This window comes from Pseudarthrobacter arbutini, assembly GCF_054510915.1.
This window is the reverse complement of sequence record NZ_JBTNDQ010000002.1, coordinates 57,152-113,491: the sequence shown is the minus strand read 5'-3', so window position 1 is coordinate 113,491 and position 56,340 is coordinate 57,152. Positions and strand designations below refer to the sequence as shown.

Genomic DNA, 56,340 nt, shown 5'->3' with positions numbered 1-56,340 from the left:
CTGATGCGCATGAGTGAAGATGACTTCACGTCCGTGATCGACACCAACCTCACCGGCGCTTTCCGCGTCATCAAGCGCGCCTCCAAGGGCATGATTCGGATGCGCAAGGGCCGCGTGGTCCTCATTTCCTCGGTCTCCGGCCTCTATGGCGCGCCGGGACAGATCAACTACTCGGCCTCCAAGGCCGGTCTGGTGGGCATTGCCCGGTCCCTGACCCGAGAACTCGGTTCACGCGGGATCACAGCAAACGTTGTGGCTCCCGGATTCATCAACACGGACATGACGGCAGAACTGCCCGAAGCCACGCAAAAGGGCTACCTTTCCAGCATTCCTGCCGGACGGTTTGCAGAGGCAACGGAAGTGGCGAACGTGGTCCGTTGGATCTCCAGCGACGAGGCCGCCTACATTTCAGGCGCCGTCATTCCCGTTGACGGCGGACTCGGCATGGGCCACTGACCACGCTGCATTGACCAGGAGACCTGTCAGGCGGCAGCGTCGAACCCTTCCCTGAGCCAGGCGGTGACCTCGACGTCGATGTCGCGATCTCATGGCGTGAGCGTATGCCCTCCCCAAGCTGAAGGACTCAAGTTATCGATAGCATCCAAGCACTGGCCTGCGTGCCGTGTGCAGTGTCAGGATTGAGGACAGGACACAAGCGAAGGCTAGAGGAGGCTCGTGGATGACCGATGAGACGTCAGCCGCACCCGAAACCGGATACGCGTCGGTCAACGGACTTCAGATGTACTACGAGCTGCACGGCGACGACGGCGGCGGTGGCACTCCGCTGTTGCTCCTGCACGGCGGGCTCTTCGACATCGAGCAGCAGTTCGGCGCGCTGATCCCGGGCCTGTCGGCCGGGCGCCGGGTGATCGCCACGGACTTCCAAGGGCACGGACGCACCAACGACACCGATCGGCCGCTGGGCACTTCCGACCTGGCGTCCGATGTCATCGGGCTTCTTGAATACCTCGGTGTCGACACCGTCGACGTGTTCGGGTTCAGCGTCGGCGGTGCGGTCGCGCTGGACCTCGCGATCCACCACCCGGAACTCGTGCGCAAGCTCATCGTTTCGTCGGTGTCGTTCCGTCCAGAGGGCGACCGTGGCGGCAACGCCGAAGCGGTCGCGGAGATGACGGTGGACATGATCGCGGGTACGCCGATGGAGGAACGCTACCTCGCCGTGTCGCCGCATCCCGATCGCGAGCACCTGCAGGGCCTGCTCAACAAGCTTGCACGCTACGGCGCGGGCGAGACCGGATGGAGCGACGACGAGATCCGCGGAATCGCCGCCCCGACGCTCTTGACGGTGGGTGACTGCGACATGGTCAGGCTCGACCACGCGGTGAAGTTCCTCCAACTGCGCGGGGGAGACGTGAACGGCGACTTCGAGGGTGTGCCCGCGTCGCAGCTCGCGGTGTTCCCCGGCACGACGCATTTCTTCGGGCTCGCCCGGACCGACCTCGTGCGCGACGTTGTGATCACGTTCCTCGATGCACCCGAGCCCAAGGGCTGGGCCGATCGGTGAGAGTGTCACTGACGTCGAATCGCAGTGTCACCCCGCACGCCTGATTGTCTGACGCGAGGCGCCATGGTCCAAAGACCCCCGAGGACCCGAAGAAGTCAGTCACGGACTTCCGGCGAAGGACTCGAAGGAGACACCAGAAGGCCAGTCCGAAACTAGCGTGACCGGGCTTCTTTGTGGGGGTCATACAAGCGAATGTGCGGCGGGCGCTGGCATGATGGACTCCAGACCTCAAGCGATTTAGACGTTTCAAACAAAGGAGCCCATATGGGACTGCTGGACAACAAAACCGCCATCGTGACCGGATCCTCACGGGGAATCGGCGCTGAAGTGGCCAAAAACCTCGCTGCCGAGGGCGCCGCCGTCGTGGTTAATTACCGCCAGAAGGCGCCGCGCGCCAACAAGGTGGTCGCAGGAATCGAAGCTGCCGGCGGCCGCGCCACCGCCGTAGGTGCGGACCTCACCACCCAGGAAGGCGTGCAGGCCCTGGCCAGCGCGGCCATGGAGAACTTCGGTTCGCTGGACGTCCTGGTGCTCAACGCTTCCGGCGGCATGGAGTCCGGCATGGCAGACGACTACGCCCTGAAGCTGAACCGCGATGCGCAGGTCAACATGCTCAACGCCGCCGTGCCCCTAATGAAGGAAGGCTCACGCGTGGTATTCGTGACCAGCCATCAGGCCCACTTCATCAACTCCGTGCCCACCATGCCCGAATACGAACCCGTAGCCCGCAGCAAGCGTGCCGGCGAGGACGCCCTGCGTGAGCTCCTGCCGAACCTGGCGGAAAAGGGCATCTCGCTGGTGGTTGTCTCCGGCGACATGATCGAAGGCACCGTTACGGCGACGCTTCTGGACCGCTCGAACCCGGGTGCCATCGAAGCCCGCCGCGCCGAGGCCGGAAAGCTTTACTCCGTCGAGGAGTTCGCTGAAGTTGTGGCCAGCATGGCTACGGCCGACGTCGAATCCGGCCATACTGAGTACGCTGGCGGCTCCGACTACTTCGGCAAGGGCGCCGAATAGCATTCCCGGGCACACCTGAAGGGCCGTATTTCCACGCGGCAACCCATCACCATGACGAGCTCCGGGCAGTACTCCTGCCCGGAGCTTTTGTCTGTCGCGAAGCAACGGTGAGCCCAGGGCGTTGTCTACGCGAGCAAGGCCGCCTAGGGTTTTGTGCATGGCACAGCAGCGAGAAGTGACAGGCCGTAGCTATCCAGCGGGTGTTCCCTGCTGGGTGGACACCCAGCAGGCCGATGTGGAGGCCGCCATGCAGTTCTATGGCGGAATTTTCGGGTGGGAGTTCGAGGACACTACCCTGCCCGGCGGCACTGGCAGGTACGTCATAGCCACCCTTGGCGGCCAAGAGGCCGGCGCGATCACGGGCCCCGGAACCGGCGCTGCCGTGTGGAACACCTACGTCTCCGTCGACGATGCGGACGCTGCCGCGAACCACCTGGTCTCGGTCGGGGGAACACTGAAATCGGCCCCTGCCCCTGCGGGTTCAGGGGGCGTGCAGGCGGCGCTGGCGGACCCCGAGGGCGCCGAGTTCCGCATCTGGCAGGCCCGCGAGCGACTCGGTGCCCAGGCGGTGAACCTTCCCGGTGGATGGAACTTCAGTGACCTGCACACCACGGACACCGAGGGGGCCATCGCTTTCTATACGAAGGCCTTCGGCTGGCAGTTCGACGACCTCGGCTTCGGCACGATGATCCGCCGCCCCGGTTACGGTGATCACCTTGAGGCCACTGTCGACCCCACCATCAGAGATCGCCAGTCGGGCGACCTGGTTCCCAGCGGCTTCGAGGACGCTGTTGCCTGGCTTGCCGCCGCGGCGCCGGGGGAGCGTCCGCAGTGGCACGTGACGTTTACTGTCGCAGATCGGGACCGTGCGGCGGAGACAGCGGAGCGCCTGGGCGCGGTCATCTTGGGGCAGGACGATAACGAGTGGACGCGCACTGTCCTGATCCGGGATCCCGGCGGAGCCGTCTTCACCGCGAGCCAGTACACGCCGCCGGCGGGCTGACCGGGACCCGGCTGAGTCCACCCGGTCTGAGTCCACCCGGTCTGAGTCGACCCGGGCGGCGGCCCAGCGGGACGGAGCCTCAGACCCCGGCGATGTGGCGCACGGCATCGAGGTACGGCATGTTGATCGCCGAGTCCGCGACAGCCCGGACCGCAGGTTTGGCATTGAACGCCACACCGATCCCGGCGGCCCCGAGCATGTCCAGGTCGTTGGCGCCGTCGCCCACGGCAATGGTGTGTTCCATCGCGATTCCTTCTGCGGCCGCCCACTCGCGCAGGTACTTTTCCTTCGCCGCACGGTCGATGACGGCACCGAGCACCTTGCCGGTCAGGGCCCCGTCCACAATCTCAAGTTCGTTCGCCAGCCAGTAGTCCAGGCCCAGGTCCTCAGCGATGGGCCCCAGGATCTGGTTGAACCCGCCGGACACCACGGCCACCACGTGGCCTGCAGCCTTGAACGCCGCAACCAGCTCAGCGGCACCTTCGCTCAGCTTCACTTCCGCCCGGACGGAATCGACGACGGCGGCCGGCAGCCCTGCGAGCACGGCCACCCGCGCGTGGAGGCTCTGCGCGAAGTCCAGTTCACCGCGCATCGCCGCTTCGGTGACTGCCGCCACCTCCTCCCGCTTGCCCGCATAGGCCGCCAGGAGCTCGATGACTTCCTGCTGGATCAGCGTCGAATCAACGTCCATGATCAACAGCTTCCGCGGAGCCGCACGCAGGCCAGCGGGAACGATGGCGGTGTCCAGGCCATCCTGCGCCGCCTCGGCCACCGCCCGGCGGAGGGCCGAAATGCCGGCGTCCGTGCCATCCGCGACGGCGACCTCGGCAGTGTGGACCTCAAACCGGCTGTCCCCGCCCCTTGATTCGGATTGGAGCGTGGCGCCACTGCCCGTCAGGGCGGAGCGCAGCCTGTCGAGCCCGGAGGCAGTCAGTTTTGGGCCATAGCTGACCGCAGTCACGTTCGAAGTCATGGCTGCAATCTTAGCCAGCGGGGGAGAGCCGCCCGAATTGATTGCGCCACGTTGATGGCGAACCCGTGGGCCAGCCAGCAGACGGGCCGTGGCCGGGACTGTGACAAGCGTCGCTGTCCACGTTTCAGTTATCAGTCCGTCCCTGTTTTGTCCTAGTGTCTACTCCTATGAGTGATGTTCTTGAATTGGCCGCCGTCAGCGTTGTCCGTGGGTCTAAGACGCTCCTGAACAAGGTGGACTGGCAGGTCAAGGAGGGCGAGCGCTGGGTCATCCTGGGACCCAACGGCGCAGGCAAGACCACTCTCCTGCAGATTGCTGCAGCCCGTCTTCACCCCACCAGCGGCATAGCCGGCGTCCTGGAGGAAATCCTCGGCTCCGTGGACGTGTTTGAACTCCGGCCCCGCATCGGCCTGTCCTCCGCCGCACTGGCCAACCAGATTCCCGGGCACGAAACGGTCCTCAATGTTGTTGTCACCGCGGCGTACGGCGTGACGGGGCGGTGGCGTGAGGGCTATGAGAGGGCTGACGAACGCCGGGCTTTCAGGCTGCTGAATGATTGGGGCATGGGGCCGTTCCTGAACAGGGCTTTCGCGTCCCTGTCCGAGGGTGAGCGCAAGCGCGTCCAGATTGCCCGTGCCCTGATGACTGACCCGGAACTCCTCCTGCTCGACGAACCTGCCGCCGGCCTGGACCTGGGTGGGCGCGAGGACCTGGTGCACCGCCTCACCGAACTGGCCCGTGATGACGCCGCTCCGGCCATTGTCCTGGTCACCCACCACCTCGAAGAAGTGCCGCCTGGCTTCACCCACGCGATGTTGCTCCGTGAATCCAACGTGGTGGCGGCAGGACCCCTCGAGGGTGTGCTCACGGCGGAGCACCTCAGCAAGACCTTCGGCGTGGAACTCGACGTCACCGTCAACGCCGGGCGCTACACCGCCACCGCCCGCCGCTAGGCCGCGGGCGCCGCCAACCGTGGATCTTCTCAGCAGCATCTTTGTGTTTTTTGCCGGCCTGTGGGCTGGCACCATCAACGCCGTTGTAGGCTCCGGCACACTGGTCACCTTCCCGGTCCTGATCGCCCTCGGCGTCACTCCGGTGGTCGCTTCCATGAGCAACGCGATGGGCCTTGTGGCCGGCACCGCAGCGGGCGCGTGGGGCTACCGCCGCGAGCTCAAGGGCCGCGGCCTGCAGCTGCTGAAGCTCCTCCCGGCGTCGCTGCTGGGCGGCATCACCGGAGCCTGGCTGCTGCTGCACCTGCCGGAGAAGGTCTTCCACTACGTCGCACCGGTCCTCCTGGTCCTTGCCCTGCTGATGGTGGTGTTCCAGCCGCGGCTGCAGGCCTGGGTCCGCAACCGCGAAGAAAACCCCGTGCACGCCATCAAGGACAAACGCCATGGCATCCTCCTGATCGTGCTGGTGTACCTGGCCGGCGTCTACGGGGGCTACTTCGTGGCCGCCCAAGGCATCCTCCTGGTCGGCATTCTGGGCGTGTTCCTCACCGGCACCATCCAGAACGCCAATGCCATGAAGAACATCCTGGTCCTCGGCGTGAACCTCGTGGCCGCAGTGTCCTACCTGCTCTTCGCGTTTGACCGGATCAACTGGCTGGTGGTGCTCCTGATCGCCGTGAGCTCCACGATCGGGGGCCTCCTGGGCTCCAAGGTGGGACGGCGGCTGTCCCCGGCTGTGCTGCGGACTGTCATCTTTGCGCTCGGCCTGATGGCGCTGGGCTTTATGATCGCCAACCTGATGAAATAATCAGCCGGTGACAATCCAGTACCTTCAATCGGCCGGGGATCCCCGTGTCTCCGACTACACGCAGCTGACGGACGTGCACCTGCGGAAGCTCCGTGAACCGGCTGAGGGAATGTACATCGCCGAATCCTCTCGGGTCCTGCGCCGGGCGTTGGCGGCCGGCCACCGGCCAAGGTCGTTCTTCCTGGCGGAGAAATGGCTGGCTGACCTGCAGGATGTCCTCAGTGCCCATCCGGACGTTCCCGCCTTTATTGGCAGCGCTGCCCTGCTCGAAGAGATCACCGGGTTCCACCTCCACCGCGGCGCCATGGCGGCCATGCAACGGCCGGAACCGGTGCCCCTCCACGACTTGCTGGCCGGCGCGCGCCGGGTCGCTGTCCTGGAGGACATCGTGGACCACACCAACGTGGGTGCCATCTTCCGGTCGGCCGCGGCCCTGGACATCGATGCCGTCCTGATTTCGCCGCGCTGCGGCGATCCGCTCTACCGCCGCAGCGTCCGGGTCAGCATGGGAACGGTCTTCCAGGTGCCCTGGGCGCGGCTGGAGTCCTGGCCGCAGGACCTGTCGCTGCTTAAGGAAGCCGGCTTCACGGTGGCCGCGCTGGAACTCACCGGGGATGCCGTGGACGTGGACGCGCTTGCCGCGCGCAATCCTGACCGGCTGGCCCTGGTGCTCGGCACCGAAGGTGCCGGCATGAGCGCCGAGACGCTTGCCGCCGTCGACCTCGCCGTGAAGATCCCCATGCGCGCCGGCGTGGACTCCCTCAACGTGGCCGCCGCCTCCGCCGTGGCGTTCTGGGAACTCCGGCCCCGCGGTTCGCAGGGTCCGCGTTGATCAGCTATTATTAACAGCTGGCTGTCCTGTGCTTTCTGCCATGCGGCAGTGAAGCAGGCACCAGCCATCCCATTCATACCTGGCAGCTGGCAAAATCCAGTTGTGCGAACAAAGGCCCCATTATGAAGTCTGATATCCACCCGAAGTACGAAGCTGTTGTTTTCAACGACCTGGCTTCCGGCGTCAAGTTCCTGACCAAGTCCACCGTGTCTTCCAAGAAGACCATCGAGTGGGAAGACGGAAACACCTACCCGGTCATTGACGTCGAAATCTCCTCCGAGTCCCACCCGTTCTACACGGGCAAGCAGCGCATCATGGACTCTGCAGGCCGCGTCGAGCGCTTCAACGCTCGCTTCAAGGGCTTCGGCGGCGCGAAGTAATTCACCCCCCAAGGTTCTTTGGAAAGCCCGCACCGGCAACGGTGCGGGCTTTTTGCGTCCGGGGTTTTGTCGTTTCGGGGAGCCCCTATCGTGGGGCAGGATGGATGTCATGACTGCCTCGCCGTTTGCCGCTGAAGACCGCCCCCGCAGCCACCACGGTGAGTACAAAGTCCCCGGCGGCAAACTTGTGGTGGTGGATTTCGACGTTGTGGACGGTGTCCTCGCCGACGTCTCCCTCAGCGGCGACTTTTTCCTCGAACCCGACGAGGCTCTACCGGCCATCAACCGGGCGCTGACAGGACTTCCGGAAAGCACGACGGCGGCCGAGCTGTCCGCGGCCGTCACCGCTTCGCTGCCGCCCGGCGCTGTCCTGTTCGGCTTTTCTGCCGACGCCGTGGCCGTCACCGTTCGCCGCGCGTTGGCGAAGGCCACGTCCTGGACTGACCACCACTGGAACATCATCGCTCCCACTGTGCTGCCCACGCATATCAACGTCGCCCTGGATGAGGTGGTGACCGAAGAGGTGGGCGCCGGCCGCCGCAACCCCACCCTGCGGTTCTGGGACTGGGAAGAACCATCCGTGGTGATCGGCAGTTTCCAGTCCTTCAGGAACGAGCTGGATCCCGACGGCGTCGCCCGGCACGGCATCACCGTGGTCCGCCGGATCAGCGGTGGCGGAGCCATGTTCATGGAGGCCGGCAACTGCATCACGTACTCCCTGTACCTGCCGCAGACGCTCGTGGACGGGATCAGCTTCGCGGACTCCTACACATTCCTCGACGCCTGGGTGATGGCCGCCCTCGAGAAAATCGGGGTAACGGCGTTCTACGTGCCCCTGAACGACATCGCGACGGACCAGGGCAAGATCGGCGGAGCTGCCCAGAAACGCCTGGCCAACGGGGGCATGCTGCACCACGTCACCATGAGCTACGACATCGACGCCGACAAGATGGTCGAGGTGCTGCGCATCGGTAAGGAGAAGCTCTCGGACAAGGGGACGCGCAGCGCCAAGAAGCGGGTTGATCCGCTGCGCCGGCAGACCGGGATGGCCCGCACGGAGATCATCGCGGCCATGATGGAGGTTTTCACCGAACGGTACGCCGCCACCCCTTCCGAACTCACTGCCGCCGAGCTCACTGCCGCCCGGGACCGGGTGACCACCAAGTTCGGCGCCGAGGATTGGCTGCACAGGGTCCCGTAAGAGCCCTTGCCGGTGATCTACAGAGCCTGTGCGGTGAGCGCCCTCAGAAGGTGGCTCCGCTGCTCCGCAATGATCCGGCGCAGCGCCCGCGGCGCGTCAGAGTTGGCCGTCAGCCAGGCATCCGTGCGGAGCACCACGCCGTGCTCCGCAGGCAAGGTCCCCGCCGGCAGATCCTGCGCCAGGGGATAGAGCCCCCGGACGATCCGGATGGCGATTTCAATGCTCCTGTTGTCCCAGACACCGCGGAGGCACTCGAAGTACGGCTCCACATAGGGTTCCAGCAGGGCAGCAGAGGCGGTGGTAAATCCAACGATGGTGGCGCTGAGCAGCTGGTTCGACAGCTCCGTCCCCTCCACGGCAGAGTGCCATGCGGCGGCCTTCACACCACGCTCCGGACGGGCGGCGACGGCTGTGGCGTGGCCCGCGCGGCCCGAGGCGGTGGTGTCGCGTTCGAGTTCTGCGTCCAGCTCTTCGGGGGTGGCCTGCCCGTTGGCCGCCAGGGCCTGCCAGAGGCTCCAGCGCAGCTCGGCGTCCACGGCCAGGCCGTCCACCACCACTGTGCCGTCCAGAAGGCCCCTGAGCCGGGGGAGGAGGGCAGCGTCATGACGGCTGACGGCGGCGAGCGTCCGCGCCCAGGCCAGCTGGTGGTCCGAGCCCGGCGCTGCCTTACCCAGCTGGGCGTCGGCCGCCGCCAGGAAGGCGCCGCGCACCGCGTCGCGTTGGGCCAAGCGGGTGTAGCGTTCGACGGCGGTGGCGGCGTTCTCGAGGATGTTCAGCAGCACGCCGACTCCCGTTTCGGACGGGGCGAACGACGTCACGGCCTCCACGTAGCGGGAGGCCGGGCTTTCCCCGTCGCGGGCGGAGTTCCACAGCGCGGTCCAGCAGAGGGCGCGGGCCATCGGATCGGTGATGCGGTCCAGGGATGCCAAAACTGTTTCCTCGGACACCGGGTCCAGCCGGACTTTTGCGTAGGTCAGGTCATCATCGTTGACGAGCAGGAGGGCGGGCCGCGGCTGCCCAGCCAACTCCGGGACCTCTGTCCGCGCTCCGGCAACGTCCGTTTCGATACTCCCGGTGCGGACCAGGGCGCCGTCGGCGTCGAAGGTGTACGAGCCCACGCGCAGCCGGTGCGGCCGCAGTTCCTCCCGTCCGTTAACGGGGTCCACTGCAGCCTGGACGATCGTTACGGCGCCGAGGACGCCGTCGTGCGTGTCCGTCTCCAGCGACAGTGTGGAGATGCCGGAGGTCTGCAGCCAGGCGGCAGCCCAGCCGGCAAGGTCGCGACCGGAAGCAGCGCTGAGGGCCTTGAGCAGGTCCGCCAGTGTGGTGTTTCCGTAGGCGTGATCGCGGAAGTACTGCCGTGAGCCGGCGATGAAAGCATCGAACCCGACGTACGCCACAAGCTGCTTGAGTACGGACGCACCCTTGGCGTAGGTGATGCCGTCAAAATTCTGCTTGGCGGCCTCAAGGTCAGGGATGTCGGCAACGATCGGGTGGGTGGTGGGCAGCTGGTCCTGGACGTAGGCCCACGCCTTGCGCTTGTTGGCGAAGTTCACCCAGGCTGTCTCCCAGTCCGTGGCACGGTCCACACCGAGGGTACCCATGTAGTCCGCAAAGGACTCCTTCAGCCACAGGTCGTCCCACCACTGCATCGTGACCAGGTCGCCGAACCACATGTGCGCCATCTCGTGCATCAGCGTGTTCGCGCGGGCCTGGTACTGCGCGTCGGTGGCGCGGGACGTGAACACGTAGCTTTCGGTGAACGTGACCAGCCCCGGGTTTTCCATCGCGCCCAGGTTGTATTCGGGCACAAAGGCCTGATCGTATTTCCCCCACGGGTAAGGAAAATCGAAAAGCCGGTTGAAGAATTCCAGCCCGTTTTTGGTCAGCCGGAAGAGCTCCGCGGCATCGAACGATTCCGCCATGGAAGCCCGGCAATACAGCGCCAGCGGAACCTCCAGCTGTGTGCCGTCGTCGAGCGTGGCGCTCCAGTGGTCCTGGGCTTTGAAGTACGGCCCGGCGAGCACTGTGGTGATGTAGGTGGACATGGGGCGGGTGGTGGCGAAGTCCCAGCGGCTGGTGGCCGGATCGCTGGTCAGTTGTGTCCGGGCCGCTTCCACGCCGTTGGAGGCCACCTCCCAGCCGGACGGTGCCATCACGTGGAATGTGTACTCGGCCTTGAGGTCAGGCTGTTCAAAGTTGGCGAACACTCGCCGGGCGTCGGCGGGCTCATACTGCGTGTAGAGGTAGCACTGGCCGTCAGCCGGATCCACAAAGCGGTGCATGCCCTCACCGGACCGGCTGTACAGGGCGGTGCCGGTGACGGTGACCTGGTTCTCTGCCTGCAGGTTGTCCAGGCGGATCCGGGAACCGTCCACAACGTCGGCCACGGGCAGTCCTTTGCCGTTGAGGAACACGCTGTGGACCTCACCGGCGATGAAATCCAGAAATGTAGACGCCACCTGCCCCTGGCCCGGCACGGCGGCCGAGAAGTGGATAACGCTGCGGCTGATGTAGCCCGCCACGTCCGGGTCCGCTGCCTGCCGCACATCCAGGGCGACGTCGTAGCTGTGGGTGCTGATCAGGGCTGACCGTTGAGCGGCTTCATCGCGCTGCAGATTCTCATGTGACACTCAGCTATCTAATCACGGGACCCGGGCGTGCCGGTCACCATCCGGCTGCCGGCCTAGGCCGTCATCAGGAGGGCCGCTGCCAGGCCCAGCAGCGCGATCAGCAGCCAGGCCGCCAGCGCCGCGAGCAGCGCCCTCGCTCCGGTGTGCAGGAGCGTGCGGATCCGCACGGCCGACCCGAGCCCGAAGAGCGCCGCTCCCAGGAGAATGTCCTGCAGCCCCGCACCGGCGTCGAGCCAGCCGACCGAGAGCCAGTCCGTGGACCGAAGCGCCACCATGGCCACAAACCCCACCACGAAAAGGGGCACCAGCGGCGGCAGCGCGTGTTGTCCTGACGTGCTCATGCGGTGGTGCACGCCCGCCACGGCCACCACCGGTGCCAGGAGCAGCACGCGGGTGAGCTTAACGACGACGGCGATGCCCAATGCTGCGGTGCCGGCGGTCTGCGCCGTGGCCACCACCTGGCCGACGTCGTGCACCGATGCACCCGTCCAGGCGCCGAAAGCGAGGGGGCTCAACTGCAGGGGATGCATCAGCAGCGGCAGGATGCCGATCGCCAGCGTGCCGCACAGTGTCACCAGCGCCACCGGCAGGACAGTATCCGCATGCCGGATCCGTCGCACGGCCGCCATGGCACCGATGGCGGACGCCCCGCAGATCGAAAAGCCGGTTGCCACCAGCAGCGCGGTCTCACGCGGCAGCCGGAACAGCCGCACCAGCAGGTAGGTGCCGCCGAAACTCAGCAGCACCACACCCGTTATCAGGACCATGGCCAGCCAGCCGAGGCCCAGGATGTCCATGATGCTCACCTTGAGGCCCAGCAGGACGATGCCGCCCCGCATCAGGTGCTTGCCCCCGAAGTCCAGGCCCGGACGCGCCCGTCCGGCGATCCACACCGCCGTGCCGGGCAGGTTCGCGGCGAGCAGGCCCAGCGCCACCGCGCCGGTCATGGCGGGCAGGGCCGGCACCACGGCATGTACAGCGAAGGCCACGGCCAGTGCGGGGGTGGCCGTCAGGAGGCCGGGCAGGAGCCGGCGGGAACGCATCGTCGCGTCACGAACGCGGGCCCTCAGGCCGCTGTTCCCGCCCTCGCCGGAGCCACCGGGATTACTTGATTCTGCCACTCACCTACTTTGCCGGATAGGACACGGATTCAACGAACCGACGCTGTCCCCCGGCAACACGCCACAATGGATGGCAGTAATGATTTCGAAACAAAAAGATGGTTGGCTAAAGGACATGTCAGACCTATTTCAGGATTACTCCGAGGCCGCCGGGCGCACGGGCGCCTACGACGAGATGTTCGCCCCCGGCCAGGAGGCCCGCGATTCGTATGCGGAGGTGGCGGATGCGCTCCGCAAGCTCTCCCTCGCCGATGTCAGCGCCCGGGCGGACTCCATGGCACGGACCTTCCTGGACCGCGGTGTGACCTTTGACTTCGCGGGGGAGGAGCGGCCGTTTCCGCTCGACATCGTCCCCCGCGTTATCCCCGCTGATGAGTGGACCGTGCTGGAAAAGGGTGTGGCGCAGCGCGTCCGGGCCCTGGAAGCCTTCCTCAACGATGTCTACGACAAGATGAACGTCGTGGCAGACGGCGTCATCCCGCGCCAGCTCGTCACTACCAGCGCCCACTTCCACCGCCAGGTTCACGGCTTCGAACCGGCCGGCGGAGTCCGCGTCCACATCTCCGGCATCGATGTGGTGCGTGACGCGGCGGGCACCTTCCGTGTCCTGGAAGACAATGTGCGGGTGCCGTCCGGCGTCAGCTACGTCCTGGAAAACCGGCGGGCCATGGCCAAGGGCCTGCCCGAAGCATTTGGCCAGCAGCTCATCCGGCCCGTGGAAGAGTACCCCCGCCGGCTGCTGTCCGCCCTGCGCAAAACGGCGCCCGCCGGCGTCGACGATCCCACCGTAGTGGTGCTGACCCCCGGCGTCTTCAACAGCGCCTACTTTGAACACACCCTGCTGGCCGGCTTGATGGGCGTGGAGCTTGTGGAAGGCCGCGACCTCATCTGCCGCGGCAACCGCGTCTACATGCGCACCACGGCCGGTGAGCAGCGCGTGGACGTGATCTACAAACGCATCGACGACGAGTTCCTGGACCCGCTGCAGTTCCGCTCTGATTCCATGCTCGGCTGCCCCGGGCTGGTCAACGCCGCCCGGGCCGGCGGGGTGACCATCGCCAACGCCGTGGGCAACGGCGTGGCCGACGACAAACTTGTCTACAGCTACGTTCCGGACCTCATCCGGTACTATCTCAGCGAGGAACCTGTCATCGCGAACGTGGACACGTTCCGGTTGGAGGAGAAGGAGTCCAGGGAGTATGTCCTCGACAACCTGGCTGAGCTCGTGGTGAAGCCCGTGGACGGCTCCGGCGGCAAGGGCCTGGTCATCGGGCCGGACGCCTCCAATGATGAACTCGAGGCCCTGCGAAAGCGTGTCGTCGCTGACCCGCGTGGCTGGATCGCCCAGCCCGTACTGCAGCTTTCCACCGTGCCCACTTTGGGCGGGGATAAGTTCGGCCCGCGGCACGTGGACCTGCGCCCCTTCGCTGTCAACGACGGCGACGACGTCTGGGTACTCCCCGGCGGACTCACCAGGGTGGCGCTCAAGGAAGGCTCCCTTATTGTGAACTCCAGCCAGGGCGGCGGCTCCAAGGACACCTGGGTGCTGGCAGACTCGCCCCAGGTGCCGGTGGAAACTGTTCCGCGGCCCACCATTTCCATCCGCGAGCGGGTTTCCGTCTGGCCAGTGGAGAGCAACTGGCGCGACCGCCAGTCGGAGCAGCAGCAGTGAGCCGGGCCATCGAACCGGCACAAATGTTCACAGGTTCATTCCCACAGATTTCGGACGCGCAGGAGGTCACCGCGAATGCTTAGCCGTATTGCTGAGTCCCTATTTTGGATCGGACGCTATGTGGAGCGGGCCGACGGCACCGCCCGCATCCTGGACGTGCATCTGGAACGCCTGAACCACCTGCCCATAGACGAGCGCCGCAGGGTGGCCCAGGAGCTGCTCGCAGTGATGGGCGCCCGGCCGCAGAGCGAAGACTTCGGCCTTCCCGAGCTCCTCCACGCCCTGGCATACGACAAAACCAGCGCAACGTCCATCGCCGGGTCGCTGGGCGCCGCGCGCGAGAATGCCCGCCGTGCCCGCGAGACCGTGTCCTCGGGCCTGTGGGAAAGCCTCAACACCACCTACTACGGGCTGAGCCAGCACCGCAAGGACGTGGTGGGAACGTACCGCTTCTGCAACTGGACGCTGGAACGGACGGCCATGGTCAGCGGCCTGGCCGACACCACCGTGAGCCATGATGAAAGCTGGCTCTTCCTGGTGTTGGGCCGGTCCCTGGAACGCGCCGACATGACAGCCCGGATGCTCTCCACCCGGGATGTCCTCTCTGCGGGTATGTCCTGGGTCAACATGCTGCGCTGCGCGGGAGCCTATGAGTCGTTCCTGCGGACCCGCCGGGCCGCCTTCGGGGACCAGCACGCCGCCGAGTTCCTCCTGCTCGACCGGCTGTTCCCGCGGTCCATCGTCTACGCCCTGCGTGACGCCGATGAGTGCCTTGCCAAGCTGGACCCTTCGGCACAGCGCGTGGGCTTCATCAACGACGCCCGCCGGATCGTGGGCCAGGCCCGCACCTTCCTTGAGTTCCACCGGACGGACGATCTGATGTCCGAACTGCCCGAGCACATGGAACGCGTGCAGAAGGCCGTCTCGCAGGCCTCGGACGCCATTTCCCGTAAATACTTCAATCAGGCAGACGAACTGGCCTGGGTGGGAGAAGTTTCATGACCAGGCTGAGCATCATCCACACCACGGCCTACAAGTACAACAAGCGCGTCACGCTCTCCTACAACGAGGCCCGCATGACACCGCTGACCGACCCCCAGCAGGTGGTCCTGGAATCCGTCCTCAAGGTCTCGCCGTCGCAGGCGGCCGTGAGCACTTACCGGGACTACTGGGGCACACGGGTCACCGCCTTCGACATGCAGATGCCGCACGACCACCTCGAGGTCGTTTCCAACATCACCGTCGAAGTGCACCGGGCCGAGAAGATCCCCGCAGACGCTGACATTGCCGGCTGGGACGTCCTGGCGTCTGCGGAGTCGCTGAACACGTTCAGCGACTGGCTGCCGCAGTCCCAACTGAGCGGTCCCGGTGCCGAGGTGCTGGGCATCATTCCAGGCGTCGTGGAGGGCAAGAACCCGCACGAGGCCGCCATGGCCATCTTCGAATGGATGCGCGGCGAGATGACGTACATGTCCGGTTCCACCGCCGTCACCACCAACGCCGAGGAAGCGTGGGGGCAGCGGCAGGGCGTCTGCCAGGACCTCGCGCACCTTGCCATCGGCGCGCTGCGCAGCTGCGGCATTCCCGCGCGCTACGTTTCCGGCTACCTGCACCCGCGGTCGACGGCGGCCATCGGCGAGACAGTCGCCGGCCAGTCACATGCGTGGCTGGAGTTCTGGGACGGCGAGTGGCGCAGCTGGGATCCCACGAACCACAAGCCGGCAGGGGACTACCACGTCACCGTCGCCAGGGGCCGCGACTACCGGGACGTACCACCGCTGAAGGGCATCCTGTCCGGCGGCGGCGGATCGGCGCTCAGCGTGAGCGTGGAAATCACCCGCCTCGCTTAGGCCGTCGGGGGCGTTTCCTCGTCCTGCCCAGGGTCCGGCCCAGGACTACTCCGGGGCTGCCTTGGCTGCTCCGCTGAGCTGGGTCCACCAGGTCATGGGTGCGGTGACTTTGAACCGGCGCCCGGTCACCGTTCCTGGGCTCACCCGGACAAAGGTGTCTTTCTTCCCGGCCTGCCATGGGAAGAGGTACAGGGCTGCGGAGTCCAGGATGCCTTCGGTTCCTGTGATGGCCTTTGCCGGTCCCTTGACCACCACGCTCCAGGCCAGGCCACTGACGGCATCCACGCCGTCTGCCTCCAACGCCACAGCGGCACCTCCCGAGGCGGCGGCCAGCTTGGTTCCAGCGCCGGTGCGGAACACTAATGTTCCGCCGTCCACCGTGTAGTTGATGGGGAAGATATCCGGCTGGCCGTCCACCAGGACGGCCAGCCTGCCTACCGAAACCGTCCGCAACAGGGCCCAGCATTCGTGGTGTTCCAGGTTCTGCACCTGGGACGTTGACTCGCCGGAGTTGGACTCTCGGGACGTTGACTCGTTGGACGCTGGGTCACCGGACATTGGTTCACCGGACATTGGCTCGCTGCTCATGCCGCCGAGCCTACGCCCAACACCCTGCGCAGGACAGTGTTCGTCCTACCAGGGGCTGGGCTTGTAGTCCTTGAGGAAGACCCCGTACTGGTCCTCGCCGTTTTCGCCCATCACGATCGGATCGTAGACGCGGGCGGCGCCGTCCACCAGGTCCAGGGGCGCGTGGAAGCCCTCCTCCATGAGGCGGACCTTGGTGAAGTGCGGCCGTTCGTCAGTGATCCAGCCGGTGTCTACCGCAGTCATCAGGATCCCGTCGGCGTCCAGCATCTCCTGGGCGCTGGTGCGGGTCATCATGTTCAGGGCTGCCTTGGCCATGTTGGTGTGCGGATGCCCGGGGCCCTTGTAGGCGCGGGAGAACTGGCCTTCCATGGCGGAGACGTTGACGATGTACTTCCGGTGCGCCGTGGAGCGCTTCATGGCGTCCCGGAGCCTGCTAACCAGCAGGAACGGGGCCGTGACGTTGCAGAGCTGGACTTCCAGCATTTCCAGGGGGTCAACCTCGTCCACCACCTGGGTCCAGCTGTTGATGTCGGCCAGGTCCGGGACCAGGCCGCCGGCGTCGATGGCTGTACCGGAGGCGATCCGCTCCAGCGAGGCCGATCCGGTGGAGAGCGCCAGCGAAGTGATGGCGTCGCCGGCCAGCACCGGATGGTCCGTGACACTGCTCGCCAGGGCGAGGGGGTGTTTGTCGTGGGCGTGGCCGAAGGTCACCAGTTCCGGTCCGCCGTTGGCCGGCTCCAGGGCGGCGGGCAACGGCTCGTCCTCGGCGTCCACCAGGGGTTTGTAGGCGTTGCCGGATCGGCGCACCGTCTGGGCGGCGTTGTTGATGATGATGTCCAGGGGGCCCGCTGCGTTGAGCGAATCCGTCAGGGCCATCACCTGTGACGGGTCGCGCAGGTCGATGCCCACGATCCGGAGCCGGTGCAGCCACTCGCTGCTGTCTTCCATTGCCGCAAAACGGCGTGCGGCGTCTTTGGGGAACCTGGTGGTGATCGTGGTGTGCGCGCCATCCCGGAGCAGGCGCAGCGCGATGTACATGCCGATTTTGGCCCGCCCGCCGGTGAGCAGCGCACGCCGGCCTGTCAGGTCGGTGCGGGCATCCCGCTTGCTGTGGCTGAAGGCGGCGCATTCCGGGCAGAGCTGATGATAAAAAGCGTCCACCTGCGTGTAGTGCTTCTTGCAGATATAGCAGGGGCGGGAACGGATCAGGTGCCCGGCCACCTTGCCCGTCGCCGAGGTCTCCAGCTTGTTGCCGCGGGTCTCGTCGTCGATCCGGTCCGGTGCTGCCGTTGCCGTCTGGGCGAGCACGGCCCGGTCGGCTTCGGAGATAAGGTCCCGCTTGGTGACGCGGCGGTGACGCTTCACGGCCTTGAACATCTTCCCGGTGGCACGGCGCACCGAGACATAGTCGGGGTGTTCCTCGTCGTAGACGTGGATGGTGTTCAAAACCTTGAGGCAGGCCTGGATTTCCTCAGGCGTCAGATCGGGGGAGCTCATTGTACCGATTTTACAGCCTGGCGAAGATCCAGCCTGACCGTGCCGCGGGGTTCGCAGCCCGGCCAGGCCTGGATGTCCTTCGTTTAGGCGCGGCGGCCGCCCGGGGCGGCCTGGGCTGCTGTTTCCGCATGGACCGCAGCGGCCTGTTCGACTGATTCGCGGAGTTCGGGGTATTTGGCTGTGGCCGCCTTGACGGCGTCCGGTACCAGGTGGAGGTTCTTTGCGGCGAGCGCACGTTCCGCGTCCCCGGGCTCGGGCACTTGCTGGCCTTTGGCGAGCACGGTGATGCCGGAGTCGGTCACCTTGAAACCGCGGGCGCGGTCCAGGTCATGGTCCAGGCCGATCGCGGCGCCGGCCGGAACCTTCACGTTCTTGTCCAGGATGGCCCGGTTGACCACGGCACCTTCGCCGATGTTCACCTTGTCCATCAGGACCGAGTCGATGACCCTGCTGCCGTTCCCCACAAAGACGTCGTTGGACAGGACGGAACCCTCTACGACGCCGCCGGAGATGACCACGCCGCTGGACACGATGGAGTCCAGGGCGGTGCCCACGGTGTCGTTTTGCCCGCGGACGAACTTAGCGGGCGGGGAGATGCTCTGGCGTGTGTAAATGGGCCATTCAGCGTTGTAGAGGTTGAACACAGGCAACGGCGAGATGAGGTCAATGTGGGCGTCGTAGAACGAATCGATGGTGCCGACGTCGCGCCAGTAGGTCCGGTCGCGTTCCGTGGAGCCGGGGATGTCGTTGAGGGTGAAGTCGTAGACTCCGGCCTCACCCTGGCTGACGAAGTAGGGGATGATATCCCCGCCCATGTCGTGCTTGGTGTCGAGCCGTTCGGCGTCCACGTGAAGGGCATCCACCAACGCGTCGGCGTCAAAGACGTAGTTGCCCATGGAAGCCAGGAACTGGGTGGGATCAGCGGCCAGGCCAGGAGTTGTGGCGGGCTTTTCCACAAAAGCAGCGATCTTCTGCGGGTCCTCCTGGTCCACCTCGATCACACCGAACTGGTTGGCCATGCTCAACGGCTGGCGCACGGCGGCCACAGTGGCCTTGGCACCGCTCTGCACATGCTGCTCCACCATCTGGGCGAAGTCCATGCGGTACACGTGGTCCGCACCAACCACGACGACGATGTCGGGGTTGGCGTCATGGATCAGGTTCAGGGACTGGTAGATGGCGTTGGCGCTGCCGAGGAACCAGCTCTTGCCGACGCGCTGCTGCGCCGGCACGGAGGCCACATAATTGCCCAGCTGCGTGGACATCCGCCAGGTCTCGGAAATGTGGCGGTCAAGGCTGTGAGACTTGTACTGGGTCAGGACCACGATCTGCAGGTAGCGTGAATTCACCAGGTTGGACAGCGCAAAGTCGATCAGACGGTAACTGCCGGCAAACGGCACTGCAGGTTTCGCCCGGTCTGCCGTCAGTGGCATTAGCCTGTTTCCCTCGCCGCCCGCGAGGACAATGGCCAGGACTCTTTTATTCAACGGCATGGTAGTAGCTCCTGTACGCCTTCGTAACCCCAAACAGTCCGGCATGCCCGGACTCCTTCACACTAGAACAGATAGTGCGGAAGGACTACCTTGGGTAACGTGCGAATAGACATTGTGACTAAAGAGTTCCCGCCCGAGATCTACGGAGGCGCCGGAGTCCACGTGGCCGAATTGAGCAGGGTGCTTAGTAAGCATGTTGACCTGCAGGTTCGTGCCTTCGGTGCACCCCGCGACGCCGATTACCACGGTGCCGGGGTGACCTCCTATTCCGTTCCCGAAGACCTGGGCTCGGCCAACGCCGCCGTCCAGACGCTCGGGGTGGACCTGCGGATCGTGCCGGACGTGGCAGGTGCCGATCTGGTCCATTCGCACACCTGGTATGCGAACATGGCCGGCCATCTGGCGTCCCTGCTCCACGGCATCCCGCACGTATTAAGTGCCCACAGCCTGGAGCCCCTGAGGCCGTGGAAGGCCGAGCAGCTTGGCGGCGGCTACGCGTTGTCCTCCTGGGTCGAGAAAACTGCCTACGAGGCGGCAGCAGCGATCATCGCCGTTTCAGAAGGCATGCGCCAGGACATCCTCCGCAGCTACCCCGACGTTGACCCTGCCAAAGTCAGGGTGGTCCACAACGGCATCGACGTCGAACTGTGGCAGCGCGATGAAAACCAGGACGCCGTCCGCGCCCTGGGCATTGATCCAGATAAGCCGAGCGTGGTGTTTGTCGGACGCAACACGCGCCAGAAGGGCGTGCCGTACCTGTTGCGTGCCGCCGCGAAGCTTCCGGCCGATGTGCAGCTCGTGCTGTGCCTTGGCGCGGCGGATACCCCCGAGCTCGCCGCAGAAACTGCACGCCTGATCGAGGAGCTGCAGAGCCAGCGGACAGGCGTCGTGCTGATCGAACGGATGCTGCCGCGGAACGAACTCATCCAGGTCCTCAGCCACGCCACAGCGTTCGCCTGCCCGTCCATCTATGAACCGCTGGGCATCGTCAACCTCGAGGCGATGGCCTGCGGTGCTGCCGTGGTGGCCAGCGCTACGGGCGGCATTCCCGAGGTGGTCCAGCATGGCGAGACGGGCCTGTTGGTGGACCTGGAGCAGGTCACCGACGGTACCGGCACGCCGCTTGATCCGGAGAAGTTCGTGACGGAATTTGCCGCCGCTCTGACCGAGGTGGTGTCCGATCCCGAACGGGCACGTGCCATGGGCCAGGCCGGCCGGCGCCGCGCGGAGGAGCACTTCTCCTGGGACTCCATCACCGAGACCACCCTCGAGGTCTACCGCTCAGTGCTTTCCTGACGGACGGCAGGAACCGCAGCACTGGTGACCAAACAGCGCACGACGGCGCCGCCCCCACCGAGGGGACCGGCGCCGTCGTCCGTACATAACGCCTGATCCAACGCGAGGTCACAAAGTGCCCATTCCGGGGCGTCGGAGGGGCTTGAAGTGACCTCGCGTTGCTTTATCGGGAGGTAGCCGTGCGCGCCAACAGCACCTTTTCGTCGACGGGTGCGTTGCCGCTGGCCCGCTGTGCCCTGACGTACGCGCGGGCCTCGTCCTGCCGGGTCTTCTCGGCACCGGTGGCGATCGATGCGCGCACGTGCTCGTCGCCGTACCCGAAGGCGTCCACGAGGTCCAGGGCGTGTGGCCTGATCTTGACCAGGAGCCGGTTGATGTAATCACCCACGGTGCGTGCCCGCTGCATGGAGAGCCTGCCGTTCATCAGGTACCAGGACAGGTTCTTTTCGATCAGCGACAGGCCGAACAGGTCGCGCAGCCAGGTCAGGACCCGCTTGGTGCCGGGGTCCGTGACGCCTTCCAGGGCCGCCGTGAACGCCTCCCATTGCAGGAGCTCCGCGTGGGCCTGCGCAGCATCGATCAGCTCGTTCTGGTGCTGGTTGAAGAGGGCCGCCCCCTTTTCGACGGGCAGTTTGTTGGCGCCCTTCAGGGCCGACCCGACGTCGGCCACCATGGTCTGGACCCGGTCCGTCAGGAGGGCGCGCTGGCCTTCCTCGTCCCGGAGCGCAATGGCGGCCTTCTGGACTGATCCGGTATCGGCGACAAACTGTGCCACCTGCCGCAGGCCGGTGCGATGGATCGCCACGCCCGTTGCCTGGGCCACCACGTAGCGGGCCAGGACCCCGAAATCGACGTTCCTGAACTCCTTGGCGTAGTCGGCCAGGAGGCGCTTGGCCACCAGCTGGAGCAGCACGGTATTGTCGCCCTCGAACGTGACGTAGACATCCAGGTCAGCGCGCAGGGAGGCGAAGCGGTTTTCGATCAGGAAGCCGGCGCCGCCGCAGGCCTCACGGCATTCCTGCAGGGTGTCCAGGGCGTGCCACGTGCTCAGCGGCTTCAGGGCCGCGGCGAGAGTCTCCAGGTCCTGGCGGTCCTCATCGGTATCGTGGGCGCCGGAAAAGACGTCGTCGAATTTCTGGAGGAGCTGCTCGTGCGCGAAGCCCGCGGCATACGTCGTGGCCAGCCGGGTAAACAGGCGCCGCTGGTGGCGCTGGTAGTCCAGGAGGACCTCTTCGTCAGTGTGCGACGACGCGTTGAACTGGCGCCGTTCGGTGGCGTAGCGGATGGCTGCTGTCAGGGCGACCTTCGACGCCGCCACGGCCGCGCCGTCCAATGACACGCGGCCCTGGACGAGGGTTCCCAGCATGGTGAAAAAGCGGCGGCCCGGGCTGGCGATGGACGACGTGTACCTACCATCCGGGGCCACATCGCCATAACGGTTCAGCAGGTTCGTGCGGGGGATACGGACGTTGTCGAAATGCAGCCGGCCGTTGTCGATCCCGTTGAGGCCGCCCTTGACGCCGTCGTCCTCGCCACCGATCCCGGGCATGAACTCCTTGGTCTGGGGGTCCCGGAGGTCAACGTAGAACGCATGCACACCATGGTTGACGCCATTTGTCACGAGCTGGGCGAAAACGACGGCGCCGAGACCGTCGATGGCTGCATTGCCGATGTAGTCCTTCCACGCAGCGCGGAACGGTGTGTGGACCACAAATTCCTGGGTTTTGGCGTCGTACGTCGCCGTGGTGGCGATGCTGGCCACATCGGAACCGTGGCCCGTCTCCGTCATGGCGAAGCAGCCAGGGATCTCCAGGCTCATGATGCCTGGCAGCCACTTGGTGTGGTGTTCTTGCGTGCCCAGGTGCATCACGGCCGAGCCGAACAGGCCCCACTGGACACCAGCCTTGATCTGCAGCGACGGATCGGCCGTGACCAGTTCCTCGAACGCCGCGATGTTGCCGCCATGGTCGTCGGAACCGCCCAGAGCCGTCGGGAAGGCCCGGTGCACGGCGCTGTTGTCCACGAGGTACTTCAACTGGCCGAAGGTTCGCGTCCGGTGTTCGGTGTGCGTCAGTCCTTCAATTTTGTGCAGTGCAGGGTCACTGGCCAGCGCGCGGGATTGGCGACGGGAGTCCGCCCATTTGCCCAGGAGTTGCTCGCCGAGGGCGGCAACGTCGACGGCGGGCTGCACAGCCGAGCCGTAGTTGGCGCTGGTGACCGCTGGGCCCGCAGCGGCTGTATTCGTTACGGCGGCGTCCGGGCCGGTGGGGCGGTCCACTACTTCGGTCATGTCAATGTCCTTCGTTGGTTCTGACAGGAGGGTGTGAGGTTCTTGGGGCGGAATCATGCCGCGCTGGCGGGGCTAAGCTCGGGGGCGATCCCCACGCATAACCAGGCCGTGATCTGGCGGGCCATGGCTTCCTGGTCCGGCTTCGCCGCCGAAGCCGGCGTGCTGAGCCATTGCTCACCGGCATTTCGGACCAGGCCGATGGCCGCCGTGGGCCAGTAGCCGATCACCGCTTCTTTGCCTTCGCCGAGGTGGGTCCGCATTGGCACGGCGATCATCTCCGCGATGGAATCGAAGAAGTGGCCAAGGGCTCCCGAAATGGCCGCCGATCCCTGGTGGCTGTCCGCATCCACCGGCGCATAGCGGGTGACGAAACTGTAGACATTGGGGCTGGTTTCCGCCATCTGGAGATAGGCGGAAATCATGGCCAGCAGCCCTTCCCGAGGAGTCTGGGCACCCTGTGCCGCTTCGCGGATCTTGCGCTGCATCTGGCTCAGGACCACTTCCCCGACGGCGTGCTGAAGTCCTGCCTTATCGCCGAAATAGCGGTAGAAGACCGACTTTGAGGTGCCGGCGGCTGCTGCAATCTCCTCCATGGAGGCGTCGCTGCCCAGCGCGTGGACCGCGCGGCGTGCGGACTTGATGAGCTCCCGGCGTCGTTCCTCCCGGTGGGTCTGCCAGCGGGCCGAACGGCCGTCGGCAATTGCGCCGGCAGCCGGCGTCGGGACTTCTGCGTGGAGGTTGTTCACGATACTCAGCGTATCAGGTACGCTGGGTATCGGTAACCGTCGCAGATCAGAGGAGTCACCCATGTCCGTCAATGGACAGTCCGGCACCGAACCCCACGAATTCGCCAGCCCCACGACTTCCGGCGCGGCGCGTCCAGGCCGCCGGGCCGTAATTGTGGGTGGTAACCGGATCCCGTTTGCCCGGTCCGGCGGGGCCTACACGAAGTCATCCAACCAGGACATGCTCACTGCCGCACTGGACGGTCTTATCGCCAGGTTTGGCCTCCAGGATGAGCGGATCGGCGAGGTTGCGGCGGGGGCCGTACTCAAGCACTCCCGCGACTTCAACCTCACCCGCGAGGCAGTCCTGGGTTCGGCGTTGTCGGCGGAAACCCCCGCCTACGACCTGCAGCAGGCGTGCGCCACCGGCCTCGAAACGGTTCTGGGCCTGGCCAACAAGATCAAACTGGGCCAGATCGATTCCGCCATCGCCGGTGGTGTCGACTCGGCGTCGGATGCCCCCATTGCTGTCAGTGAAGGCCTCCGCGAGATACTCCTGGACCTCAACCGCGCCAAGACACTGCCCCAGCGCCTGCAGGTACTCAGCCGCCTGCGGCCCAGGGACCTGGCCCCCGATGCTCCGAGTACGGGGGAGCCACGCACCGGCCTTTCCATGGGCGAGCACCAGGCGCTGACCACCGCACAATGGAACATTTCGCGCGAGGCCCAGGATGAGCTGGCCTTCAACAGCCACCGCAACCTTTCCGCCGCGTATGACGCAGGATTCTTCGATGACCTCCTGACGCCATACCGAGGCCTCGCCAAGGACTCCAACCTGAGGGCGGACACCACATTGGAGAAGCTGGCTACACTCAAGCCCGTCTTCGGGAAGAGCCTCGGCGCCGAGGCCACCATGACGGCGGGAAACTCCACACCGTTGACCGACGGGGCCTCCACGGTCCTGCTCGCATCCGAAGACTGGGCTGATGCCCATGACCTGCCGAAGCTCGCCACCGTCGTGGATGGTGAAGCCGCCGCGGTGGACTTCGTCCACGGCAAGGACGGACTGCTCATGGCTCCCGCGTTTGCGGTCCCCAGGCTGCTGGCCCGCAACGGACTGACGCTGGATGACTTCGACTTCTTTGAGATCCACGAAGCCTTCGCCGGGACTGTCCTGAGCACCCTGGCCGCCTGGGAAGATGATGAGTTCGGCCGCACCCGGCTGGGACTTGAGGGTGCCTTCGGCAGCATCGACCGCACCAAGCTGAACGTCAACGGCTCCTCCCTGGCCGCGGGCCACCCGTTCGCAGCCACCGGCGGACGGATCGTGGCCTCGCTGGCCAAGATGCTGCAGGCCAAAGGCACCGTCGAGGGAAGGCCTGCGCGCGGACTTACTTCCATCTGCGCCGCCGGCGGCCAGGGCGTCGTCGCAATACTCGAAGCACTCTAGGGGCACCGGATGACGGATAAATACACCACGCTCGTCAACCAGGGCGTAGGCAAGAACGTCGCCAAACGGCTGGGCCTGCCCCAGCCTGCCGTGCTGCGCCGCTTCAAGCCGGGCCAGCCCCTGGTCACCGGCCCCGTCCTCGTCCAGGGCAACACCGCCGGTGCCGACGAACTGGCCGCCAAGCTGCTCTCCTGGGACCTGGACGTCCGGCGCCACGGGGTGCCCCGCGAAAAACTTGGCGCGATCATTATGGTCCTGGATGAGCTGACCCGGCCCGAGGATCTTGAAAAGCCTGTGCTGTCCGCCGCGGCCTCACTGCGTGATCTCGGCCCCAGCGCCCGCGTCATCACTATCTCCCGGCCGGCCGCCGAAACCGCGTCCCCTGCACAGTCGGCTGCCCGGCAAGGCGTGGATGGCTTCCTGCGGTCGCTTGCCAAGGAACTCCGGGCCGGCGCAACAGCGAACGGCATCGTCCTGGCAGAAGGTGTCCAGAGCACCAGCCCCAGCGCTCTGGCAGCCCTGCGGTTCTTTCTGTCCGGCCGGTCGGCTTTCGTGGATGGCCAGTTCCTGACTGTCTCAACCGAGCAGGGCCACCTGCCCCTGGACTTCGAGAAGCCGCTCGCCGGCAAGGTTGCCGTGGTCACCGGCGCCGCCCGCGGCATCGGGGCAGCTATTGCCCGTACCCTCCACCGGGACGGGGCCACCCTGGTCCTCGTAGACATCCCGGCAGCCGGGGACCATTTGGCCGCCGTCGCCAACGAAGTCCGCGGCACGGCGCTTCAACTGGATATCAGCAGCGCAGATGCCGGCCAGCGGATCATCGACCACGCCGTGCAGCGTCACGGCCGTCTGGACATCGTCATCCACAACGCAGGAATTACCCGGGACAAGCTGCTCGCCAATATGGACCACGGCCGCTGGACCTCCGTCCTGAACATCAACATCGCCGCCCAGCTCAGAATCAACGAAGCGCTCCTTGCTTCCGAACACTTCCGTAATTCACCACGGATTGTCTCGGTGGCATCCACCAGCGGCATCGCGGGCAACCGCGGCCAGACCAACTACGCGGCGTCCAAGGGCGGTGTGATGGGTATGGTGCGCGCTTCTGCGCCCCTTCTGGCGGTGAACGGCGGGACCATTAACGCGGTGGCGCCCGGATTCATCGAAACAGACATGACAGCACGGATCCCATTTGCCGTCCGCGAAGTGGGACGGCGGCTGAACTCGCTGCAGCAAGGTGGCCAACCGTCCGACGTAGCGGAGGCCATTGCCTTCCTGGCGAGCGACGCCGCCGGGGGCATTAACGGCGACGTGCTGCGGATCTGCGGACAGAACCTGGTGGGGGCATGAGTACCGTCCAGCCGGTCATCCTGGGGGAGATGCCGTCCCTGTCCAAGCTCTACGTCAATGCCGCCGCGCAGACCGCGCGGCGGCGCGTCTTGGGCACGCACAACGGATCAAACCTTCCGGTCACTAGCCACGAGGTGCGCGGGGTAAGGGCCGACGTCGGCAACCTCACCGCCTACCAGCACCTCATCGGGCTGACTGCCAGGGACACTCTGCCGGCCGGATACCTCCACGCACTGGCATTCCCGCTGGCCATGAGTGTGATGAACCGCGACGATTTCCCGCTGCCACTCCTGGGCATGGTCCATCTCAGCAACCATGTGGAGCAGAGGTCGCCGGTGCTCTTCACGGAATCCCTGGACATCCAGGCCAGGGTTGAGAACCTCCGGGGCCACCGGTCCGGCACGCAACTTGACGTTGTGGCAGAGATCCGTGGTGCGGATACGCCGGACATCAAGTGGACCGGGCGCTCCTCCTACCTGGCCAAGGGTGTGTTCCTCCCCGGCATCGACAAGCCAACGCCCCACAACGGCCAGGCCGATTTCACGCCTCCGGACCCCACCGCGATTTGGCATTTGGGGGTCGACACGGGAAGGGCGTATGCCGCCGTTTCAGGAGACTTCAACCCCATCCACCTGAGCGTGCTTTCTGCCAAGGCCCTGGGCATGCGCCGCTCCATCGCACACGGGATGTACCTTGCCTCGAGGGCCCTCGCGGATGTCGGGCCGGCCAAGGGCGAAACGTTCACGTGGGATGTCACGTTCGAGGCTCCAGTGTTCCTTCCTGCCCGCGTTGCCTTGGCTATCACCGCCCTGGATATCACCACGGCACAGACGCCTGGCGAAGGCTGGCAGCGGGCCGAATTTGTGGCGTGGAACCCCCGCTCCGGCCGCCGCCACTTCAGCGGCTCCGTGGCACCGCTCTAGGACGCCGGCCGGACAGCCCTGAGGATACGGTGCAGGCTCAGGAGGATGGACTCGGACGCTGTCACGGCCGAATCCTCCTGGGCCCGCTCCGCAACCGTTGCCATACCGGCCTCCACCGCCGACTTTGCGGCAGCGAACAGCCGCCGCTGGTCTGCTTCATCCTCACCGTCGAACGAGGCCAGGAGTTCGCCGGTGGCGGTCATGGCCGCGGCCAGGGGCGCACTGTCGTTGAAAGGCACCGTATAAGGTGCGTCGTCTGTCCAGATGACATCGGACAGGACTTCTGTCATGTCCTGGATGTGGAACGTCACCCGCTCCAGGTCACGAAGGTTGCGGTAGTCGAGATCCACATCGCGGGGATGGAGCCGCCGGCGCGGATTGGCGCGCCGGCTCGCATCAGCCTCCTGCACGAGATGGCGGACCGTGCTGGCTGCTTCGGCCAGCTCGGTCGACCGGCGGGACCAGTCCTCGTGCTCGGGAGGCCACCTTTCAGTCAGGGCCGTTCCCATGTCAGTCAGTTGCCGCCCGAGGGCCAGCCGGAGTTTGCCCAGGCTGGTGGCCGCCGCGGTGAAGTGCAGGGGAGGAAAGACCAGGAAGTTGACGGCAATGCCCACGGCGACGCCGACGCCCATCTGGATGAGGTAGCCGAAGGAAAAGTCGTCCTTGTTGCTTCCCCCCACCAGCAGGACCAGCAGCGCCGCCGTTGGAATCCAATCGCTGCCCGAGCCGATGCGGGGGAGACCGCCGAGCAGCACGCCGAGTCCCATAACGACCGCAACAGACAGCGGTGACGGATCACCGACACTGACCAGCGCAAAGGCGAGCCCAATACCCAGGGCGAGTCCGACGAGCGCCTGGAGACCCTGCCGGAAGGATCCGGCCACGTTGTGGTACATCGACACCAGGGCGCCGAGCGGCGCGTAGTACGGGTACTCGGCAGCGGATCCCGGCATCAGGGGAGCAATGGCGAAAGCGAGGCCGGCGGCCAGCGCTGCCTTCGCCGCCAGCTGCAGGCGCTGTACTGTGAATGCCGACGAGAGACCGGCCACCGAATTCCGCAGGATTCGGGTTCCAGCGGAGGGCCGGCCCTGCGGCTGCGTTTGAGTGTCACCCATCAGCCCCACACTAGGTGCACCCGTGTACTAGGACAAGGCCGACGCCGCCCGCCGGAGCTCCGCAGCCAGCCTATGAGCTTTGCCCTGGGTGCGTCCGTCCTCCGCCCGCTGCGGGATGTATCCGAAGCCGAGCCCGTATGCGGGATCGGCAAACCCCAGGGCAGCGTTCGCACCCTCGTGGCCGAAGGCACGGTGGCTGCCGAAATTCCGCGACACGTGTGGCTTCATAAAGACCACGGCAAAGGCGTTGTCCAGTCCGGACAGGCGGTCCAGGCCCCACACCTGCTCCTGGGACATGGCGCTGACGGTCTCAGGGGTCAACAAGGGGTCCCGGCCGTCCACACCGGTGATGGCCGCGGCGTAGAGCCTGGCCAGGCCCTCCGCCGTACCCACACCGCCGGCGGCACTCATCCCCGCGGCGCGGACGGGCCGTTGATTGGGAAGTTCCATGATTGTGCTGACTGCCGCGTTGCTGTTAAGCCCATCCAGGCTCAGTGGATCCAGCCATGGTTGAAGGGGATCGACGTCGTAGAGGACGTCACGGTAGCGCGGTTCCAGCTCTTCGGGCAGTCCCAGGAAGAAGTCGATGCCGTAGACCGTGCGGATGCGCTGGTCATAGAGGCTCTGCAGGCTGGTTCCCGTGACCCGCCGGCAGAGTTCCTCCATAATGATCCCGATGGTGAGGGCGTGGTATCCGAAGCAACTGCCGGGACGCCATGCGGGGCTCGTTGCTGCCAACCTTCCCGCGGCCAGGGAGGTGGTGAATTCGTCCAGGGCGATGCCTCCCTCGACTCCCATCAGGCCGGCTTGATGGGACAGGGCTTCACGCACCAGCAAGCGGTCCTTGCCATGGCAACCGAACTCGGGCCAGTAGTGCGCCACCGTCCGGTCAAGGTCCAGCAGCCCGTCCTGGACGAGCGGCGAAATCACCAGCGCCGCCACGCCCTTGGAAACTGAATACGCCCCCGTGACGGAATCGGCGGTGATGTGGGGCCCGCCGGACAGGTCCACGATCTTCACGCCGTCCCGGTAGGCCGCCAGTTGGGCGCTGTACTGCGGATCCGCGGCGAGAAGGGCCTCAAACAGATCCAAAACGCCTTCATAACCGGGTGCTGCAAAGCCAAAAGATTTCTGCATGGGGCTAGCCTAACCGGTTAGAAAGCGCTTTCCTGATCCTAAGCCGCTCCATGGCCGGGGGAAACTTCTTCCCCGGGGCGCACCGGCCCCGGGGGAGTGCCGTCACCGAACGGCCGGCCGCCCAGTGATTCCCTGCCATGGGGCTCCAGCCAGCCCGCCGGATCAGGACCCTGCGGCACCATCCGGGTGGGATTGATGTCCTCATGGACGATGTAATAGTGCTGCTTAATCTGGACAAAATCGATCGTGTCTCCGAAACCGGGAGTCTGGAAAAGATCCCGCGCGTAGCCCCACAGGGCCGGCAGTTCGGTCAGCTTCTGCCGGTTGCACTTGAAATGCCCGTGGTAAACGGCATCGAACCTGGCCAAGGTGGTGAACAGGCGGACATCCGCTTCCGTGATGGTGTCACCCACGAGGTACCGCTGTCCGGTGAGGCGTTCCTCAAGCCAGTCGAGCGCGGTCCACAGCCTGGTGTCGGCCGAGTCGTAGGCCTCCTGGGAGCCCGCAAAGCCGCAGCGATAGACGCCGTTGTTGACCTCGGTGAAGACGCGCTTGTTGACGGAGTCAATTTCGGCGCGGAGGTGTTCCGGGTAAAGGTCAGGCGCTCCGACCCGGTGGAAACGGGTCCATTCGGTGGCAAAGTCCAGGGTGATCTGAGGGAAGTTGTTGGTGACCACCGCGCCGCTGGCAATATCAACGATCGCTGGCACCGTGATGCCGCGCGGGTAATCCGGGAAGCGCCGGAAATAGGCGCTCTGGATGCGCTCGATGCCAAGCACAGGGTCCACCCCGCCCGGATCGAGGTCAAAAGTCCACGACCGGGCATCGTGGGTAGGGCCGGGCTGGCCAAGGGAGATGGAGTCCTCCAGGCCGAGGAGCCTCCGCACAATCACGGCTCGGTTCGCCCACGGGCATGCCCGCGCCGCAATCAGCCGGTACCGGCCAGCTTCCACTGGCCACCCCGGCTCGCCGTTGACGCCGGGGCGGCCGTCGTGGGTGATCCGGTCCTCAATGTAATTCGTGTCCCGGTTGAACTCGGCACCGCCGGTCACATATGCGCCCAGGGTGCTGTGTTCGGTGCTGGTGTCCGTGCTGTCGGCAGCGGTGGCGTTCGTGGCCTGCGGCCCGCTCGGAGATTCCTGGCTCATGCGGACCAGCCTAGGCTCCGGCGGCCAGGATTGCTGAGATCGGCTGCCAGGCGACCAGCCAGGAGCCGGCAATAACGGCGACAAAGAGCGCGATCCAGATGCCGGAGGGTATGGACGTCGCGCGGTACAGCAGGTAGGCGTCGGAACTGGCCAGCCTGTCACGGCGCCGCAGGTGCACGTTGGTGAGCTTCGCGAGATCCCGGACGGCGGCCACAAGCAGCGCCACGCCAAGCACGACTGCAACATGGCCGGTGAAGCTGCTGGGCACAACGAGGACCAGCACCCCGCCGCCTGCGACGGCAAGGCCTGTGATTAGCAGCCCCGCGAAGTTCCTGATGAACACGAGCGAAACCAGGAGGATAAGGGTGCCTGTGGCCAGGGCGGCCGGACCCCAGCCGGCAAAACCGGAGGTGACCAGGGCAGCGCCGGTCAGGGCAGGTACAGGATAGCCCCAGAATCCGGACCAGACGGCGGCGGCCTTGCCCCGGCTGTAACTGGTGGTTGTGCCTGAGTGGTCCAACCGGAGCCGGATCCCGCTCAGTCTTTGGCCGCTCATGACGGCGGCGAAAGCATGGCCGAGTTCGTGCGTGGCGGTGGCCAGGAGCCCAAAGTACTTCCAGGTGGCGCGGGGGATGGACAATGCAGTTGCCAGCGCCAGCACCACAGCCAGTTCGGCCACCGTGACTTGGGGGATGGCGGCACGGCTGAAGGCTTCGACGATCCGTTGCCACAATTGCTCGGGAATCAAGGTCGTTTCCCGCCGGGCCGGGAGTAGTGATTGTCAGCCATAGCCCTCTACGGTACTAGAGGGATGGTTCACCACTGTCCTGCCGCCCTGCCGCCTTGGGGCGCTCAACGAATCGAGGAATGCCGTGACCACTTTGAAGGAACGCCTGCACGCTGATGTTGTGGTGCACATGAAGGAGCGGAACAAAACCGCCCTGACAACGGTGCGCAATGTCCTGGGCGAGATCGAAACTCGGGAGAAGTCGGGAAAGACGCCCATTGTCCTGGACGACGCTCAGGTGACCTCGTTGTTGCAGAAAGAGGCTGCAAAGCGACGTGACACCGCAAGGATCTATATGGAAGCCGGAGAATCCGAGCGGGCCGCGGCCGAGATCGCCGAGGCCGGGATCATCGAGGCATATTTGCCTCAGCCGCTGACAGCCGCGGAAGTCGAGGCGATCGTTGACGAGACCATTGCCGGGCTGCGGAGCGAAGGCGTGGAGCCCGGAATGCGTCAGCTGGGCGCCGTGATGAAGCCTGTCACGGCCAAAGTCGCCGGACGCTTCGACGGCAAGGCGGTCAGCGAGATCGTCCGCAGCCGTCTCGCCTGAACCGTCAGCTCGAGCCTGTTAACAGGAAAGGCACGCCTACTAAACGTGGGCGTGCCTTAACTTCCTGTTGGCGGAACTCGGCCGCCACGGAAGAATATCCGGGTTTCTTGAATCAGCCTTCGCAGTCAGTGCAGTAGCTGTGTCCGTCTTTCTGCCGCGCAATCTGGGAGCGGTGCCGGACCAGGAAGCAGGAGTAGCACGTGAACTCGTCCTCAGCCTGCGGGATAACCTGCACGACCAGTTCCTCGGCCACGAATTCGCCGCCCGGAACGCCGGCGCCATCCAGCCCGTCGGCCTCATCGAGCTCGAGGACGACGCTGCGGGCGTCCGGAGCATTGGCGGACTGCAGTGCCTCGAGTGAGTTGTCCTGCGACTCCTTGACGTCGGAGCGAAGTTCGTCGTAATCGGTTGCCACTTAGGTGTATCTCTTTTCTTTGGTTCGTCTGTCGCGTATGCAACGTACAGCATCCGGCTGGTATTCCCCAATAGCCTGGCAAGAAAATTTCTCTGTGGAGCGTATATTTCCGTGCAAACACCAGCCGGGATCGGCGTCGGGTGACATTGGGCACCATGGTGTCCAGGAATGAAAGTCAGCGCACGGCCGCCGTCAGGCAAGGCTTAGGTGGGTTCCTTGGCCAAGGCTTTGGTCTGAGGCGGGGTAAGCCGCCCAAGGCGCTCGTCGAGCGTCACGCGCAGCCTGGCGGCAGCCACCTGAAGCCGGTGCTCGGCAGGGGCGTCCTTCTTGGCTGGCGTCGAGGCGGCGTTCCGGGGCGGTTGGACGTTCCTGTGTTCGGAGGCACCTGCGCCCACCGTCCGGCCACCATTGTCCCCTCCAGCCACGTTCTCCCAAGCCGTGTCGAACAGTTTGAGCTCTTCGGTACGGGCCAGCTCACTGCGCGCCAGGACGTTCAAGGTCGCAAGCCCCAAGGCGCTGGTTCCTTTATCTTCGTCCAATGCCCGGTCCAGGGCCCACTGGGTGCGTCGCCACCATTCCGCCCGGCTGTCCGCCTCTGTCTTTTGCCGCAGTGCCTGCTCGTCGGCTTCGCGCTTCTGATCCAACGCTGTCTTATCGGCCGAAGTTCGCTGGGCCAGCGTGCGCGAGTTGATGTAGAAGGCCAAGAGTGCCGCAATCAGGACAGCCAACGGTCCAAGCCCGGCAAGGATCACCCACCAGTCGGCCGGCCCGGAATGGACAACGACTTCAAGCGGGCCAGGCGGCGGGGTTGGATTCACGGCTCCAGCTTAGGCCGTCGACGGAGGCCTGAAGCATTTGCCCGCAGCCACGACGGCGTCGATCTGCACGCGCGCTCCGAGTGGAAGTCCGGCCACGTGGAGGGTTGTACGCGCAGGGAATGGCTTGGGAAAGTGACGGGCATAGGCAGCGTTGATGATATGGAAGTCGTCGTAGTCGGTCAGGTAAATGGTGGTGCGCAGGACGTGGGCCAGAGAAAGATGCACATCGGTCAGCAGCGTCTCCAGGTTGCTGAGCATGGACTCGCACTGCTCTTCAATCCCCGGGCCGACAAGTCTACCGTCGTCGGGGCTCTGGCCAATGATCCCGGCTGTGTAGGCGGTGTCTCCGTGGCGTACGAGATGCGAAAACGGGGCAGGCGACTGATGAAGGTTAGGGCTGAAGTGATGGGCAGTCCTGATCTCCTCAGCGTTCGGGACAGCCCATAGGGGCTCAGGGTTTTTTGAGGTCTGGCTTGTTTGCCGATCCGCTATCGGTTCGAGTTCCTGGAACAGCGTCACTTGAAGGCCTGCCGGCGCTGCAAGCCGGGAGTTCAAGGACTGCCAGGGAGTTATCCGCGGAGTCGCGATCAGTTCTGCTCCTGCGTTCACAAGGTCTGCCGTTACGGCCGCCGTGTCCTCCACTTCGAAGGCTACCCGGAGTCTGGCGCTGGGCTGCCCGTCCGATTCCACGCTGTCGATGAGGTTAACCTGGGCGGGGTTGGACAGCTCAAGCGTCGCCCGCCCGGCACCAAGTATTGTCACGCGCGCGTCCCCCTCTCCTTCATAGGCCTCTTGCTCGGGGAGTCCCAGGACATCACGGTAGAACGTGAGTGCCGCCTCGTAGTCCTCGGCTTCGACAACGAGGCGGAGCTGGCGGACGGGTGCCTTGGCGTTTTCCGTAGTCATGTTTGTACCGTAGTGCTTTGCTTCCCCCGGAAGCGGGCCTCGCGTGCGTGGAAACAGAAAAAAACCCCTGAAATCCATGGATTCCAGGGGTTTTCCCATTTGTGCGCGGAGGGGGACTTGAACCCCCACCCCCTTTCGAGGACTAGCACCTCAAGCTAGCGCGTCTGCCATTCCGCCACCCGCGCAGGTGGTAATTCGGAGATCGTTTCCGCCTTTCAGCGTTTCGCTTTTCTCCGAAGCAGCGAGAAAAACTCTAACACGAACTTTCCGAAAACATGGAATCGGGGCTGATGGGTAGGCTGAGGGCACACGAGAACGCAGGTTGTCTGCAGCCTTCCCACTGCCCAAGGAGTTTCTATGTCTGACATCCGTGCCGAGGATGAAGTTGTCCGGATCTGCCAGGAACTCATCCGGATAGATACCTCGAACTACGGTGACGGCTCGGGTCCGGGGGAGCGGGTGGCCGCGGAATACACAGCCGGGCTCATCGAGGAAGTAGGACTCGCAGCCGAGATCTTCGAGTCGGCGCCCGGCCGCGCAAGTGTTGTGACCCGGATGGCCGGTGAAGATCCGTCCGCCAGCGCGTTGGTGGTGCACGGGCACCTCGATGTAGTGCCCGCCCTGCGTGAACAGTGGTCGGTGGATCCCTTTGGCGCGGAGCTCAAAGACGGACTCATCTGGGGCCGCGGAGCCGTGGACATGAAGGACATGGACGCCATGATCCTTGCTGTGATGCGGGATTTGGCCAGATCCGGGCGCAAACCCAAGCGCGACATTATCTTTGCCTTCTTCGCCGACGAGGAGGCCGGCGGTGAGTACGGCGCCCGCTACGCAGTCGACAAGCGGCCCGAGCTCTTCGAAGGCGCAACCGAAGCCATCTCGGAGGTAGGCGGCTTCTCGGCAACCATCGGCGGGCAGCGCACCTACCTCCTGCAGACGGCTGAGAAGGGCATCTCCTGGCTCCGGCTGGTGGCGCACGGCCGGGCTGGCCACGGCTCCCAGATCAATACGGACAACGCCGTCACCCGGCTGGCTGCGGCGGTAACCCGGATCGGCGAATACAAGTGGCCGATTGAGCTGACGCCCACTACGCGGCAGTTCCTGGACGGCGTGACTGAACTCACGGGTGTGGAATTCGATCCGGACAATCCGGACCGCCTGCTCGACCAGCTCGGCACCGTGGCGCGCTTTGTGGGGGCAACCCTGCAGAACACCACCAATCCCACGCTGCTCAAGGGCGGCTACAAGCACAACGTCATCCCCGAATCGGCTGAGGCCCTGGTGGACTGCCGGACGCTCCCGGGCCAGCAGGACCACGTGCTGGAGGTCGTGCGGGAGCTTGCCGGTTCCGGTGTCGAGGTCAGCTACGTTCACAGCGACGTCTCGCTTGAGGTCCCGTTTGCCGGAAACCTGGTGGATTCCATGATCGACGCCCTGCACACCGAGGATCCGGCGGCGAAAGTGCTTCCCTATACGCTCTCCGGCGGCACGGACAACAAGTCGTTGAGCCGGCTCGGTATCACCGGCTACGGCTTCGCTCCCCTCCAGCTGCCCGACGATCTCGATTTCACCGGCATGTTCCATGGCGTGGACGAGCGAGTCCCGGTGGATTCGCTGAAGTTCGGTGCCCGGGTGCTCAACACGCTCCTCACCAACTACTGAGCCGGCCCGGACGTGACGCCCGAGGAAATCCTCCCGGAGCCGCTGCTCGAGGCAATCCGTGGCCGGGCTGCGGGCTATGACCGGGACAACACCTTCTTCTTTGAAGACCTTGAGGAACTGACCGCCGCCGGCTACCTCAACCTCTTTGTGCCGGCGTCCGACGGCGGCCTGGGGCTTGGGCTCGAGGCGGCAGCGCAGTGCCAGCGGCGGCTGGCAACGGCGGCCCCGGCCACCGCCTTGGCCATCAACATGCATCTGGTTTGGACCGGCGTCGCCCACGTCCTGGCCGCACGGGGGGACCATTCCCTTGGCTTCGTCCTGCAGGAGGCCGCCCAGGGCGAGATCTTCGCCTTCGGCAATTCCGAAGCCGGCAACGATTCGGTACTTTTTGATTCAAAAACGGCAGCCGTTCCCCTGCCGGGCGGAGCGTACAGCTTCACGGGTACCAAGATCTTCACGAGTCTTTCGCCCGCCTGGACCCGGCTGGGAATCTTCGGCAAGGACGGCCAGGCCAGGGAAGGCGAAGGGGAGCTGGTACACGGGTTCATCACCCGGGAGGCCGCGGGCTACGCCATCCTGGATGACTGGAACACCCTGGGCATGCGGGCCAGCCAGTCAAACACCACCGTTCTGGACGGCGCCGAGGTCCCGGCGGAGAGGATCTTCCGCAAACTTCCGGTGGGACCTAACGCCGATCCGCTGATTTTCGCCATCTTCGCGTGCTTCGAGACATTGCTGGCTGCCGTGTACACCGGCATTGGCGAACGTGCCCTGAACCTGGGTGTTGAGGCCGTCAAGCGCCGCACGTCCTTCAAGAATGCCGGCCGCAGCTATGCGCAGGATCCGGATATCCGCTGGAAGATCGCGGAGGCCGCCATGGCCATGGATAACCTCTACCCCCAGCTGCTGACCATCAGCCGCGATGTGGATGCGCTCGTTGAGCACGGGCCGCAATGGTTTCCCAAGCTTGTGGGGCTGAAGGTCAATGCAACTGAAACGGCCCGCCGCGTTGTGGATCTGGCCATCAGGGTGAGTGGCGGCTCCAGCTACTTTCGTGGGTCGGAGCTTGAACGCCTGTACCGGGACGTGCTGGCGGGGATGTTCCACCCATCAGATGATGAGTCGGCGCACACCACCGTGGCGAACGCGTGGCTGGGTCCGTTGGAGGACTGAACAGGCCACTGGCCGGTGATCCCTAGACAGTCCGCTGACCGGATAATCCCTATACGGTCCGCTGGACCTGCATCACCCGGCGGCGAAGCCAGAAGCGCCTGCCGCCGCCCAAATACAGCTTGCTGCGTTCCAGCTCCCACTTGCCGTACTCGGAATGCTCCACGAGCCGGCGCCTGGCGTCAGGCAGCGAATCATCAGGGCTGACCGTCAGAACGAGGTACTCGTACTGCCTCAAAATGTCCCGTTCCCGCTGGACCGAGCTGGTGAGAAAATGTTCCTTCATTGCTCTCCATTTTCGTCCTTTTCCGGCTAACGTGAAGTCATGAGCATCGATCCGCGTGTCGCGCTTCAGTCCTTGACAACCGCATTGGAAGAACACCTTATAGCAGCATCCAACCGGCGTGGCGATGGCGATCCCGCGGTGGAAGCGGCTTTTTTTGCGGTCTCGGATGCGTTCGAGGTTTATGAAGACGCACTCTACGAGGCTTACAACGAAGTTACACCCCTTCAGGTCTTCGATGATGAAGAAGACGAGGACGATGAAGCCCGCATCGACGACGACGAGGACCTGGAAATTCTCGAGGACTGAGGACTCCACGCCACCATCGCGGGCAATGCCCTAAGTCTACGGCCCTGAACGGTGCATCCGCCGGGCACGGAAACTCAGCCGGGCAGGGAAACGTCCTCGAGCGCGCGGGAAATTTCGGGCGGCAGCCTGGTCAGTTGGGCGGCCATGATTTCTTTCGCCTGCACGGGCGTCCTGGGCCCGACGATGGCCGTGGCCACGCCATGCTGGGACAACAGCCAGCTCAGCGAGACATCCAGCGGTGTCCGGCCCAGGCCCTTGGCCGCCATGGCCACCGCTTCCACCACGCTGGACGGCTGCGCCTCCAGGTACGGCTCTACGTAGGGTGCGGAGTCTGTCCTTGCCGCCCGGGAATCGGCGGGAATGGCGCCGCGGTACTTGCCGGTCAGGACGCCGCGTCCCAGCGGAGCCCAGGCCATCAGCCCCAGGCCGGCATCTTCGACGGCGGGAACCAGTTCCGCTTCCGCCTTTCGCTGCAGGAGTGAATATTCAGCCTGCGCGGCTACGAGCGGAAATCCGGCCACCGCCGCGGCCTTGGCGCTTTGCCACCCGTTGAAGTTGGAGATGCCCGCATAGCGGGCGCGGCCGCTCCGGAGCGCGAATTCAAGTGCGGACAGGGTCTCGTCCAGCGGGACGTTGCCGTCCCATGCCTGGGCAAACCAGATATCCACGTAGTCAGTCCCCAGCCTTGCCAGGCTGGCGTCCAGTCCGGTGAGCATGGCGTTGCGCGACGTGTCCACCGTGCGCCGGCCGTCCGACGTCGACATCCCCGCCTTGGTGGAAATGCAGACTTCGGTGCGGGAGACGACGTCACCCAGGAGAGCGCCGATCATCGCCTCGGCGCGGCCGTCGGAGTAAGACGCCGCGGTATCTATGAGTTTTCCGCCACCATCGACAAATGTCCGCAATATCTCCGAGGCGTCCTGTTCGTCGGTATCGCCGGACCAGGACATGGTGCCGAGGGAAAGGGCGGAGACTCGCAATCCACTGTTGCCGACGTAACGCTGCTGCATAGCTGCAAGCTTACGGGGAATCAACAGTGTCCATGACGTAGGGTCTTAGCGTGAACTGGTTTGAGGCGGCCCTGCTGGGCCTAGTGCAGGGACTGACCGAATTTCTACCGATTTCATCGAGCGCGCACCTGCGGATTGTGGGGCAGTTCCTGCCCAACGCATCCGATCCCGGAGCCGCGTTTACCGCCATCACGCAGCTTGGTACCGAAACGGCCGTGGTGATCTACTTCTGGCGCGACATCGTGCGGATCGTCAAGGCTTGGGCGGGATCGCTGACCGGAAAAGTCTCCCGGCAGGACCCGGATGCCCGCATGGGCTGGCTGGTGATCCTGGGCAGCCTCCCCATCATCGTGCTGGGTCTGCTGTTCCAGGACCAGATCGAGTCGGTGCTGAGGAGCCTGTGGCTCGTAGCCACCATGCTGATCGTCTTCGGGCTCTTTCTGGCCGTGGCCGACGCGATCGGAAAGCAGGACCGGGACCTCACCCAGCTCACCTACAAACACGGCATTTTGTACGGCTTCGCCCAGGCCCTGGCTCTTATTCCCGGTGTGTCGCGATCCGGCGGCACCATCACCGCAGGTCTCCTGATGGGCTACACACGCGAAGCCGCCGCGCGGTATTCGTTCCTCCTGGCTATCCCGGCGGTGTTCGGCAGCGGCCTTTACCAGCTGTACAAAGTGGTCTCCAAGGAAGGCATTACCGGCCCATACGGCCTTCCAGAGACGGCGCTGGCTACCGTCATCGCCTTGGTAGTGGGCTACGTGATCATCGGCTGGTTCCTCAAGTTCATTTCCACCCGAAGCTACCGGCTCTTCGTCTGGTACCGGATCTTCCTGGGCCTGGCCCTGTATCTCCTGCTCGGTTTCAATGTCATCAGTGCCTAGCCGTAGGCTTAGGCTGTGAAATCCTGGACCTCCCGCCCTGTCCCTGCGCTGCCCGGCGCCATGCCTGCCATCCGGCTGTTCGACACCGCGCAGGGGAGTGAGGTTACGCTCCAGGCCGGGGGAGAGCAATCCATGTACGTCTGCGGGATCACTCCCTACGACGCAACCCACATGGGCCATGCGGCCAGCTACGTGGCCTTTGACCTGCTGAACAGGGCCTGGCGTGACGGCGGCCAGCAGGTTTCCTACGTCCAGAACGTCACCGACGTCGACGACCCCCTGCTCGAGCGCGCGACTGCCACCGGGGTGGACTGGCGGGACCTGGCCGCCAGCCAGATTGAACTCTTCCAGACCGACATGGAGGCCCTGAACGTCCTCTCGCCGGACCACTACGTGGGTGCCGTTGAATCAGTTGACATCATTGTTCCGGCCATCGAACGGCTGGTCCGCCTGGGCCTGGCCTACCGCGTCCCTGGTACGGCAGGGGAGCCCGACGGCGACGTCTACTACGACGTCGAAGCTGCCGGCAAGCAGTCGGTCGCCCCGGATGCCTGGACCCTGGGCTCCATCTCCCGCCTCGGTGAAGCCGAAATGCTGGAACTGTTCGCCGAACGCGGCGGCGACCCGGGCCGGGCCGGCAAGCGGCAGGCCCTGGACCCCCTGCTCTGGCGGGTTGCCCGTGACGGCGAGCCCAGCTGGCCGGGCGGCGAGTTGGGCCAGGGCCGGCCTGGCTGGCACATCGAATGCACGGTCATCGCCCAGCGGTACCTGCCGGCTCCCTTCACTGTCCAGGGCGGCGGCTCTGACCTCATCTTCCCGCACCACGAGATGGGCGCCGGTCACGCCTTTTCGCTCGCCGAAGTGCCGCTGGCCCACCACTATGCCCACGCCGGCATGGTGGGCCTGGACGGCGAAAAGATGAGCAAGTCCAAGGGCAACCTGGTCCTGGTGTCCAAACTTCGGGCCGAGGGAGAAGATCCGGCAGCCATCCGCCTGGCCATCCTGGCCCACCATTACCGTTCAGACTGGTCCTGGACCGCTGACGGCTTTGAGGCTTCGAAGGACCGGCTGGCGGCGTGGCGCAGCGCCCTCGCCACTGCCACGGAAGGATCGGCGTCCGGCCTGATCGCAGAAATGCGGTCCGCCCTTGCAGCTGACCTGAACGCACCGGCCGCCCTGGAAGCTGTTGACCGCTGGGCTGCCTCGGCGGACTCCGCCGCGGCAGCGGGCAGCCAGCACGATCAGGCCCTGGTCAGGGACGCCCTGGACGCCTTGCTTGGCGTCGTACTTTAGGGCTTGTCCCGGCCCCGACGCTTGAGATAGCGCTCAAACTCCCGCGCGATGGATTCACCGCTTGCCTCCGGAAGATCGGCCGTATCTTTTGCCTCTTCCAGCTGGCGGACGTACGCGGCGATCTCCGGATCCTCGGTAGCCAACTCATCGACGCCGCGCTCCCACGCAGCTGCCTCTTCCGCCAGTTCGTGCGTGTCCAGCGGGACCTGGATCAATTCCTCGACCCGGTGCAGGAGAGCCAGCTGCGCCTTGGGTGACGGGGCCTGGGCCACATAATGCGGGACGGCTGCCCAGAGGGAAACAGTAGGAAGGCCCGCCAGGAGGGACACTTCGGACAGTACTCCGACTATGCCGACGGGACCTTCATACTGGGATGCTTCAAGGTTGAGGCGTTCCCGCAACACAGCGTCGTCAGAGGAGGTGCTGACCGGAATCGGCCTGCTGTGCGGAACGTCTGCCAGAAGGGCCCCCACCAGGACCACGTAGTCCACCTTCAGCGCTTCAGCGTGGACCAGCAGTTCCGCCGTATAGGCCCGCCACTTGTAGGACGGCTCAATGCCCTGGACGAAAATGACGTCCACGTTCGAATCCGGCGCACTGGCCTTGTAAATCCGTGTGGAGGGCCACTTGATCTTGCGTTCCCCCGCGGCGTTCCTGCGGACCGTAGGACGCGTGAACTGGAAATCGTAGTATTCGTCGGCGTCAATGGACGCGACCTTCTTGCCGCCCCAAACCCTGTTCAGGTAGCGCAAGGAATCACTGGCGGCTTCGCCGGCATCGTTCCAGCCTTCAAATGCGGCCAGCATCACAGTAATGCGCTCCCCGTCCGCCACTGGCAGCAGGAACTGCTCCGGTTCAGGTGCGGCACCCGGTTCCGCGGTGTCTCCGTCGAAGCTATTCATCTCATCACCCTACGTCCAAGAACCGGCGCGACGCATTGAATGAAGAGCCAAAAAGTGCGCCGGGGCGCTTGCGGGCCCGAAGGCAATGCTGATATTCGCCGAGGGCGTATCCACCGGCTGGCGCTCAGGTGCGCCCCGTAGACTGGGACCATGCGATCCCTACCCTCCGTTTCCCCGCTCAGAGCCGTTCTTTGGGATATGGACGGCACCATTGTGGACACTGAACGCTACTGGATTGCCGCCGAGCACGCCCTCGTTGAAGCGCATGGCGGCACTTGGTCGCACGGGCAGGCCATGCAGCTCGTGGGTCAGTCGCTGACGTATTCGGCCGGAATCCTGCAGGCAGCCGGTGTCCGGCTGGAGCGCCGGGAGATCATCGACACCCTGACTTCTGAGGTCATCAGGAGCGTCCGGCACTCCGTTCCCTGGCGTCCAGGAGCGCGGGAACTGCTGGATGACCTGCACGTCGCCGGAGTACGATGCGCGCTGGTGACCATGTCGGAGGAGCCGTTGGCCCGCGAAATTGTCGCGAGCCTGCCCAAGCCCTACTTCGAATTCCTGGTCACGGGGGACACCGTCACCCAGGGCAAACCGCACCCGGAAGCATACTTGAAGGCAGTGGAGCTGCTTCAGGAAGCGGACCCGGACCTGACCGTGGATCACTGCGTCGCCCTGGAGGACTCCGCGCCGGGTGTGGCTGCTGCTGTGGCCTCGGGCGTCGCCACCGTCGCCATTCCGCACATTGTCCCGATCCCCGACGATCCCAGGCACACCATCTGGGAATCCTTGGCCGGCCGCACCGTTTCCGAGCTGGAGGCCATCGCCGCGGGCAGCCTGGCCGCCGCGGCGGCTGGATCTGCAGTGCTCGTGACGGGGACCCCGTCATGAGCTCCCAGCCCGCCCCCGCCCGCCGCGAAGGAATACCGCTCGGCCGGATCGCCGGAATCCCGGTCGTTCTGGCCTACTCGTGGTTTGTGATCGCCGCCTTTACCGTCATTGTCTACGGGCCCCTGCTGTTGGAGCAGAATCCGGCACTGGGCATCTCCGCCTACTACATGGCGTTCGCGTACGCCCTGCTGCTTCTGATCTCCGTCCTGGTCCACGAACTGGCGCACGCCCTCACTGCCAAGATCTACGGCTGGCCCACGCAGAAGATCGTGCTGAATCTCTGGGGCGGCCACACCCAGTTTGAGAATTTCACGGCGACGCCGGCGCGCTCGGTCATCGTGGCCTTGGCAGGGCCGGCAGCAAACCTGGTCCTCGCCGGCGGTGCCTGGGTGGTCCTTTCCACCACCAACATGGGCACCGTGGCCGAGATCCTCACGAACATCTTTATGTGGGCCAACTTCGTCATCGGCATCTTCAACGTCCTGCCCGGACTCCCGCTGGACGGCGGCAGGATCGTTGAGTCGGCCGTCTGGAAAGCAACCGGGAGCCAGGCCAAAGGCACCGTCGCCGCCGGCTGGGCCGGCCGCGTCATCGTGGTGGCCTTGGGCTTCTGGTTCATTGCGCGGCCGCTGCTGGCCGGTGAGACACCCGATTTCAGCCTCCTGATGATCACCGTCCTCGTCGGCGGCTTCCTCTGGATGGGTGCCAGCGCCGCAATCCAGCAGGGCACCCTGCGCGGAAGGATGCATCTGGTCAGCGCCGCTGCCCTGGCGGCTCCCGCCGTCGGAATTCCAGCCACCGCAGTGGTGGCGGACATCCGCAGGCTGTCACCGGACGGCTCACGCGCCGTTGTGGTCTGCGGGCCGGATGGACGCCCGCAGGGTGTTGTGGATCCCGGTGCCCTCGCCGCGGTTCCTGACTACGCCGCCGCCTCCACGCCTGCCACGGCAGTGTCCTATGCCCTCGCGACGGGAGCCTACGTACCTGAGTCGTCCCAGGGGCAGGAACTGATCCAGTACCTTTCCCAGCTGGACGGTCACGAATATGCCGTGGTGGACCATCACGGAACGGTCACCGGCCTTCTGGCGCAGAACGTGGTGGTGGCCGCCATCACCGGCAAGGCTGACCCGTCAAATAGGCATCCGCAGGGTCAAAGCCGGTAGAGTTACGTGCCGGCCGTGCATTGCCGCCGCGTGGCCGCCCGGAGGCCTGCGCCACACCCGGCGGACCTATTTCGATGCGTGGCCCCACAGTTTTACAGGAGCGAGGAAAATCCATGAGCAGCGAAACTGCCGCCGAAGCCGCAGCACCAACCACCGGTGTTGCCGCCAATGGCACCCAGCCGGTGGGAGCTGCCCGCCGCCGCGGGCCTTTCCGTGAAGGCGAACGGGTCCAGCTGACCGACGAGCGCGGCCGCATGAACACCATCTCTCTCGAAAGCGGCGGCGCCTTCCACACGCACCGCGGCTTCCTGAACCACGACGAGATCATCGGAAAAGCAGATGGCTCAGTCGTCGTGAACAACGTCGGCCAGCAGTACCAGACGCTGCGCCCCCTCCTCTCGGACTTTGTCCTCTCCATGCCGCGTGGCGCCGCAGTGGTCTACCCGAAGGACGCCGGCCAGATCGTCACCATGGCCGATATCTTCCCCGGCGCCAGGGTTGTTGAAGCCGGCGTTGGCTCCGGGGCGCTGTCCATCTCGCTGCTCCGGGCCGTTGGCGACAACGGCTACCTCCACTCCTTCGAGCGCCGTGAGGAATTTGCGGACATCGCCCGCGGGAATGTGGAAACCATCTTTGGCGGCCCGCACCCGGCGTGGAAGATCTCCCTCGGCGACTTCCAGGAGGAAGTAGTCCGCAGCGAGGCACCCGGATCCGTGGACCGTGTCGTGCTGGACATGCTGGCACCCTGGGAGTGCCTTGATGCCGTCGCCACTGTCCTCGCACCCGGCGGCGTCTGGATCAACTACGTTGCCACGGTCACCCAGCTCTCCCGGACCGCGGAGGCCATCAGGGCCGATGGCCGCTTCACCGAACCCGACGCCTGGGAGTCCATGGTCCGCGGGTGGCACCTCGAGGGCCTGGCTGTCCGTCCGGACCACCGGATGGTGGCCCACACCGGCTTCCTGCTGGTCACCCGCCGGCTTGCCGACGGCGTCACCGGTATCTCCGTCAAGCGCCGTCCCTCCAAGACTGGCTTCAACGAAGAAGACGTCAACGCCTGGACACCCGGTGCCGTCGGCGAACGCCTCGTCTCAGACAAGAAGCTGCGCCGGGCCGCGCGCGATGCCATTGCCGGCACCAACGTCAAGGACGAACCGGAGATCACGAACTAGTCCACATTTCGGGAGTCTCCAGCAGTACCTGCCAACTTGGGGCTAAGGTCTTAAGAAGAAGAGCAGGAAGGGGCTGATGCACCATGGAGACGCCGAATCAGGACTCCGGACGTACACCGGCGGAGCAGTCGGCCGCCAACGAACTGACGGCTGCGGAGCGGCAGGCCAATGTCCTCCGCGACAAGCTCAGGCACATTGACCGCCAGCTTGCGTCCGCCACGCAGAACAACGCGAAGCTGGTCAGCATGCTGGAAGCGGCCAAGGCCGAGATTCTGCGGCTGAAAAATGCCCTGGACCAGGAGGGCCAGCCCCCGTACAGCTTCGGCACCGTCCTGCAGCTCAATCCCAGGCGGCTGCCGTCAGCGGGCAACAGCGGCCAGGCTGCCACCGAGGAATCGGTGGACATTTTCAACGCCGGCCGGAAGATGCGGGTGGGCATCAGCCCCCTGGTCAACATCAGCCAGCTGGCGGTCGGCCAGGAGGTCCTCCTCAACGAGGCACTGCTGGTTGTTGCCGGCCTCGGCTATGAACGCGCCGGTGAACTCGCCACCCTCAAGGAAATGCTCGGAACGGACCGCGCACTGGTGGTGGGGCGGGCGGACGAGGAGCGTGTCATCAGGCTCTCCGGAGCCCTGCTCACCGAAAAGCTCAGGGTGGGGGACGCACTGTCCATCGACTCGCGCACCGGTTACGCCCTCGAAAAAGTGCCCCGCTCCGAAGTGGAGAACCTGGTCCTCGAAGAAGTCCCCGACATCACGTACGAGGACATCGGCGGCCTTGGTCCGCAGATCGAGCAGATCCGGGACGCAGTGGAACTGCCGTTCCTGCACCCGGACCTCTACCGCGAGCATGGGCTGAAAGCCCCGAAGGGCATTCTGTTGTACGGTCCGCCAGGGTGCGGCAAGACCCTGATTGCGAAGGCTGTTGCCAACTCCCTCGCCGCCCGCGCCGCGGAACGGTCCGGCAATGTGGACCTGAAGAGCTATTTCCTCAACATCAAGGGTCCGGAGCTTCTGGACAAGTACGTGGGCGAGACAGAGCGCCACATCCGCCTGATTTTCTCCCGAGCCCGCGAGAAGGCCTCTGACGGCAGCCCCGTGGTGGTTTTCTTTGACGAAATGGATTCGCTGTTCCGGACGCGTGGAACCGGGATCTCGTCCGACGTCGAGACCACCATCGTCCCGCAGCTGCTGAGTGAGATCGACGGCGTGGAGCGGCTGGACAACGTCATTGTTATCGGTGCATCCAACCGCGAGGACATGATCGACCCCGCGATCCTCCGCCCCGGCCGCCTGGACGTGAAAGTCAAAATCCAGCGCCCCGACGCAGAGGCCGCGGCCGATATCTTCAACAAATACATCACCACGGACCTGCCGTTCCACGAGTCCGACCTCGCCGAACACAACGGCGACGTCCAGGCGACAGTGGACGCCATGGTCCAGCGGACGGTTGAAGCCATGTACTCCACGGAGAAGTCCAACGAGTACCTGGAAGTCACCTACGCCAACGGCGATACGGAAATGCTCTACTTCAAGGACTTCAATTCAGGCGCCGTAGTCCAGAACGTTGTGGACCGGGCCAAGAAGTACGCCATCAAGGATCTCCTGACACTGCACCAAAAAGGTCTTCGGATCGAGCACCTGCTGCGTGCCGTAGTGGATGAATTCCGCGAGCACGAGGACATGCCCAACACCACCAACCCGGACGACTGGGCCCGGATCTCAGGTAAGAAGGGCGAACGGATCACCTACATCCGCACCATCGTGCAGGGTAAGGCAGGCCAGGAGCCCGGCAAGTCCATCGAAACGATGCCGAACACAGGACAGTACCTGTGACGGCAGCCCCGGAACGCGCCGGCGGGGGAGGGCTCCCGGCCGGCGGGGCCATGCGCGTCATGGGGGCGGAAACGGAATACGGCATCCACGCCCCGTCCGCGCCCGGCGCAAACGCCACCATGATGTCCGCCCGCGTTGTCCAGGCCTACGCCCAGGTGACGCGGCAACGGGCAGCCGGAGGGGCAGAGACCCGGTGGGATTACACGGACGAGGAGCCCCTCCACGACGCCCGTGGCTGGACCCTGGAAAGGGCCTCGGCCCACCCCAGCCAGCTGACAGACCAGCCGCCGGTACTCGACGCCGAAGCGGTGGCGCTTGCCTACGGCCGCGAGGAATTGGAACTGGACGGTGAGGACGAGTCCGGCAGTCTCCTGATGAACATGGTCCTGGGCAACGGAGCGCGCCTGTACGTTGATCATGCCCACCCGGAGTACTCAAGTGCCGAGGTGACCAACCCCCGCGATGCGGTGATCTGGGATGCAGCCGGGGACCTCGTCGCGCTGGCGGCAGTCCGCCGCCTGGCCGCGGATCCCGAGCTCCCTCCGGTCAACCTGTACAAAAACAATACGGACAACAAATCTGTCTCCTACGGCTCCCATGAGAACTACCTCATGCCACGCTCGGTACCCTTCGGGGACATCGTGCGGGGGCTGACGCCGTTCTTCGTCACGCGGCAGATCATCTGCGGCGCCGGGCGGGTGGGCCTGGGGCAGGACAGCTCCACGCCCGGGTACCAGATCAGCCAGCGCGCAGACTTCTTCGAGGCGGAGGTGGGCCTGGAAACCACCATACGGCGTCCCATCATCAACACCCGGGATGAGCCGCACGCCACCGCCGACAAATACCGGCGCCTGCATGTGATCATCGGGGACGCCAACCTGAGCCAATCCTCGAACTACCTCAAGTTCGGCACCACCGCCATGGTCCTGAGCCTGATCGAGGCCGGGCTGGCGCCCAGGGTGGAGGTCCACGAACCCGTCGCAGCCCTCCAGGCAGTCAGCCACGATACGTCGCTGACAGCCAAACTCAGGCTGCTGGACGGGCGCCGCGTGACGGCCCTGGACCTGCAATGGATCTACCACGAGGCGGCGGCCAAGCTGGCGCAAGACACCGGCGTTGCCGATGCCGTGGACGGGGACGGCCATACGCATCAGGTGCTGGAGCGCTGGGCTGCCACGCTGACCCAGCTCGATTCCGACAGGAACGCGGCGGCCACCTCGGTGGAGTGGTTGGCCAAGCTCTCCCTCCTCGAGGGTTACCGGAACCGCGACAACCTTGCCTGGGGTGACGCGAGGCTCGGCCTCGTGGACCTGCAGTGGGCAGACATCAGGCCGGAGAAGGGACTGTACTACCGGTTCCTGGCACGGAACCGCATGCAGCGGATCGTCGACGACGGAGCCATCGCCGCAGCGATGACCGAACCGCCGTCGGACACGCGTGCCTTCTTCCGCGGACGCTGCATCAGCAGCTTCGGCAAGGACGTCGTGGGGGCCAGCTGGGACTCGGTCATCTTCGATGTGCCGGGCTACGGCCGGCTTCAGCGCGTGCCGACCCGGGAGCCCCTGCGCGGTACCAAGGCCCTCACGGGAGGGCTCTTTGCCCGCCACCGGACGGCAGGTCCGTTCCTCGCCGAACTTTTGGGGCATAACACCGCTCCGCCTGCGGCGTAAACCGCGCCGTCGGGCGGACAGCGTGGCAATATTGGCGTATCAGCAGATCCGTCCGGATCCGAGGATTTTTTAGAGGAGAGATCACCATGGCAGGCCAGGAGCAGCAGAAGCCACAATCACACGACAGCCAGGTCGAGGACGAGATCCCGGAGGCGCCTCCGGCAGCCCCGGAAGCCCAGGCATCGGCCGCTACCCAGGGCGTCGACGACCTTCTGGATGAAATCGACGGCGTCCTGGAGTCCAACGCCGAGGAGTTCGTCCGCGCCTTCGTCCAAAAGGGCGGCCAGTAACCCGGTCCGGATGGGTGGCGGAAGCCGCGTCCGGCCGGAATCTGTACCGACGTTGAAGGACCACGTACAAGGAGTGCATCAGTGCAGGAAACAACCGCCAACCAGGTAGCCGGCAACGCGACATCCTCATTCACCGAGCATCTGCAGCGCGACCGGCCGGACCTGCTTCCGTACAACCGTGCCATGCCTGCTGCAGCGGCGGCGACTCCGCTGCAGGTACCCCATGCCACCACGATCGTGGCGATGAGTTATGGCGGCGGCGTCCTGATGGCCGGTGACCGGCGGGCCACCATGGGAAACGTCATTGCCAGCCGGCACATCGAAAAGGTGTTTCCGGCTGACAGGTATTCGGTGCTGGGAATCGCCGGCACGGCCGGCATTGCGATTGACCTGACGCGGCTGTTCCAGGTGGAGCTGGAGCACTACGAAAAGATCGAGGGCACGCTGCTGAGCCTCGACGGCAAAGCCAACCGGCTGGGGGCCATGATCCGCGGGAACCTGCCGATGGCCCTGCAGGGACTCGCCGTCGTGCCGCTATTCGCCGGCTTCGACACAACTGCCGGCGTGGGCCGGCTCTTCTCCTACGACGTCACCGGCGGCAGGTACGAGGAACGCGAGCATCATACGGTCGGCTCCGGTTCCGTTTTTGCCCGCGGCGCGCTGAAGAAGCTCTGGCGCCCCAACCTGGCCGAAGCCGAGGCGGTCTCCGTGGCGGTCGAGTCCCTTTACGACGCGGCCGACGACGACTCCGCCACGGGTGGTCCAGATCCCGTCCGCCAATTGTGGCCGGTGGTGTATACCGTGAACAGGGATGGCGCGCGGCGGATCCCCGAATCCGAGCTCGCCGCTGTGGCGGGCAGGATTATCGAAGCCAGGTCCGCCGAACGGCGGGAGGCCTAAGATGACGCAGCAGTTCTATGTCTCGCCTGAACAACTGATGAAGGACCGTGCGGACTTCGCACGGAAGGGCATCGCCCGCGGCAGGTCCGTAGTGGTCATCAGCTGCCAGGACGGTATTGCCCTGGTCGCTGAGAACCCCTCACCCTCACTGCATAAGATCGGCGAGATCTACGACAAAATCGCGTTTGCTGCCGTCGGCAAGTACAACGAATTCGAAAGCCTGCGCCAGGCCGGAGTGCGGTATGCGGATGTCCGTGGTTACTCCTACGACCGCGAGGACGTCACTGCACGCGGGCTCGCGAGTGTCTACGCGCAGAGCCTCGGTGCCGTCTTCACCGCGGAACAGAAACCCTTCGAAGTGGAACTGGCCGTCGCCGAGGTTGGCCCCACGCCGGAACTGGACCACCTCTACCGGCTCACCTTCGACGGGTCCATCGCCGACGAGCACGGTTTCATCGTGATGGGCGGCCAGGCGGAGCGTGTCTCGGCGGTCATCGCCGAGGGCTGGCGACCGTCGCTGCGTTTCGCAGGCGCTGTCCGCCTGGCTACCCGCGGCCTGACCAGCGGCCCAGACCCGACCGCTGAACAGGGCGAAGCGGGAGGAACCCTTCCCGCCAAGGCCGTGGAGGTTGCCGTGCTGGACCGGCAGTCGGAGACCTCCCGGGGTTTCCGCAGAGCCTTCCGGCGGCTCAACGATTCTGATATCACGGCGCTGCTTGCTGAGGAGGACTGAGATGGACAAGAGAATCTTCGGTATCGAGACCGAGTTCGGAATCTCGTATTCGAGCCCCGATTCGAGGCCGTTGGCCCCGGAAGAAGTGGCCCGGTACCTGTTCCGCAAGGTGGTCAGCTGGGGACGGTCATCCAACGTGTTCCTGACAAACGGCTCCCGGTTGTACCTCGACGTCGGCTCACACCCTGAGTACGCCACGGCCGAATGTGATGACCTGGCCCAGCTCATTGCGCACGACCGCGCGGGTGAGCTGATTCTCGACGACCTCGTTGACGAGGCACAGGCAAGGCTGGCCGCGGAAGGATTCAACGGCACGGTCTACCTGTTCAAGAACAACACCGATTCGGCCGGCAACTCCTACGGCAGCCATGAAAATTACCTCATCCCGCGCCGCGGCGAATTTTCCCGGCTCGCGGAGATCCTGATTCCCTTCCTGGTGACCCGCCAGCTGATCGCCGGCGCAGGGAAAATCCTGAAGACTCCGCACGGGGCCACGTACGCGTTTTCTCAGCGGGCAGACCACATCTGGGAGGGCGTCTCCTCGGCAACCACCCGGTCACGGCCCATCATCAACACCCGCGATGAACCGCACGCCGACGCCGAATTCTTCCGCCGGCTCCATGTCATTGTGGGCGACTCCAACATGTCCGAAACCACAGCCCTGCTCAAGGTCGGCACCGTGGACCTCATCCTGCGCATGATTGAGGCGGGAGTGATCATGCGCGACATGAGGATGGAAAACCCCATCCGCAGCATCCGCGAGATTTCCCACGACCTCAGTGGAAGGGCGCTGGTCCGTCTGGCCAACGGCCGCCAGCTCACGGCTCTGGAGATCCAGCAGGAGTACCTCACCAAGGTCACGGCCTTTGTTCAGGAGCAAGGGGCCCACAATCCCCACGTACCGTTCATCCTTGATCTTTGGCAACGGACCCTGAACGCCATCGAGAGCGGTGACACCAGCACCATCGACACGGAAATCGACTGGGCCATCAAGAAAAAACTGATGGACAACTACCGGCAGCGGCACGGCCTGGGCCTGGACGCGCCCAGGATTGCCCAGCTGGATCTTACCTACCATGACATTTCGCGGAGCCGCGGGCTGTACTACATCCTTCAGTCCCGGGGTGCGGTTCGGCGGGTTGTGGACGATACCGTGATCAAAGACGCCGTGGATGTGCCGCCGCAATCCACGCGGGCCAAGCTGAGGGGCGATTTCGTCCGGCGCGCCCAGGAACTGGGCAGGGATTACACGGTTGATTGGGTGCACCTGAAGCTGAACGACCGCGCGCACCAGACCATCCTGTGCAAGGATCCCTTCCGAAGCGTCGATGAGAGGGTGGATGCCCTGCTGGGCTCTATGGGCTGACGTTCAGGTTCACGGGCTATCCTTGATGGGGCCGTTCCTTGGCCTTGCAGCGGTGCCGGGCGCCTGATTCCGGTTCCGCGTCCACCCTGCCCCGACGAAAGTTCTCTTACGTGCGCCGACTCCTAGCAATCCTGATCCCCGGCCTGCTGCTGCTTACCGCTTGTGGCGGTTCGCCCGCAGCACCGGAACCCACCAGCCAGTCTGCCGGTGACACTGCCAAGTTCGACTCCCTGAAACTGACGGACAACGGGGACAAGAAGGCTCCCGGTGTCGAGTTCTCCAAGCCCCTCGAAGTCACCGAACCCACCATCAAGGTGGTCGCCGAAGGTGGCGGTGACCGGGTCAAAGAGAACCAGATCGCAAACATCTCCATCCTCGCACTCAGCGGTGCGGACGGATCCACGCTGGAGGACACTTTCCCCGGCGAGCCCGAACCCCTGCAGCTGAACGAGGAACTGAAGACCGGAAGCCCGGTTATCTACAGCGCGTTTGTTGGCTCCAAGGTCGGCTCGAGCCTTGCCCTGGCCATCCCGGGCCAGGCCGCAACCGCTGAAGGCGCCCCCGCCCAGCCAACGCAGCTTCTCCTGATCAAGGTGCTCTCCACCAAGGACGCACCGCAGACCGTCGCTCCGCTCGCAAAGCCCGAAGGCGAGACTGTCACCCCGCCGGCCGGCCTGCCGACCGTGAAGGAGAACGACCAGGGCGTGCCGGAGATCTCCGTTGACGGAATCGCAGCGCCCACAGCACTTGTGTCGCAGGACCTGATCAAGGGCACCGGCGCGGAGGTTAAGGAAACCGACACGTTGACCGTCAACTATGTTGGCGTGAACCTCGTGGGCGGCACTAAATTTGATTCAAGCTTTGACCGCGGCGAGCCGGCCAGCTTCCCGTTGACCGGCGTCATTCCGGGCTGGACCCAGGGACTGGCGGGAAAGACGGTGGGCTCCAGGGTCCTCCTGGTGGTCCCCAAGGACCTCGCGTACGGTGATGCCGGCCAGGGCGAAGCCAAGGGTGACCTTGTCTTCGTTGTGGACATCCTCGGCGTCAAGTAAACAGCAACACATCACCCACCCAAATAATCAAAGGAGCAACCATGTCATTTGGTCAGCGCGATTTCGACCGCCAGAAGCCGGAAATTGACTTCCCGCAAGGCGATGTCCCCACCGAACTGGTTATCACCGACCTCATCGAGGGTGAAGGTGCCGAGGCCAAAAAGGGCGACACTGTCTCCACCCACTACGTCGGTGTGGCCTGGTCCACCGGCGAAGAGTTCGACGCTTCCTGGGGCCGCGGCGCCCCGCTGGACTTCCGTGTGGGCGTGGGCCAGGTCATCCAGGGCTGGGACCAGGGCTTGCTGGGCATGAAGGTGGGCGGCCGCCGCCGCCTGGAGATTCCTTCCGAACTGGCGTACGGCTCCCGCGGGGCCGGCGGAGCCATCGGCCCCAACGAAGCGCTGATCTTCGTGGTGGACCTCGTGGGCGTCCGCTGACCGAAGCATCGTAACGCCGGAAGGCGCGGTAACAATCAGGGTTTTGTTTTCCTGTTGGTTGCCGCGCTTTCTGCTTTCCGCGGAGGAGTTTAGTAACGTAGCCAGCGTGTCCGTCTCCCGTACTGAACGCCTGCTGAACCTCCTGATAGCCCTGCTGAACACCAAATACGGCCTGCGCCGGGCAGAGTTGCGGGCGAAGGTCTACCATGACACGTCCGGCAACGACGTGGCCTTCGGCAGGATGTTTGAGCGGGACAAGAATGACCTCCGGCAGTTCGGCTTCGATGTGGAAACCGTCACGGACCTCGGCTGGAGCGAAGATGATCCGGCCACCACCCGCTACCGCATCGGCAAGGAATCGAACCGCCTGCCTGATGTCCAGCTCAGCCCGGGGGAGTGGACCGTCCTCCTCCTGGCGTCCCAGTTGTGGGAGCGTGCCGCCCTGGGAACCGCCGCTGCCAGCGCCCTCCGCAAGCTCCAGGCCTCCGGTACCGTGTCCGACGTCGAACTTCCGGTTGGTGTTCAGCCGCGGATCCGGCCGGCGGGCCAGGCCTTTGATGATGTGGTGGCCGCCATGCACGCCCAGCACCCCGTCAGCTTTGCCTACCTGGCAGGCACCACCGGCAAGGAAGAGCAACGGACGGTGGAGCCGTGGGGCCTCGGCAGCCGCTTCGGCCAGTGGTATCTGACCGGCTACGACCGCTCGCGCAAGGCACCGCGCCACTTCCGGCTCTCCCGGTTCACGGGCCCCGTCACGGTGCTGGAGAAGGAAACCTACCCGGCGCCACCGAACTTCAATGTCCGCGCAGAACTGGACCGGCTTCCGGAGCTCCCGCTCCGGACCGCCGTCGTGGACGTCCGGGAGGGCCGACTCCTTGGCTTGCGCCGGCGCGCCACGCCGGTTGCCGCCGGGAGTGCGGGGACGCCCGACGCCGGCTACGAACGGCTGCAGGTCAACTTCAGGGACGCTGAGGTGCTGGCCGAAGAGCTCGCATCCTATGGCCCGGACGCTGTGGCACATGCTCCCGACGAGCTGGTGGCAGCCGTGCGTCACCGGCTACGCAACGCGGCCGCCTTCTGCGCTGCTCCCAGCCCTGCCTTTCTGTTTGCGGACGCACCGCGGGGCCGCGCCGTCCGCAAACGCACTTCTGAGGACCAGCTCAAGCGCATGCTGCAGCTGGTGCCGTTCCTGGTCCACAACCAGGGCCTGCATATCCAGGACGTCGCAGCCCGCTTCGGTGTCACGCCCGCGGAGCTGGAAAGCGACCTGCGGATCCTCATCTGCTCCGGACTTCCCGAGGGATACCCAGACGACCTCCTGGACATCCATTGGGAGGAAGGCCACGTTTATATCACCCAGGACCTGGATCTCACGAGGCCGGTCCGGTTCACTGTGGACGAGGCCTGCGCGCTGCTGACCGGGCTCGAGACGCTCAATGGGCTTCCCGAACTTGCCGAAGGAGGTGCCCTGGAGTCGGTGACCCTCAAGCTGATGGCAGCGGCCGGCGAAGAAGGGCTGCGGGCCGGTTCGCTTGCCGGTCCGGAGGTGGGACCCTCGGATTCGGCCGTCCTTGACGTTGTCCGTGGTGCAATCCAGGAGCGGTTGCAGCTGCGGCTCGTGTACTTCTCCGCCCAGCGCGACCAAGTCTCCGAACGGGACGTGGATCCGCTCCGCCTGTATTCCCTGGACAACACCTGGTACTTCGAGGCCTACTGCCATTCGGCCCAGGGGCTGCGGAACTTCAGGCTGGACCGGGTGCAGGAGGTCCACCCGAACGGAAATCCCGCCTCCACGCACGTCCGGGCCGGGGAAAGCTTTCCGGCCAAGCTGTTCACGCCCAACGACGACGACACCACGGTCCTCGTACAGCTCACCAGGCAGGGCGCCGGCTTGGCGGACGATTATTACGCCGAACGTGTGGCACCCCTTCCCGACGGCGGCCTTGTGGCCGAGATCCGGTTCGGCAGCACTGCCTGGCTACCCATGTTCGTGGCCCAGCACGGCGGGGCCGCCAGGATCCTCGAACCTTCCGAGCTTGGAGCGGCGGCGCTGGACTGGATCGAGGCGGCCCTGGCCCGGTACGGCGGCTAGACTCGTCAGCATGCCTTGGTGGTCCTGGATCCTGATCTGGATTGCGCTTATTGCGCTCTCCCTGCTCTTCTATGTCCTCCTGGGCATCCGGCTGTACCGCCAGTTCATGGCGGTAATGAAGGACCTGGGCGCCGCCGGAGCCAAAGTGGCGCACTTGGCGCCGGCAGCGGCCACCGTCGATGACGGCCCGCAGCAGCCAGGCTCGGCTCGGCCCGGCGCGGCTGTTTTTGCCTCACCGGCCCAGATGCGTCATGATTACGACGCATCCAAGTCATCCCGCCGGGAGGGCCGCCGCCAGAGGCGCGTCCAGCGTAAGCACGACCGGGGCCAGCCCCAGTCGCTTCGCGATCTCAATCTCAGTTAGACGTAGGATGTTGTTAGAGGAAAGGATTTCCCGTGGGAAGACTCTTTGATGGCCCGTGGCCAATTGTCATTATCATCGTCGTTGCGCTGCTGCTTTTCGCCGCGCCCAAACTCCCTGCCATGGCCCGCAGCCTTGGCCAGTCCATGCGGATCATCAAGTCCGAGGTCAAGGAGATGAAGAACGACGGCAAAACCGACTCCACCGACACAGCTTCCGGCCCGGTGGAAGGCAAGGTCGTTAACCACCCCCCGGCGAAGCCCGGTGAGCCGACCGACGGCACTGACGTTCCGCCGTCGACCCGCGCCTAACCCGAAGTGGCACTGACGCGGGGCCGTAAGTCCAACCCTGAGGGGCGGATGGCTCTTTGGGACCACCTCAAGGAGCTCAAGAACCGGCTGATTAAATCGGCGAT

55 protein-coding genes and 1 tRNA gene (2 of these 56 only partly in view) are annotated in these 56,340 nt (G+C 65.1%); 37 read left to right on the top strand and 19 right to left on the bottom strand.

The window, feature by feature from the left end; genetic code table 11:
• The 4 genes from fabG to ACX80V_RS02585 all read left to right on the top strand — a co-directional run.
• A protein-coding gene (fabG, locus tag ACX80V_RS02600; RefSeq protein ID WP_104061453.1) for a 3-oxoacyl-ACP reductase FabG crosses the window boundary here: on the top strand, positions 1-456 show its 3' portion. The gene continues 270 nt to the left of window position 1, outside the view; the window shows 456 of its 726 coding nt (coding positions 271-726); the start codon falls outside the window, past its left edge; the stop codon is at positions 454-456.
• A gap of 223 nt (positions 457-679) precedes the next feature.
• Complete coding sequence (locus tag ACX80V_RS02595; RefSeq protein WP_485841824.1) at positions 680-1,525, top strand: alpha/beta fold hydrolase; 846 nt, start codon at positions 680-682, stop codon at positions 1,523-1,525.
• Positions 1,526-1,789: 264 nt separating this feature from the next.
• Positions 1,790-2,542, top strand: a complete 753-nt coding sequence (locus ACX80V_RS02590; RefSeq protein ID WP_058932500.1) for an SDR family oxidoreductase — start codon at positions 1,790-1,792, stop codon at positions 2,540-2,542.
• Positions 2,543-2,699: 157 nt separating this feature from the next.
• On the top strand, positions 2,700-3,545 hold the full coding sequence (locus tag ACX80V_RS02585; protein ID WP_485841823.1) for a VOC family protein: 846 nt from the start codon (positions 2,700-2,702) through the stop codon (positions 3,543-3,545).
• 79 nt (positions 3,546-3,624) lie between these two features.
• Here the strand turns inward: ACX80V_RS02585 and serB are convergent, their stop codons facing one another.
• The gene (gene serB / locus ACX80V_RS02580) at positions 3,625-4,518 is read right to left on the bottom strand and encodes a phosphoserine phosphatase SerB (protein WP_485841822.1); all 894 of its coding nucleotides are present in this window, start codon (positions 4,516-4,518) and stop codon (positions 3,625-3,627) included.
• A gap of 167 nt (positions 4,519-4,685) precedes the next feature.
• Between serB and ACX80V_RS02575 the strand changes: the two genes are divergently transcribed.
• From ACX80V_RS02575 to lplAB, 5 genes are all read left to right on the top strand, one after another.
• Positions 4,686-5,471: an ABC transporter ATP-binding protein gene (locus ACX80V_RS02575; RefSeq protein ID WP_058932497.1), complete on the top strand. Its 786-nt coding sequence runs from the start codon at positions 4,686-4,688 to the stop codon at positions 5,469-5,471.
• A gap of 19 nt (positions 5,472-5,490) precedes the next feature.
• Entirely contained in the window at positions 5,491-6,276 is a 786-nt protein-coding gene (locus tag ACX80V_RS02570) for a sulfite exporter TauE/SafE family protein (protein ID WP_058932496.1), read from the top strand.
• 7 nt (positions 6,277-6,283) lie between these two features.
• The gene (locus ACX80V_RS02565; protein WP_485841821.1) at positions 6,284-7,108 is read left to right on the top strand and encodes a TrmH family RNA methyltransferase; all 825 of its coding nucleotides are present in this window, start codon (positions 6,284-6,286) and stop codon (positions 7,106-7,108) included.
• A 122-nt stretch (positions 7,109-7,230) separates the two neighbouring features.
• Entirely contained in the window at positions 7,231-7,488 is a 258-nt protein-coding gene (locus tag ACX80V_RS02560) for a type B 50S ribosomal protein L31 (RefSeq protein ID WP_056339888.1), read from the top strand.
• Between the two features lie 109 nt (positions 7,489-7,597).
• On the top strand, positions 7,598-8,689 hold the full coding sequence (gene lplAB, locus ACX80V_RS02555) for a lipoate-protein ligase LplAB (RefSeq protein WP_485841820.1): 1,092 nt from the start codon (positions 7,598-7,600) through the stop codon (positions 8,687-8,689).
• Between the two features lie 17 nt (positions 8,690-8,706).
• On the opposite strand, the gene pepN is transcribed toward lplAB, so the two are convergent.
• Both pepN and ACX80V_RS02545 read right to left on the bottom strand, forming a co-directional pair.
• Positions 8,707-11,322, bottom strand: a complete 2,616-nt coding sequence (gene pepN / locus ACX80V_RS02550) for an aminopeptidase N (RefSeq protein WP_485841819.1) — start codon at positions 11,320-11,322, stop codon at positions 8,707-8,709.
• A 53-nt stretch (positions 11,323-11,375) separates the two neighbouring features.
• Positions 11,376-12,365 (bottom strand): YeiH family protein, encoded by a 990-nt coding sequence (locus ACX80V_RS02545; RefSeq protein ID WP_485842047.1) that lies wholly within the window; start codon positions 12,363-12,365, stop codon positions 11,376-11,378.
• 193 nt (positions 12,366-12,558) lie between these two features.
• Between ACX80V_RS02545 and ACX80V_RS02540 the strand changes: the two genes are divergently transcribed.
• From ACX80V_RS02540 to ACX80V_RS02530, 3 genes are all read left to right on the top strand, one after another.
• Positions 12,559-14,115, top strand: a complete 1,557-nt coding sequence (locus ACX80V_RS02540; protein WP_058932491.1) for a circularly permuted type 2 ATP-grasp protein — start codon at positions 12,559-12,561, stop codon at positions 14,113-14,115.
• Between the two features lie 75 nt (positions 14,116-14,190).
• Positions 14,191-15,117, top strand: a complete 927-nt coding sequence (locus ACX80V_RS02535; protein WP_485841818.1) for an alpha-E domain-containing protein — start codon at positions 14,191-14,193, stop codon at positions 15,115-15,117.
• Positions 15,114-15,965 (top strand): transglutaminase family protein, encoded by an 852-nt coding sequence (locus ACX80V_RS02530; protein ID WP_485841817.1) that lies wholly within the window; start codon positions 15,114-15,116, stop codon positions 15,963-15,965. Before ACX80V_RS02535 ends, ACX80V_RS02530 begins: the two co-directional genes overlap by 4 nt.
• A 45-nt stretch (positions 15,966-16,010) precedes the next feature.
• Here the strand turns inward: ACX80V_RS02530 and ACX80V_RS02525 are convergent, their stop codons facing one another.
• The 3 genes from ACX80V_RS02525 to glgC all read right to left on the bottom strand — a co-directional run bounded on the left by ACX80V_RS02525 (position 16,011) and on the right by glgC (position 19,543).
• Positions 16,011-16,454, bottom strand: a complete 444-nt coding sequence (locus ACX80V_RS02525) for a pyridoxamine 5'-phosphate oxidase family protein (protein ID WP_058933102.1) — start codon at positions 16,452-16,454, stop codon at positions 16,011-16,013.
• A 144-nt stretch (positions 16,455-16,598) separates the two neighbouring features.
• Positions 16,599-18,050: an SDR family NAD(P)-dependent oxidoreductase gene (locus ACX80V_RS02520; protein WP_485841816.1), complete on the bottom strand. Its 1,452-nt coding sequence runs from the start codon at positions 18,048-18,050 to the stop codon at positions 16,599-16,601.
• A gap of 83 nt (positions 18,051-18,133) precedes the next feature.
• Positions 18,134-19,543 (bottom strand): glucose-1-phosphate adenylyltransferase, encoded by a 1,410-nt coding sequence (gene glgC, locus ACX80V_RS02515; RefSeq protein WP_485841815.1) that lies wholly within the window; start codon positions 19,541-19,543, stop codon positions 18,134-18,136.
• Between the two features lie 99 nt (positions 19,544-19,642).
• Between glgC and glgA the strand changes: the two genes are divergently transcribed.
• Complete coding sequence (glgA, locus tag ACX80V_RS02510) at positions 19,643-20,839, top strand: glycogen synthase (protein ID WP_058932487.1); 1,197 nt, start codon at positions 19,643-19,645, stop codon at positions 20,837-20,839.
• Between the two features lie 163 nt (positions 20,840-21,002).
• On the opposite strand, the gene ACX80V_RS02505 is transcribed toward glgA, so the two are convergent.
• Positions 21,003-23,129 carry an acyl-CoA dehydrogenase family protein gene (locus ACX80V_RS02505; protein ID WP_485841814.1) on the bottom strand — a complete coding sequence of 709 codons (2,127 nt, stop codon included), beginning with the start codon at positions 23,127-23,129 and terminating at the stop codon, positions 21,003-21,005.
• A gap of 53 nt (positions 23,130-23,182) precedes the next feature.
• Positions 23,183-23,875, bottom strand: coding sequence for a TetR/AcrR family transcriptional regulator (locus ACX80V_RS02500; protein ID WP_371875944.1), 693 nt, complete (start codon positions 23,873-23,875; stop codon positions 23,183-23,185).
• Positions 23,876-23,936: 61 nt separating this feature from the next.
• On the opposite strand from ACX80V_RS02500, the gene ACX80V_RS02495 reads away from it, so the two are divergent.
• From ACX80V_RS02495 to ACX80V_RS02485, 3 genes are read left to right on the top strand one after another with little or no spacing between them, the layout of a single operon-like run.
• Positions 23,937-25,304 carry an acetyl-CoA C-acetyltransferase gene (locus ACX80V_RS02495; RefSeq protein ID WP_485841813.1) on the top strand — a complete coding sequence of 456 codons (1,368 nt, stop codon included), beginning with the start codon at positions 23,937-23,939 and terminating at the stop codon, positions 25,302-25,304.
• A gap of 9 nt (positions 25,305-25,313) precedes the next feature.
• A complete protein-coding gene (locus ACX80V_RS02490; RefSeq protein ID WP_485841812.1) occupies positions 25,314-26,654 on the top strand; it encodes a 3-oxoacyl-ACP reductase in 1,341 nt (446 codons plus the stop codon).
• Positions 26,651-27,577: a MaoC family dehydratase gene (locus tag ACX80V_RS02485; protein ID WP_485841811.1), complete on the top strand. Its 927-nt coding sequence runs from the start codon at positions 26,651-26,653 to the stop codon at positions 27,575-27,577. Before ACX80V_RS02490 ends, ACX80V_RS02485 begins: the two co-directional genes overlap by 4 nt.
• On the opposite strand, the gene ACX80V_RS02480 is transcribed toward ACX80V_RS02485, so the two are convergent.
• From ACX80V_RS02480 to ACX80V_RS02465, 4 genes are all read right to left on the bottom strand, one after another.
• A complete protein-coding gene (locus ACX80V_RS02480) occupies positions 27,574-28,626 on the bottom strand; it encodes an FUSC family protein (RefSeq protein WP_485842046.1) in 1,053 nt (350 codons plus the stop codon). The two genes, ACX80V_RS02485 and ACX80V_RS02480, sit on opposite strands and share 4 nt — an antisense overlap.
• Positions 28,627-28,719: 93 nt before the next feature.
• Positions 28,720-29,829, bottom strand: a complete 1,110-nt coding sequence (locus tag ACX80V_RS02475) for a serine hydrolase domain-containing protein (protein ID WP_485841810.1) — start codon at positions 29,827-29,829, stop codon at positions 28,720-28,722.
• A gap of 38 nt (positions 29,830-29,867) precedes the next feature.
• The gene (locus ACX80V_RS02470) at positions 29,868-30,977 is read right to left on the bottom strand and encodes a glutathione S-transferase family protein (RefSeq protein ID WP_485841809.1); all 1,110 of its coding nucleotides are present in this window, start codon (positions 30,975-30,977) and stop codon (positions 29,868-29,870) included.
• Positions 30,978-30,987: 10 nt separating this feature from the next.
• On the bottom strand, positions 30,988-31,725 hold the full coding sequence (locus ACX80V_RS02465; RefSeq protein ID WP_430929457.1) for a M50 family metallopeptidase: 738 nt from the start codon (positions 31,723-31,725) through the stop codon (positions 30,988-30,990).
• A 124-nt stretch (positions 31,726-31,849) separates the two neighbouring features.
• On the opposite strand from ACX80V_RS02465, the gene ACX80V_RS02460 reads away from it, so the two are divergent.
• Positions 31,850-32,314, top strand: a complete 465-nt coding sequence (locus ACX80V_RS02460; RefSeq protein WP_058932479.1) for a GatB/YqeY domain-containing protein — start codon at positions 31,850-31,852, stop codon at positions 32,312-32,314.
• 112 nt (positions 32,315-32,426) lie between these two features.
• Here the strand turns inward: ACX80V_RS02460 and ACX80V_RS02455 are convergent, their stop codons facing one another.
• From ACX80V_RS02455 to ACX80V_RS02440, 4 genes are all read right to left on the bottom strand, one after another.
• Positions 32,427-32,729 (bottom strand): DUF4193 domain-containing protein, encoded by a 303-nt coding sequence (locus ACX80V_RS02455; RefSeq protein ID WP_056339942.1) that lies wholly within the window; start codon positions 32,727-32,729, stop codon positions 32,427-32,429.
• A 203-nt stretch (positions 32,730-32,932) separates the two neighbouring features.
• Positions 32,933-33,547, bottom strand: a complete 615-nt coding sequence (locus ACX80V_RS02450) for a hypothetical protein (RefSeq protein WP_485841808.1) — start codon at positions 33,545-33,547, stop codon at positions 32,933-32,935.
• Positions 33,548-33,556: 9 nt separating this feature from the next.
• Positions 33,557-34,453 (bottom strand): Rid family hydrolase, encoded by an 897-nt coding sequence (locus tag ACX80V_RS02445; protein WP_485841807.1) that lies wholly within the window; start codon positions 34,451-34,453, stop codon positions 33,557-33,559.
• 102 nt (positions 34,454-34,555) lie between these two features.
• Positions 34,556-34,638: transfer RNA gene (locus ACX80V_RS02440), tRNA-Leu, on the bottom strand.
• A 172-nt stretch (positions 34,639-34,810) separates the two neighbouring features.
• On the opposite strand from ACX80V_RS02440, the gene ACX80V_RS02435 reads away from it, so the two are divergent.
• Both ACX80V_RS02435 and ACX80V_RS02430 read left to right on the top strand, forming a co-directional pair.
• Positions 34,811-36,115: a M20/M25/M40 family metallo-hydrolase gene (locus ACX80V_RS02435; protein WP_485841806.1), complete on the top strand. Its 1,305-nt coding sequence runs from the start codon at positions 34,811-34,813 to the stop codon at positions 36,113-36,115.
• Between the two features lie 12 nt (positions 36,116-36,127).
• Positions 36,128-37,288: an acyl-CoA dehydrogenase family protein gene (locus ACX80V_RS02430; RefSeq protein ID WP_485841805.1), complete on the top strand. Its 1,161-nt coding sequence runs from the start codon at positions 36,128-36,130 to the stop codon at positions 37,286-37,288.
• A gap of 49 nt (positions 37,289-37,337) precedes the next feature.
• Here ACX80V_RS02430 and ACX80V_RS02425 read toward each other — a convergent pair whose 3' ends face one another.
• Positions 37,338-37,571, bottom strand: a complete 234-nt coding sequence (locus tag ACX80V_RS02425; RefSeq protein ID WP_056339951.1) for a DUF5703 family protein — start codon at positions 37,569-37,571, stop codon at positions 37,338-37,340.
• 39 nt (positions 37,572-37,610) lie between these two features.
• Between ACX80V_RS02425 and ACX80V_RS02420 the strand changes: the two genes are divergently transcribed.
• Positions 37,611-37,877, top strand: a complete 267-nt coding sequence (locus tag ACX80V_RS02420; protein ID WP_485841804.1) for a hypothetical protein — start codon at positions 37,611-37,613, stop codon at positions 37,875-37,877.
• Positions 37,878-37,951: 74 nt separating this feature from the next.
• Here ACX80V_RS02420 and ACX80V_RS02415 read toward each other — a convergent pair whose 3' ends face one another.
• Complete coding sequence (locus tag ACX80V_RS02415) at positions 37,952-38,887, bottom strand: aldo/keto reductase (protein ID WP_485841803.1); 936 nt, start codon at positions 38,885-38,887, stop codon at positions 37,952-37,954.
• A 50-nt stretch (positions 38,888-38,937) separates the two neighbouring features.
• Here ACX80V_RS02415 and ACX80V_RS02410 point away from each other — a divergent pair, with 50 nt between their 5' ends.
• Positions 38,938-39,771, top strand: a complete 834-nt coding sequence (locus tag ACX80V_RS02410; protein WP_252565374.1) for an undecaprenyl-diphosphate phosphatase — start codon at positions 38,938-38,940, stop codon at positions 39,769-39,771.
• 15 nt (positions 39,772-39,786) lie between these two features.
• On the top strand, positions 39,787-41,064 hold the full coding sequence (gene mshC / locus ACX80V_RS02405) for a cysteine--1-D-myo-inosityl 2-amino-2-deoxy-alpha-D-glucopyranoside ligase (protein WP_485841802.1): 1,278 nt from the start codon (positions 39,787-39,789) through the stop codon (positions 41,062-41,064).
• Here mshC and ACX80V_RS02400 read toward each other — a convergent pair.
• A complete protein-coding gene (locus ACX80V_RS02400; protein WP_485837048.1) occupies positions 41,061-41,966 on the bottom strand; it encodes a PAC2 family protein in 906 nt (301 codons plus the stop codon). The two genes, mshC and ACX80V_RS02400, sit on opposite strands and share 4 nt — an antisense overlap.
• Before the next feature lie 150 nt (positions 41,967-42,116).
• Between ACX80V_RS02400 and ACX80V_RS02395 the strand changes: the two genes are divergently transcribed.
• The 15 genes from ACX80V_RS02395 to tatC form a co-directional block, all read left to right on the top strand.
• Complete coding sequence (locus ACX80V_RS02395) at positions 42,117-42,854, top strand: HAD family hydrolase (protein WP_058932472.1); 738 nt, start codon at positions 42,117-42,119, stop codon at positions 42,852-42,854.
• Positions 42,851-44,017, top strand: coding sequence for a site-2 protease family protein (locus ACX80V_RS02390; protein ID WP_485841801.1), 1,167 nt, complete (start codon positions 42,851-42,853; stop codon positions 44,015-44,017). The genes ACX80V_RS02395 and ACX80V_RS02390 overlap by 4 nt, the downstream gene beginning before the upstream one ends.
• Before the next feature lie 113 nt (positions 44,018-44,130).
• Positions 44,131-45,189: a tRNA (adenine-N1)-methyltransferase gene (locus ACX80V_RS02385; RefSeq protein ID WP_056339975.1), complete on the top strand. Its 1,059-nt coding sequence runs from the start codon at positions 44,131-44,133 to the stop codon at positions 45,187-45,189.
• 83 nt (positions 45,190-45,272) lie between these two features.
• On the top strand, positions 45,273-47,024 hold the full coding sequence (gene arc, locus ACX80V_RS02380) for a proteasome ATPase (RefSeq protein ID WP_485841800.1): 1,752 nt from the start codon (positions 45,273-45,275) through the stop codon (positions 47,022-47,024).
• The gene (gene dop / locus ACX80V_RS02375; RefSeq protein ID WP_058932470.1) at positions 47,021-48,694 is read left to right on the top strand and encodes a depupylase/deamidase Dop; all 1,674 of its coding nucleotides are present in this window, start codon (positions 47,021-47,023) and stop codon (positions 48,692-48,694) included. The genes arc and dop overlap by 4 nt, the downstream gene beginning before the upstream one ends.
• 86 nt (positions 48,695-48,780) lie before the next feature.
• Complete coding sequence (locus tag ACX80V_RS02370) at positions 48,781-48,984, top strand: ubiquitin-like protein Pup (RefSeq protein ID WP_056339984.1); 204 nt, start codon at positions 48,781-48,783, stop codon at positions 48,982-48,984.
• A gap of 81 nt (positions 48,985-49,065) precedes the next feature.
• Positions 49,066-49,884: a proteasome subunit beta gene (gene prcB / locus ACX80V_RS02365; protein ID WP_254748310.1), complete on the top strand. Its 819-nt coding sequence runs from the start codon at positions 49,066-49,068 to the stop codon at positions 49,882-49,884.
• 1 nt (position 49,885) lies between these two features.
• A complete protein-coding gene (gene prcA / locus ACX80V_RS02360; protein ID WP_485841799.1) occupies positions 49,886-50,617 on the top strand; it encodes a proteasome subunit alpha in 732 nt (243 codons plus the stop codon).
• Position 50,618: 1 nt separating this feature from the next.
• A complete protein-coding gene (gene pafA / locus ACX80V_RS02355; RefSeq protein ID WP_056339994.1) occupies positions 50,619-51,983 on the top strand; it encodes a Pup--protein ligase in 1,365 nt (454 codons plus the stop codon).
• Positions 51,984-52,093: 110 nt separating this feature from the next.
• Complete coding sequence (locus tag ACX80V_RS02350; protein WP_485841798.1) at positions 52,094-53,035, top strand: FKBP-type peptidyl-prolyl cis-trans isomerase; 942 nt, start codon at positions 52,094-52,096, stop codon at positions 53,033-53,035.
• A gap of 41 nt (positions 53,036-53,076) precedes the next feature.
• The gene (locus ACX80V_RS02345) at positions 53,077-53,472 is read left to right on the top strand and encodes an FKBP-type peptidyl-prolyl cis-trans isomerase (protein WP_485841797.1); all 396 of its coding nucleotides are present in this window, start codon (positions 53,077-53,079) and stop codon (positions 53,470-53,472) included.
• A 106-nt stretch (positions 53,473-53,578) separates the two neighbouring features.
• A complete protein-coding gene (locus tag ACX80V_RS02340) occupies positions 53,579-55,564 on the top strand; it encodes a helix-turn-helix transcriptional regulator (RefSeq protein ID WP_485841796.1) in 1,986 nt (661 codons plus the stop codon).
• 10 nt (positions 55,565-55,574) lie between these two features.
• Complete coding sequence (locus ACX80V_RS02335) at positions 55,575-55,928, top strand: hypothetical protein (protein WP_485841795.1); 354 nt, start codon at positions 55,575-55,577, stop codon at positions 55,926-55,928.
• 32 nt (positions 55,929-55,960) lie between these two features.
• Positions 55,961-56,236: a Sec-independent protein translocase subunit TatA gene (gene tatA, locus ACX80V_RS02330; protein WP_248760564.1), complete on the top strand. Its 276-nt coding sequence runs from the start codon at positions 55,961-55,963 to the stop codon at positions 56,234-56,236.
• Between the two features lie 48 nt (positions 56,237-56,284).
• Positions 56,285-56,340, top strand: the 5' portion of a protein-coding gene (tatC, locus tag ACX80V_RS02325; protein ID WP_485842045.1) for a twin-arginine translocase subunit TatC. It continues 739 nt past the right edge of the window; the window shows 56 of its 795 coding nt (coding positions 1-56); the start codon lies at positions 56,285-56,287; its stop codon lies off the right edge, out of view.

Bases quoted from the DNA above. Each gene is read 5' to 3' on its own strand.
- ACX80V_RS02595 (WP_485841824.1), top strand. From the start codon at position 680: ATGACCGATGAGACGTCAGCCGCACCCGAAACCGGATACGCGTCGGTC.
- ACX80V_RS02590 (WP_058932500.1), top strand. From the start codon at position 1,790: ATGGGACTGCTGGACAACAAAACCGCCATCGTGACCGGATCCTCACGG.
- ACX80V_RS02585 (WP_485841823.1), top strand. From the start codon at position 2,700: ATGGCACAGCAGCGAGAAGTGACAGGCCGTAGCTATCCAGCGGGTGTT.
- serB (WP_485841822.1), bottom strand. From the start codon at position 4,518: ATGACTTCGAACGTGACTGCGGTCAGCTATGGCCCAAAACTGACTGCC.
- ACX80V_RS02575 (WP_058932497.1), top strand. From the start codon at position 4,686: ATGAGTGATGTTCTTGAATTGGCCGCCGTCAGCGTTGTCCGTGGGTCT.
- ACX80V_RS02560 (WP_056339888.1), top strand. From the start codon at position 7,231: ATGAAGTCTGATATCCACCCGAAGTACGAAGCTGTTGTTTTCAACGAC.
- lplAB (WP_485841820.1), top strand. From the start codon at position 7,598: ATGACTGCCTCGCCGTTTGCCGCTGAAGACCGCCCCCGCAGCCACCAC.
- ACX80V_RS02545 (WP_485842047.1), bottom strand. From the start codon at position 12,365: ATGCGTTCCCGCCGGCTCCTGCCCGGCCTCCTGACGGCCACCCCCGCA.
- ACX80V_RS02540 (WP_058932491.1), top strand. From the start codon at position 12,559: ATGTCAGACCTATTTCAGGATTACTCCGAGGCCGCCGGGCGCACGGGC.
- ACX80V_RS02535 (WP_485841818.1), top strand. From the start codon at position 14,191: ATGCTTAGCCGTATTGCTGAGTCCCTATTTTGGATCGGACGCTATGTG.
- ACX80V_RS02530 (WP_485841817.1), top strand. From the start codon at position 15,114: ATGACCAGGCTGAGCATCATCCACACCACGGCCTACAAGTACAACAAG.
- ACX80V_RS02520 (WP_485841816.1), bottom strand. From the start codon at position 18,050: ATGAGCTCCCCCGATCTGACGCCTGAGGAAATCCAGGCCTGCCTCAAG.
- glgC (WP_485841815.1), bottom strand. From the start codon at position 19,543: ATGCCGTTGAATAAAAGAGTCCTGGCCATTGTCCTCGCGGGCGGCGAG.
- ACX80V_RS02505 (WP_485841814.1), bottom strand. From the start codon at position 23,129: ATGACCGAAGTAGTGGACCGCCCCACCGGCCCGGACGCCGCCGTAACG.
- ACX80V_RS02495 (WP_485841813.1), top strand. From the start codon at position 23,937: ATGTCCGTCAATGGACAGTCCGGCACCGAACCCCACGAATTCGCCAGC.
- ACX80V_RS02490 (WP_485841812.1), top strand. From the start codon at position 25,314: ATGACGGATAAATACACCACGCTCGTCAACCAGGGCGTAGGCAAGAAC.
- ACX80V_RS02485 (WP_485841811.1), top strand. From the start codon at position 26,651: ATGAGTACCGTCCAGCCGGTCATCCTGGGGGAGATGCCGTCCCTGTCC.
- ACX80V_RS02475 (WP_485841810.1), bottom strand. From the start codon at position 29,829: ATGCAGAAATCTTTTGGCTTTGCAGCACCCGGTTATGAAGGCGTTTTG.
- ACX80V_RS02470 (WP_485841809.1), bottom strand. From the start codon at position 30,977: ATGAGCCAGGAATCTCCGAGCGGGCCGCAGGCCACGAACGCCACCGCT.
- ACX80V_RS02445 (WP_485841807.1), bottom strand. From the start codon at position 34,453: ATGACTACGGAAAACGCCAAGGCACCCGTCCGCCAGCTCCGCCTCGTT.
- ACX80V_RS02435 (WP_485841806.1), top strand. From the start codon at position 34,811: ATGTCTGACATCCGTGCCGAGGATGAAGTTGTCCGGATCTGCCAGGAA.
- ACX80V_RS02425 (WP_056339951.1), bottom strand. From the start codon at position 37,571: ATGAAGGAACATTTTCTCACCAGCTCGGTCCAGCGGGAACGGGACATT.
- ACX80V_RS02420 (WP_485841804.1), top strand. From the start codon at position 37,611: ATGAGCATCGATCCGCGTGTCGCGCTTCAGTCCTTGACAACCGCATTG.
- ACX80V_RS02415 (WP_485841803.1), bottom strand. From the start codon at position 38,887: ATGCAGCAGCGTTACGTCGGCAACAGTGGATTGCGAGTCTCCGCCCTT.
- ACX80V_RS02400 (WP_485837048.1), bottom strand. From the start codon at position 41,966: ATGAATAGCTTCGACGGAGACACCGCGGAACCGGGTGCCGCACCTGAA.
- ACX80V_RS02395 (WP_058932472.1), top strand. From the start codon at position 42,117: ATGCGATCCCTACCCTCCGTTTCCCCGCTCAGAGCCGTTCTTTGGGAT.
- ACX80V_RS02390 (WP_485841801.1), top strand. From the start codon at position 42,851: ATGAGCTCCCAGCCCGCCCCCGCCCGCCGCGAAGGAATACCGCTCGGC.
- ACX80V_RS02385 (WP_056339975.1), top strand. From the start codon at position 44,131: ATGAGCAGCGAAACTGCCGCCGAAGCCGCAGCACCAACCACCGGTGTT.
- arc (WP_485841800.1), top strand. From the start codon at position 45,273: ATGGAGACGCCGAATCAGGACTCCGGACGTACACCGGCGGAGCAGTCG.
- ACX80V_RS02370 (WP_056339984.1), top strand. From the start codon at position 48,781: ATGGCAGGCCAGGAGCAGCAGAAGCCACAATCACACGACAGCCAGGTC.
- prcA (WP_485841799.1), top strand. From the start codon at position 49,886: ATGACGCAGCAGTTCTATGTCTCGCCTGAACAACTGATGAAGGACCGT.
- pafA (WP_056339994.1), top strand. From the start codon at position 50,619: ATGGACAAGAGAATCTTCGGTATCGAGACCGAGTTCGGAATCTCGTAT.
- ACX80V_RS02345 (WP_485841797.1), top strand. From the start codon at position 53,077: ATGTCATTTGGTCAGCGCGATTTCGACCGCCAGAAGCCGGAAATTGAC.
- ACX80V_RS02335 (WP_485841795.1), top strand. From the start codon at position 55,575: ATGCCTTGGTGGTCCTGGATCCTGATCTGGATTGCGCTTATTGCGCTC.